Origin of the sequence: Arthrobacter sp. EpRS71 (genome assembly GCF_001512285.1) — a bacterium.
In the GTDB taxonomy this organism is placed as follows: Bacteria; Actinomycetota; Actinomycetes; order Actinomycetales; family Micrococcaceae; genus Arthrobacter.
Genome location: NZ_LNUV01000006.1, coordinates 393,829 through 451,499, shown reverse-complemented (window position 1 = coordinate 451,499; position 57,671 = coordinate 393,829). Strand labels below are relative to the sequence as shown.

The window sequence follows — 57,671 nt, the reverse complement described above, 5'->3', positions numbered from 1 at the left end:
CCCGATTGGCGCTCCAACCGTAGTTCACGCGTGATGGATTTTTGCCCGTTGTAGCCATCAGAAGCATCTGTGGGTACGTCGCGGGCAGCATACTTCCAGTTGTTCATCCAAGCGATGGCCAGGCGCTTGGTTTCGGGTGCTTCAACAGACGGCCACGTCACGGCGGCATACCAGTCCCATCCCCAGTCGAGCCACTGCGGCGTGAGGTCATCGGCAATGAAGGCTGTGCCGTTCCAAGTGCCCGTCCAATAGGCAAAGGTCATTGGCAGATCAATGCTGTAAGCGTCCATGCTCGCTCCGAACACCCAATGCCGGGTGCCGTCTCCGGCCGTCATTTCGAACAGATCCGGGCACTCGATTCCGCCCAAGGCATGGTTCGGGTAGTCGAAGTTCGATTTCCAACTCCAATCCCGCAGGTTCGTTGAGGTGTAAAACGCCGCATAGCGTGCCCGTCCGATCACGCACACCCACTCATTGCGTACAACGTCCCAGTGGATCTTCGGGTCGCGGAACCATTCTGCGTTGTCAACCTCAGATTGGGTGGTTGCAGTTCGTCCGTCGGTATTCACGATCACCGGGTCAGGAAGCGCGGAGAACGTGTAGCCGCCGTCGGTAGACCAATAGAGGTATTGCTCCTGGAACTTTCGCACGCCGCCAGTCGGCTGAGTTGCCAGCGCGACTACCGCCCCGGCACCGAAACCAGCCGTATTCGCCGAGTCCACCACGGCCGATCCCGACCACACCGGGAAGTCGGGCTGCAGGGGGATCGCCACACCGTTGTGGGTGAAGGAGACGCCGTCAGTTGTGGTTGCGTGATCCCAGCCGCCCGGACCATTGTTCTGACCGGAATGGAGATAGTAGAGCTGGTAGGCGCCATTGGTATGGACCGGACGCTGCGGATCACAGAGCCAGCCCGAGGGTGGAGTCATGTGGTAGATGGCCCGAAGCGATGCCTGGGCGTGCGCAGCTGCAGGTACGGCATTGCTCAGGAACAGCGCGATGGCGCCAACTCCGGCGCCTTGCAAGGCGGTGCGTCGAGAAATGTGATTCGTCATTGATTCGTTCCTCTCATCGTTTGGGGCAACAGCGCGCCAAACGTCATGCAGCGGGTGGGGGAAGCCGAAGCTACGCAGGACATTAGCGGCAGCGAGTCAGGCTGGTCAAGCGTTTTAGCAAGGGAAAAAGAATTTTGCTAAAACGCTTGAACACGCTGCATATCCACGCTAACTTACGAGTGATCAAACGCTTTAGCAGAATGGACATCAGCGCAGATGAAACGCTCAGTCTTCTTCCAACCAGCCGACGGCTGGGTTGGAGACCTCATCCCCTTCGAGAAGGACGGGGAGTTCTGGCTCTTCTACCTTCACGAAGACCGCTCAGACCCTAAACCGGGCACCTCATGGAATCTGGTCACCACCAAAGACCTCACCCAGTTTGAGGACCACGGCGTTTCGCTGCACCACGGCAGCGAAACGGAGCTGGACTTCAACGCCTACACAGGCAGCATCGTCACGGATGATTCCGGCGTCCATCACCTGTTCTACACCGGTCAGAACCCCCGCAACGTCGGTCCAGACGGGGCGCCGCTGCAATTGGTCATGCATGCCACCAGTACGGACGGCATGCGGACCTGGCGCAAGCACCCCGAACACACCTTCGGCGCGCCGGACGGCTATGAATCCGGTGATTGGCGCGATCCCTTCGTGTTCCGGGATGACAGCAAGAACCAGTGGAGGATGCTTCTCGCTGCAAGGCACTCCACCGGGCCCGAACGTCGCCGCGGCGTGATTGCACAATGCGTATCCCCGGACCTGACAACCTGGCAGCACACCGAACCGTTCTGGGATCCGCGCCGCTACATCACGCACGAATGCCCGGACGTTTTCCAATGGGGCGACTGGTGGTACATGGTGTACTCCGAGTTCTCGGAATCGTTCACCACCCGCTACCGCATGGCCAAGAGCCCCGACGGCCCGTGGAGTGTGCCTGCTTTGGACAGCATTGACGGCCGTGCCTTCTACGCGTCAAAGACGGCAGAACGCGACGGGCGGCGCTTCTTCTTCGGATGGATTGCCAGTAAGGAAGGCAATACCGATCACGGTCCCTGGCAGTGGGCTGGAACCATGTCCGTTCTGGAAGCCCGCCAAAATCCGGACGGAACGCTGGGATTCTCCTTCGCGGAGGAGCTGGTGGAGAGCTTCTGGGAAGACGTCCCGGTTTCGCTGAACGGTGCCTTGCCGGCCCGGCTCGAGGTGCCGGACGGGTACACGGCGTTGGTGTCGGACGAGGAGTTGCCGCGGCAGTTTTACGCCAAGGCAGTGCTGGACATCGCCCCGAACACCACCGAGTGCGGCTTGCTGCTCCGCTCAAACCACGACGGCGACCATTCTTACGTCCTGCGTCTGGAACCCAAACGTGGCCGGCTCGTCTTCGACCGCTGGCCGCGAGCGATCACCGGCGAGGCACAGTGGCACGTCTCCGGGGACGTGCCGTTCGACGTCGAACTTGAGCGCCCCTGCAACCTCACCCCTGGCGGGCACACCCTTGAGGTCATCGTCGACGGCGACACTTGCGTCGCCGTCGTCGACCATCAGGTGGCGCTCAGCGCCAGAATCTACGACTTCACAACCGGCCGGATCGGCGTCTTCGCCGGAGAAGGAACCGCGACGCTTACCGAACTTGAGATACGCCAGCGTACCGACAACTGAATACCCCACCCCAACCTCTGTTCCAATCAAGGGAGATTGCCTCGATGAAGAAACTACTCCGAGCTGCCGCCGTGGCAGCCGTCACTGCCTTGGCATTGGCCGCCTGTGGCGGTGGAGGAACCGCCTCCGACCCCTCCAATGTCAGCCCCACCGGGGAGATCAAACCCCGCGAAATATCATGGCTGCTCTCCAGGCCCGCCGACGGAGCTGTCATCAACATCATGAAAAAGCTCGCGGACGATTACGCCAAGGACCACCCGGGCTTCGCACTGAACCTCATCACCACCCCGGACCGCCCCTCCTACATTCAAAAACTCGAAACCCTGGCAGCAGCCAACAAGCTGCCGGAATTGTTCGACACGGATGCCACCCCCTTCGCTCAGGAACTTGCCAAGCAAGGAAAAATGGTGGACGCCGACAAGCTCCTGAAATCACTGGACGTCTACGACGACTACCGGCCCGGCGCACTGGACTACCAGCGCTTCGACGACGGCTCCCTGTACATGATTCCGTTCCAGTTCGAACTCGAATTCATCTGGTACAACAAGGCACTGTTCGAAAAGGCCGGGGTTTCCGTGCCGAAATCCCTCGATGACATACCCGCCATGTGCACTGCACTGCGAAACGCAGGCATCACTCCGATCGCCATCGACGGGCAGGACCAGTGGCCGCTGGAACGCTACGTCGCGTACCAGCCGTTCCGTGAAGCCGGACCGGACTTCGTCCAGAAGCTGAAGAAGGGCGAGGCATCATTTACGGACGAGGCCGGTCAGAAGACCGTGAACTGGATGGCCGACCTCGGCAAGGCCAAGTGCTTCCAAGAAGGCTTCTCCGCCCAGGGCTACTCGGATGCGCAGAACCAGTTCACCTCGGGCCAAGCCGCCATGTACAACATCGGCACCTGGGAACTTCCGAGCCTCGCCACGGACAAGCTCAACCCCGACGTCCGGGACGACATCGATTTCTTCACCTTGCCCACCACCGAAGGTTCGGCGACCTCTGCCAACGAGTTCGTCTCGCCGTCCGGCATCGGCATGGCCGTAAACTCCAAGACCTACGATCCGTTGGTCAGCGACTTCCTGAAGTTCGCCTTGGCGAAATACCCGGCTGAGTACGCCGCCACCGGAGCCCTCTCCCCCACCACCAACGTGCAAACAGCCATCCCGGACAACGCGACTCCGCTGTACAAGAAGGCCCTGGAAACGGCCGCCACGCTTGGGGACAAGCAAGCCATGCCGTGGGATACCCAGCTGGACCCCACCACCAACGGCCGGCTGCAACAAGAACTCGTCCTGCTGGTCCAAGGCAACATCTCGCCCGAACAGTTCACCAAAACCATGGACGACGCCATCAAGCAGAACGCTCCCAAGTTCTTCAAGTAAACCGAAGCGGCGGGGGCTCCCAAGGCCCCCGCCCGAAAGGCCCACCATGCTACCCAACAGGTCAAGGACCTCAGTCCTGGTCTTCCTGCTTCCACCACTGCTGCTCTACTGCGCAGCCGTACTCTTCCCGATTCTTCAGTCACTGTTCCTGAGCTTCTTCTCCTGGAACGGCATTAGCGAGATGGAGTTCGTTGGGCTCCAAAACTACGTCCGGATGCTCACCGCGGACGATATTTTCTGGCGGTCCTTCTTCAACGCGCTCCTCTACCTGGCCATCTGCCTGGTGCTGCAGCTTGGCGGAGCACTGGTTGTAGCCAGCCTGCTCACATCACTGCGTCGGGGACGGGAACTCATCAAGACCCTGTACTTGCTGCCGGCAGTGATCTCCACCGTCGCGATTGCTTTCCTCTTTGTCCGCATCTACTCCATTGACCCGGTTGGCCTGTTGAATCAGCTGCTGCACTGGGTTGGCTTGGGTTCCCTTGAACGTGCTTGGCTCTCCGATGTGAACACCGTGCTGGCCGCCGTGTCCGCCCCTGAAGGCTGGCGGTTCACGGGGCTTTACATGCTCATTATTTACGCGGCTTTGATCGCCGTGCCCAAGGAACTGGAAGAAGCGGCGGTGCTGGACGGCGCCTCGAAGTGGACACTCTTCACCAAGATCCGGTTCCCCTATATACGGCCCGTGTGGATCACCACCACCATCATGGCCACCACCTACGGCCTGCGCGGTTTCGATATCCCGTACCTCATGACCAACGGTGGCCCCGGGCAGTCCTCCGAGCTGCTCACCACCTACATGTACAAGACAGCCTTCACCAGTACGGACTTCGGCTACGCAAGTACCATCTCCGTCTTCATCGTGATCAAGTGCCTCGTCGCCGTCGGCCTCATCTTGTTCATGCTCAAGCGGAAGGCAGATTCATGATCACCCAGACAGCCCCGTCTACCCCGCGCGCGTCAGCTCCACCCTCGCCGGTTCCTCAACGACGCCGGCGAAAGCCGAGCCTGTACCGGACACTCTCGCGGGTCCTGATCATGCTCATCGTGATCGTTCAGGTCTACCCGCTCGCCTGGCTGTTCCTGACCAGCCTCCGGACAGAACAGGACTTCGCAACCGGTGATCCGTTCGCACTTCCCAGTTCGTTGACGTGGGAAAACTACGCGAGGGCCTTTGAAACAGGCGACTTGGGCCGGAACATCCTGAACAGTTTCATTGTCACTATGGGCGCCAACATCCTCATTGTGTTGTTCGGCATGATGGCCGCCTACGCCATTCAGGTTCTGGGATTCCGGCTGAGCCGCTTCGTCCGTGCCCTGTTCCTGATCGGGATCATTGTTCCGGTTCAGATCGCGTTGGTCCCGCTGTTCATCGACTACTCCGCCGTGAACCTGCTGGACACCTATCAGTCCATGATTATCCCCCTGGCTGGTTTCGCCCTGCCCATGTCCATCTACCTGTTCTCCTCCTTCTTCGAATACATTCCGCGTGAAACCTACGAAGCCGCATCCCTGGATGGCGCCGGACCCTACAGGATTTTTGGTCTGATCACCCTGCCGCTCTCACTCAACACCGTGGTCACTGTTGTGCTGGTGAACAGCATCTTCATTTGGAACGACTTCATCTTCGCCAACACCTTTGTCCTGTCCGAGGACCTGAAGACCATCCCACTGGGTCTGCAAAATTACATCGGCGCCATGGGAAAGGTGGATTGGACCGCCACGTTTGCTGCGGTGTGCGTGACCATCACTCCCTTACTCCTGGTCTTCCTCGTCCTGAACAAGGCCATGATCCAAGGTCTGGAAAGCGGGGCGAGCAAGGGATGACCACCACGGCAGACGGATATACTCCAGACGGAGGACAGATGATTTCGCAGGAGAAAAATTCAGGCAACCCGGGCATCCCGGCGGTTCATGCCAGAGCAGACAGCGCCCATCCGGTGACCCTCCGTGAAGTCGCTGAATTGGCTGGAGTTTCCACTGCCACAGTCTCGTTGGTCATCAACAAAAAGAAGAACGCGCGCATCGCGGACGAGACGCGTCAACGGGTCACGGAGGCCATAGCCAAGCTGGGCTACCGCCCGAATGCCATGGCCAAAACGTTGGTCAGCGGAACCTCAAAATTCATCGGTTTGGTAGCCGACGGCGTTGCCACTACGCCCTTCGCCGGCCAGATCATCCATGGGGCCCAGGACGAAGCGTGGAAGCATGGTTACGCCTTGCTGATTGCCAACACCGAAGGGAACAAAGACCTCGAAAAAGACGCGATCGCCATGATGCTGGAATACAAAGTTCGCGGCATCTTGTACTCAACATGGTTCCACCGCCCCACTGATGTCCCGGAGACCCTTCGCGAGGCGGATTTTGTCCTGGTCAACTGTTTCTCCGCCGAGGCCGGTGCCGCCCGTGCCGTAGTACCTGATGAGGCGCAGGGCGGACAGTCCGCCACGGAAATCCTGCTTCGCGAAGGCCACCGGCGAATCGCCTTCATCAACACCACCACCCCCGCACCTGCCAAGGACGGTCGCCTCCAGGGATACAAGTCCGCACTCGAGAGCGCTGGAATACCCTTCAACCCGGAGTTGGTGCTCGAAGCCTACCCGGATCAGGAAGGTGGCTACGGCGCCACCGATGACCTGCTCAAGCTCAAGGTCAGCGCCGTCTATTGCTACAACGACCGCATGGCGATGGGACTCTACGATGGCCTGAGGGAGAACGGCCTCTCCATTCCAGGTGACATTGCCGTGGTGGGATTCGACAACCAGGAAGTCATCGCGGCCCACCTGCGTCCTCCACTTTCAACGGTGTCACTACCCCACTACGAACTGGGCGCTGCGGGTGTTCGCATGCTGTTGGGCCTGGATGCAGCGCCCCTCGATTCTGCTGTGAAGATTGCCTGCCCTGCCGTTGAGCGCGCTTCAGTGGCAGTGCACCTACCAGCCTGAAAACCTGTTGACATTGCTTGTTGCCCGAGGGCCTGGATGGGCATAGCGTTGAGGTGGAAGCCCAGTGGTCCCCCATCACTGGGCTTCCCCTTGGAAACGTCAGCTCGCTGTGCTTCAGACCTTGACGGCACCATCCTTTACGAACGGAGATCCACCTGATCAGCTTGCTCAAGGCGACCGCTGCGGCCGATGAGTTAACCGGGATTGTGGGAATCGCTGCGCAGGTCATCGAGGCCCTGGGTGAATGGGGCGTGGGCCTGATGACGCTCTTGGAGACCGTTTTTCCGCCCACACCCAGTGAGGTGATCCTCCCACTGGCCGGATTCCTTACCCAACAGGGCGGCATAAACCTGATCCTGGTGTTTGTCACCAGCACACTGGGCGCCTATGCCGGAGCGATGCTCCTGTACTGGCTGGGCTACGAGGTGGGGCTGGAGAGGTCCATTAAGCTACTGTCGAAATTGCCCCTTGTTGATCGGGAAGATTTCGAGAAAGCCGCCGAATGGTTCGAACGCCACGGCAAGTCCGCGATCTTCTTCGGTCGGCTGCTTCCCGGCGTGCGCAGTCTCATTTCCCTCCCCGCAGGTGCCGAGCGCATGAACCTGGTGACGTTCAGCATCTTTACTGTCGCTGGAACGGGCGTATGGAACGCCCTGCTCATTGGTGCGGGAGCACTGCTCGGCAAGCAGTATCACCTGGTTGACCAATACTCGCGATTCCTCAATTACGCCGTCTACGCAGGGCTCGCCGCATTCGTGGTGTGGCTCATCATCCGGAGAATCAAGAAGCGCAAGGAAAGCGCTCGGTAGCTGAGCCCCTTCACCGGAGTCGGGCCCGAACCGTCGTTTTGTCCACCTTGAGTTCTTCCAAAAGAGCAGACACAGGATCGTGTTCTTCGCGATCCAGAAGCGCCACAAGAAGGTTAGATGTAGTGATCTGCCGGGACTTCTGATCCATTGCCTGTTTCACCATGTTTGCCATCACTTCCTTGGCGCCCGAGCTAAACGGCGGTTTCCTCCCCTTTGTTGGCATGGTGGCCCCCTTGAGGTTCATGGTTTCCAGCCCGATAGCCTTCAGCGCAGCGGCATCCAAGCGTGACGCCGCGTCGTGAGCATCGTCCAGAGTGATACCGAGGACCGCCGCAGGTTCGGGTTCATGAAGCGCCCCCAAAAGCAGGTGCTCCGTTCCCAGTCGCTTATCGCCCCTGCCTCGGGCTTCTTCCATGGCGTACCCCACAATCCTGCGGGTATCGCGGGCAAATTGTTCAAACATGGCTCAACTCATTCCCGGTATTTTGCGTGCACTGATTGTCGGGAGACACCCAAGGCGTCACCGATCTGCTCCCATGTCCACCCCTGCTCGCGGGCCGCCCTTACGTGGACCGCCTCAACCTGCTCGGCCAAGCGGTGAAGAGCTCCCACCGCTCGTAGGCCAACGGCGGGGCTTGTCGAATGGATCTGTTCGGATAGATCATCAGCTTCCATACCTGTCAGGCTAGACTGACAGGTATAGTTCCGTCAACCTAGCCTGACAAGACCAGTCCGCGGGTTCCAAAGATCTTCGCCGACTCGGGCAACTGGACACAGGCACAGCTGCCTGGTCGAACTTTGCCGAGCAGGGCAACAAAGGTGGTGTCCAGGGGGTTGTGGTCCTGCCTTCTTTCGTCCTTGTCACTGAGCCGAAGTGGACGCTGCCGCTTATTCGGCCAGCGTATTGACGGGCACACTGCCGTCATGGCAGTTCTGACAAGTTCGTGACGCGTTGCCAACAAAACTTTAGGTGCTCGTCGCTAGGATAAAGACGAAACTAAAGGTGCACCCCGCGCACCTGGCAGCGGGATTCCGCCTCCCGCACCCTGGCACTACCAACTCACCATCCCGCACAACGAGAAATGAATATGGAACTTCTTGACGCCCACACAGTTGTGATCTCTGCCGTCCTCTTGGTGCACATCACAGGTGTGATGATCGTGGCCGCCTCGATCGCTGGCTTGGTGATCTCACTCTTTACCGTCGTACTCGCCGTGCACTCCGTCCGTACCACGTGGGAACTGACGCAAAACTGGCGAAGCAGAGGCCGCTTCGAAGGCAGTTTCAACAAGGTTCTTGGCTCGTTGAAGGCAGGCGTTCTGGCAGCACGTCCGTTGATTGCTGCGGCGCGGCGGCGGATCAGCCGGCTGTCATCGTTCAAGCCAGAGTAAGGGCCGAACACGGCAAGGCTCAGCGGATAGCCAGACCCACCGCCGCCAAGCGAGCTCACCGGCGGCGACTTCTGATCAGCCGATCAACGCCGTGGCCGCAGAGTAGCGCGCCAGTGCGGTGTACGCAGTCTTTGTGCCTGTCACGCGTACTTTGATGGCGCTACCCTTGTCCGCCGCGACCAATTTGTATGTCTGAGCGGTGGCGCCCGAAATGGCGGTGCTTCCGCGGTACCACTGGTAGCTCAGCGTCACGGGCGCAGGACCCCACGTGCCGGGGGTCGCGGTGAGCGTGCTGCCCACCGTGTTGGTGCCCGACACCGCAGGAACCGGAGCCGTTAGGGTCCCGGCAGCGACCGTAGCCGTCGCAGCGGAAGTCTTCGCCGCCGTTGTAAACCCGGCTTTCGAACCCGTGACTTTGACCGTCATGGTCTTACCCAAATCAGCCGCAACCAACGAATACGCAGCTGACGTTGCACCCGTGATCGCAACACCACTCCGGAACCACTGATAAGCCAACGTCACAGGAGCAGGACCCCACGCCCCCGGAACAGCCGTCACCACCGAGCCAACCTTCACCGTCCCGGAAATCGTCGGCACCGGAGCCGTCAACGTCCCGGCAGCGACAGCAGCCGTCGCAGCGGAAGTCTTCGCCGCCGTCGTAAACCCGGCCTTCGAACCCGTGACCCTGACCGTCATGGTCTTACCCAAATCAGCCGCAACCAAAGAGTATGTAGCAGAAGTAGCACCCGTGATCGCAACACCACTCCGGAACCACTGATAAGCCAACGTCACAGGAGCAGGACCCCACGCCCCCGGAACAGCCGTCACCACCGAGCCAACCTTCACCGTCCCGGAAATCGTCGGCACCGGAGCCGTCAACGTCCCGGCAGCGACAGCAGCCGTCGCAGCGGAAGTCTTCGCCGCCGTCGTAAACCCGGCCTTCGAACCCGTGACCCTGACCGTCATGGTCTTACCCAAATCAGCCGCAACCAAAGAGTATGTAGCAGAAGTAGCACCCGTGATCGCAACACCACTCCGGAACCACTGATAAGCCAACGTCACAGGAGCAGGACCCCACGCCCCCGGAACAGCCGTCACCACCGAGCCAACCTTCACCGTCCCGGAAATCGTCGGCACCGGAGCCGTCAACGTCCCGGCAGCGACGGTGACGGTGGCCTGGCCGTAATAGGGCTGCAGGGGCCAGTCGTGGACACTCAGCCGGGCAGTGACTTTCTTGCCGGCGTCGGAGGTTTGGAGGAGGAACGTCGGCCCGTTTGACCTGTAGTCCTGCACGCCGTCGACGAACCAATCGTAGTAAGGGCCAAAATCTGGGGCGGGATTCAGGGTGCCGTGGTCAACGGTCAGGGTATTCCCGGCGCGGGGCGTTCCCAGAAGGGTGAAGGGCTTGGAGGCCGTGACGGCGTCGGCGCCGGATTTTCCGCCGTGTACCGAGGTGGAGTACGACGCATACCCGGTCTTGGTCCCGCTGACTTTCGCCCAGATGTCGTACCCGGCATCAGCTGCGGTGGGAACGTAGGCGGTGGTGGTGGCTCCGGCAATATCCTGGATGGCGGCGCCGTCCTTGGAACGCTGCCACTGGTAGGCGAGGGTCACCGGAGCAGGACCCCAGACGCCGGGATCAACGGTCAGTTTCTGTCCGGCCTGGGCAGAACCGTAAACGAACGGCCTGCCAGGTGCCAGCGACAGCCCTTCGACGTCCAGCTGCATGGTCAGCTTTACACGTTGGCCGGCGACGGTTGCTGTCAGAACAGTGGCCGTGTCCTTGGTGGGCGTGTTGTCGTAGCATTCGGCCTTGTAGCGTTTGTCGCGGGGCGCGCCCTCGTAAACCGTGTCCGAAACGCACAGCTTGTACTTCTTGCCAACCGTCATTCGCCAGTAAATCTTGCCCTGCGCATTCGAGGTCAGCGGGCCCATCTGAGGTCCGTCCCAGGCTGCCGTCGCGTCGTTGTAAACCCACGGGACATACCCGACGTCGGCAATGGGCGCACCCGCAGGATCTACCACAGTGGCCTCCATGAGGGTTTCATCCTTGAGGACGAAGTTCACGTTGGTCCACTTCACACCGGGCGGGACGGTAGCCGTGCTGTAGGTGTCCACAGTGCCAGTGCCGGTCCAATACTGTTCCAGGTAGAGACGCTGGCCCGACTCGTCCCGGACGCTGATGTATGCCTGGTTGGGCGGAATCTTGGTGAGGGTGAAGTAGCCGTTGGCGTCGGGCGTGGTGCTGCTCACCTGTCCGCCGTTGTTGGGTGACGCTGAGACGGACACCGCCGTCACCGGCTGGCCGGCCTTGTTGGTGACCCTGCCGCTCATGCTGCCGAACGCTTCCAGCTGGGGGTTATACGTGGTGGTGGGGGCAGCATCGGTGACGGCGACCGGCGTCGAACCGTACGAACTGGACTGGTTCACATTCCACTCACCGGCGTAGGTAGCGGAGCAGGGTCCGCTACTGCACGTGGTCCACAGCTTGTAGCTGCCAGCAGCCGGCACGTTAAAACTGTACGAACCATCGGCTGAGGACCACGCGCCGGCTACCAAGGAGGCGCGGTCGTCATTGGTGTACGCCCCCACCCACACGTCGCCAAGCGCAGTGGCCGTTGCAGTGGCCGTCAGTTTTCCTTTGACCACACCCTTGAAAGTGTAGGTTGCGGCCGAGGCGGGTGCCGCTCCGGCGAAAAGGCCCGCTGCCACCAGAACGGCGGTCACCAGGGCGGCCCACACCCCTTGCCGTGTCCTTCGAAGCGGATGGTGAGTGGCGGGGCGAGGCAACGGCATGGGTAAGGTCCTTTTCCCCAAGAAAGTGACTGAGCGGACCGAGCGGTCCCCTGTCATCCTAGGCGTCGGCCCCCGGTAGTGCCATGGGGAGATCTGCCCAGTGCGCTGAGGCGAGGAACTCACGACGGCGGCACTCGGCCCGGTGGGGCCGGTTCAGTACCTCGCTGGGACGGGACTGCTCGGCCTTGCTCCGCGTGATTGAATGACGACGACCCTGAGCTCTTCCACAGTTCCCTGCAAAGACCTCAGCCGCCCCCGCCAACACGATCCGGTAAACCCCATCCGACTCGCTAGGCTGGCCACATGCCTTCGCCGTGGACTTTCCTGATCGCCCTGCATGCCATCGCAGCGGGCTACGCCCTGATCTTCGGCGCAGTGAACCTGCTTCGCCGCAACAAAGGCAGCGCAGCGCACAAGACGCTGGGCCGCATCTGGGCGGTAGCCATGTACATCGTGGTCCTCACCTCCTTCGGGATCCGGACCATCGACGGAGGATTCAACTGGCTCCACGCGCTATCCGTCCTGACGTTCTGCACCCTGACCATGGGCCTGTGGTCCGTCCGCCGCGGCAACATCCGTGCCCATCAGCGGTTCATGACCGGCAGCTACTTCGGCCTCGTCGGAGCATTCATCGGCGTCGTAGCCGTGCCTGACAGGCGACTCCCCCAAATGGCCATCCACGACCTTGCCGGCCTCACACTCTGGGTAGGGGCCCTCGCGCTCACTGCCGGCCTGGCCGTCGCCGGGCTGATGCAGCTACGACAGAAGGCCAGCGTTGCCCGTGCAGACGGTTGAATGAAGTCCGTCCAGTCGTCCCGGTACGCTGGCGCTAATCTCGAGCGCTTGGCGAGACGGGGTACATGAGACGCCACCGGCGACACCACTCTGCTTGCCGGTTGCGTCGCGCTTCTTAAAGCCGAGGACGTGGACGAGCAACTAATCCTTTCCCTGGGCCGCCTGCAAGCTGGGCCTGAGCGGCGGCGGGACCGGGCAGGAGTCGCGGCTCCGGTCGTTGACTTGTGCCACTCCATACCAACTGGGTTACCGTTACCCATCGAATAAGTGACGCCACAACGAAAGGGTAGCTTTTGGGGGCAGCTTTCAGCACGGCCATGTTCAGCATCGCTTTCCTGGTCGTTGCCGGGCTCCTGAAGATGTTGGCTTCACAGATCGAGGCGGGGCAGTCCAAACCAAATCCCACTTTCGGCATACGGTCCAAGGCAACCATGGCCTCCGATGAGGCCTGGATAGCTGCGCATGAGGCTTCTTTGAGGATGTTGAGAGGGATAGTCGTCTTCTTGCTCGTGTGCACGGCAGCCCTGTGGGTTCTCTTCGCCGTCCTGCCCAAGGATGACGCCAGCGTGCCGTTGATCTTCTTCACTGGCCTTGGCGTCACTGCAGTCCTGGTCGTGCTTCTCATGCGGATGTACCTTCAGGCTGATGCTGTCGCAACCAAGATCGGTTCGGTTACAAACTAGAGCCGCCCGTTCGGCGTTTGCCACCGTACGTGGAGACGCTGCGGTGGCTCGGGGCATCGCAGACCGGGCAGGACGCCGGACAGGCACCGCTGAGACCGGAAAGGCTTGAAAGATCCAGAGCGGTTAGGGGAACCACCCACCTCGGTGGTGGACGAATCTGCTTGCCGATGGTTTGCCGGGCTATGGCGTCCGGACGACGGGCCTGGAACAAGCTCCCACAGTCACCGACTCCCACCTGGTCCGCGCCGAGCAGACGGCTGAAGCCGCAGCTTTGTTGGACGCCGCCGAACTACAGCTGGCCGTCCAGCACCGCTTCGTCCTAAGCCGGTTCAACAAAGCTGATGCCGAGATCATCGCCGAGCTGCAGGTCCGCCATTTTTCCGAGTTCCAGGAGGCAGAGGCCGTTGTTGCCTCGCGCTTGGCCTCACCGGCAGTATGGATGCGCGGAGCAACCAGGGCCTACAGCGAGGCAGTCCTTGAACCAGCCGAGATGGACGGAACTCTGGTAGAGAAACTGGTCGCTTCGCTTAAATCACTCATGATCGTCATGGCGGCCTTGGTTATTGTTGTGGGCCTTATGGTGACGATAGCCCCCGCTGTCCCTGCCTGCTCATCGTCCTTTGCATGTTTGTGACCATGCGCGGCATGCAGCGGAGACTGGCACGGACGTTCCGGCTGACAATGTGACAGGCACCGTGGCTCCTAGGGGTTGAAACCACACGCGTTACGTCACTTCGATGGCGCAAGAGCTGCGGACCAATGCGGCCCATCCGTAATTCCCGCTCGCCACTGGTGCTACTGTTTGGTCGTCCTCTCTGCGGAGGACGTCACGCGCCAGAAGGGGGATGGTTGGGACTATGAAGCCCAGAGCGAAGACCGAGGCTCTGACGGAGAGAGTCGTCCCGGAATGGTATTACTGGATCGGTGTGGTTGTCCCTGGAGCTTTGATGATCCTCCTCTGCGTCAATCGGACCCCTGTGTTTGGACTATCCGTGTGGGTAGCAAATTTGCTGGTCCTTGCCGTGTGTGCAGCTGGCGTCGGAAGTGTGACTTATTGGGGATCAAACTTTGCGGCCGCAGTTTCAATGGGTTGCACCATCATCGGAGGTTCCATGGCTCTGGCAGTGCTCTCCCACCTCGTTCCGGTCCTCGGCTTGACAGGAGGGGCGCTCTGGACGGGCTGCCCTATCGGGCTCTTGGTTGGCTTGGCTCTGACCGCCGGCGAGTATCGATAAGCTCCGCCGTCTATCTCCTGGACAGGCTGGGTATAGCGCCGCAGCTATCTGGCACCATCAGCGAAAGAGTCGTCTGAGAAGCTACTGGCGGGCCTGGAAACCTCCGGTGGATCCAAAGCCACCGGTACCACGGGCGGATTCAGCGAGCTTTTCGACTGGCACGAACTCTGCGACTTCGATGCGTTGGATTAGCAAACTGGGCGATCCTGTCACCTCGCTCGAATTCCACGGCGTTGTCCTTGTCCGTGTTCAGGAGGCAGACCTGGATTTCGCCGCGGTATCCGGCGTCAATGGTGCCTGGGGCGTTGACTACGGTGAGGCCGTGCTTGGCGGCCAGTCCGGACCGTGGGTGGATCAGCCCAACGGTTCCGAGGGGCAGGCCCACGGCTACGCCGGTCGGTACAAGCTTTCGTTCCCCTGGGGCCAAGCTGAAGTCAATTGTTGTGCGATGGTCGGCGCCGGCGTCGCCCGGTTGAGCGTAGGAGAGTACTACGAGGGTGTCGTCGAGCCTCTGGAGTTCGACGGTCAGGGCGGCCGTGCCTACGGCTGTGTCAAGGGTCATCGTTCTCTTTCAGTAGGCGTTGCGCTCGGTGCGCATCGCGATCTTCTTTTCTTTGGCTTCGCCCCTCCCTGGAAGCAAAACAGGAGTTATGCTAGTCGTTGGATTTATTGCTCGGTTTTGGGGAGACGGACGTGGGAATCGCTTTGGACGGCATGGCTGCTAGGCCTCTAAGGCTCGCTGCCGGACCCCTATTCTCCGCAGAGATCGCATGATGGACCAAATTTCAGCATCCACGGGACCGAACAGGCGACCAGTACGCACTGGCCGGATCATAGGCTTCGGGATCCTACTGGTGGTGATCGTGCTCCTGGCATCATGTGTGTACAGAGTTACCGCCCCACTCGCTACTCCGAATGTATTCGGTTTGGACCGCAAGCTCACCTCAATACCCTGCGTCACTTGGATAGACAGTGATCCCCGTGGCGGGAAGATCGCAGTGAGGGGACCTCTCGTGAAATACCGGATCGGCGTCTCACCGGCGTGCACCGCATCTGAGGTGGAAAACATCTTGTGGACCATGCGTGAGGGCGTGGGAGACACCGGAGCCTATCTGGAGGACTGGACCCTGTTTGTGGCTCAGACTGAGGAAGCGCGGTACAGTGCCTTCTCCGATGATCTGGAGATAGGCAGGCTAAGCGGAGAAGGCAGCCTCTCCTATGAGCAGATTCAACACCTTGCCTCAAGCTGGGTGACGCTCCATGAGTTAGATCCAGTGAGCCAGCTGGACTCCCGAAGGGAATACAACGAGGACACCCGGGAGTATGAGCTTCAGATGGCGGTATCCCTCAACATGACTCCAGAGAAACTGGAGAGGGTCACCACTGTCATTCCGACAGAGCTGAACTCAAAAACCACCCACTGGAGGATCACCACGCCAACTACCGGGGCCGTGTCCGAGAAGGCGAATGACTTCAGTCCTGGTCGACTACTCCTGGATACCTACGGCCAGCTGCCGGATCAGGGATTGATTGCGCTGGGAGTTGCGGCCAGTAAGACATGGCAGGGTGACACTCCGGACGGCACCTATGTCACCGTGACCTCGAAGCCATGGGACCCTCAAGGCAGAGTCAACCAGACCGTCAATGTCGAGGTGTACAACGTGAGCGACGTGCAGCTCAGCCCATGGGAGAAGGACATTCTGCAGAACACGTTGCCACCGATAGAACAGACCGGTGTTTGGCCCCATCTAGCCTCGATGATTGACAGGCTGGACGCCACTGGCCAGCCGTTCAGCCTGGGGGTAGAGCTGAGTTCCGAAGAGGCCGAACCGTACACCATTAGGCAAGGCGCAGGCTCGGACATTAGTGGCCACCTGACCTCAAAACAATGCAACGTCACTCCGAAGGCACATGAGGTGTGGAATATGATCGATCAGCCGCTCTACGGGTACTGGCTGAACCCTCAGCGCCCTCGCACTCCAGAATCGTCCGCATCAAAGTATTGCCCCGCCGGGGCTTCGGCAGGAGCCGAAGGAAGTTGATGAACCCGCACGAACAGGCGGCACAGAAGCCCTCGAGGAAACGCCGGTCCCAGGGAAGGAAGACTCTTGCGCGGCGGCTACCGATCGTGCTCTCGGCTGTGATTCTGCTGGGGTTCATCGCCTATGGAATCAACCTGCAGCTTGACCATTCGAGGCAAAAGGCCGAGATCGAAGCCAAGGTCGAATCCGAAGGTGGCCAGGTCCTCGATCTCAAGTGGGGCAACGGGTATCGCGCTGCTTCAGGATGGTCGAACGGCCACGTCGACGTTCTCTTCGAAGGTCAGCGAAGCCGTTGCTCGCTGGACGGCCTGCAGCGTAACCCTGCAGTGTTCGAATGCGACCCCGCCGTCAATCCGTAGGGGCCCCGGGTTAGACACCTGGAGGCTCTTGCCCAAGGAGCCGGATCATTCCGTGGCCACCCTCGTGGACGAACTCCGCATACAACACAAAGGTCTTGCCGTTGGCCCGCTCCTCAGCCCATGTCAGCACCTCAGGGACATCTGCGACCTCGGTCAGTTGCCACTCCGGGCGTTGCGGTTCAATTCCGAAGAGGAAGCTCACGCCCGGCACAACACTTTCCTCACCAACAGGAAAGCCAAGGAGTACTGCGTCGCACCGCTTCCGCTTTTGAAGTCATAGACCGCTGACAGCTTCAAGTCTGGTCTCTCGCGTCTGTCATCGCACCAGGACATCTGCGGGCGGCATGACTCAGATCCGGGTGACCTTCCAAGGCTTAATGTAGGCAAACATAACCACCGTCCCGGCCGTCACCAAGACAGGAAGCCACAGGAAGAACGCACCAGCCCCTGTACTGAGACCCACAATCGCGATCCACCAGCAGAGCACCGCGGTGAAGCTCAGCAAGATCAGTACGGAGTTGCTCGGCGCCCTCAGGGCGTTCATGCCATCAGGAGTGGGCGTGCCGAGGTGCCGGGCGTGCTCGCGTCGGCGTCGCTTCGCCGCGGCGACAACGATCCCGGCGGCTGCCAGCGCTGGGATGGTCAAGAAGATTGCACCTGCAGGGCTGTTCACGATTCCGAGGAGTGCGATGCACCAGCTCAGTGCTGCTGTGAACACTGCGAGTATCAGCAGATTGGAGCGCATCGAACCCCGCCTTGGTGTCAGTGCTTCATGTTGACTGCTCACAGCCGCTCCCCTACGCGAAATTCCTGTCCTCGGTCTCTCCATGAGAGCACTTTCCGCAGGCTTTGGGGAGAGCGGCCAAGCCATCCATCGCGAGACCTGCACGTGGCGCTGGTATTGGCGGTCTTATATTAGGAATGCTGTGCCAGCTGCGGGAACTTGTTCTCCCACAAATCCCGGACTCGAACGGGAAGCATCAACTCGCCCCATACCTTCACCAAAAGGCTGGCGTTGAGCAGTTGCTCCTGATCTACCCGTGTGCCTTCACGCAGGATCGCCTGATATGCCTTGTACACACCTTCGAGCTGTCCCAGATCACAATCAGCCTCCGGCCCCCAGTGAACGTGGTGCGGCAGCTTTAGAACGCCCTCCCCCGGCCCTTGCAGGGTTTCAAGGCTTTCGGCCACCTCGTACGGGATCACGTCCTGAATCAGGACGCGCGATTCCTTCGAGTGGTGGCTCTGGTTCCTGGGCTCGAGGGTAGGCATCTCTCGTGCCTGCTAAGTGGATTTCCTAGCAGTGCCTTTGATGGTTGCTAGATACGTTCCCACACCGAGAACAAATGAAGTGGCTGCGGCCGCAGGCAAAGGGATGTTTCCGTTCACCCATAGTGCGGCAAAAAGCGAAAACACTGCCACCAACACCCCTGCTAGAACAGCGAATAACTTGGTCGTGCCCTTGGTCCCCATGGGACGATCCTACGCGTACCCGCTAGCTCCCCCGCAAGATGGCCACTTGAACTCTCGCCCTGCTTGCCGCATAGCCAGGCTCTGTGCGAAGCCCGACGTGAGAACAAACGCCGCTGATATTCTCAATCACGCCCATTATGAGAAAATCACGAAGACTCTTCTCAAAGGACACCATTGGCCTCCCAGTCCCGACATCATCGAGGCCCTGGATGCCTTCGCCGACCGGGCAGGACGCCGGAACAGGCACCGCTAAGCCGGAAGAGCTCGACTCCAAGGTGGTCAGGGCCGTCACGGCACACTAGAGCATTCCGTACCCGCGGTGCGTGGCTGGCCTTGCGAACGCTCAGACTTTCGGGAGTCTGGTTCGCGACTCTCCTGGCCTGGGGTTTCGGGCCGATGAACTGCCCCAGAACAAGCCAAGCAATCGTCACCACCAACGCGACATTGCCACAGGCCAGGTTGCCGCCTGTGACACCGTTGATGTCCAGCCACAGAACAATATCGGCCACAAGGATAGCCAAGGTGATTGGCCACAGCGGGCGCCGCCACGCATACATTCTCTGTCCCAGCACTTCCGGATTCCCCCAAACAGTTGATACTCCCGGGACCCTGGCCCGCGCGGTGCCCAGTCTTCAGAGAAGGCGCCAACTCCGCAAGTCACACGGCTGGAGTCGCAGGACTGACCGCTCATGGCAGGCACTTGCTGAAAGCAAGCACTTGACTTGACTTCGACGACAAACGGGCCTTGGCTGAAAGGGTCCGAAAGCAAGATTCGTTCAAACGGATCACAGTTGGGGCCGAACATTGGATTCTGCCAGTGCGCAGATGCTCATACGGCCCACAGACAAATATTGGGGAAAAATGAAGATATTGGGGAAATCCTTCGAAGAAAAACGAAGGTCAAGAAATCACGGCGTGTCCGCGCTAAAGATGCACGGCAAGCCATCATGGCCAGCGGTGCTCTCGCCGCTGTAATAATGCTGGTGGCAGGCGGTGCCACTGCCGCTCAAGCCACCGAGAAGTTCGACCCTCTTGCAATAGTCGAAGCACAGGGCCTCCTGCAGGGTAAGCTTCAAGCTCAAGCGTCGACGCTTAAGAACAGCATGAAGCAAACCGACGCGTCCCCAGAGGCATCGGTAGGGGGAGCAACCACCGCACAGCCCGTGTCAATTGCCCCGGTCTCCGGATCGAAATCAAGCACGGTCGATCGACTTGGCGCCGAAGTAATACATGAAGACGGCTACGGATTCGTTACTGGCACAGGCACAAGCGGAACGAACGCCAGTTTCGTTGTAATCGAAAACGAAACCGCGCCGGACGCCTTTGCGTTCCAGATTGGCGATCCTTCGACCACTCTGACATTGGTAGACGACGGGAGTGCATTGGTTCTGAATGGATCCGGTGAAGTCGTTAACTACCTGGCCAAACCGTGGGCACGGGACGCGGCTGGGAAGGAACTGCCCACCCACTACACGGTGAATGGCAACACCATTACTCAGCACGTTGATACGACCGGCGCGCAGTTCCCTGTGGTTGCCGATCCTACGACGGGTTGCGGCTTTGGTTGGTGCTCGGTGTACTTCAACCGTGCAGAGACTAATGGAATTGCTGCCGGTGGCGCCGTTGCGGCCGGCGCAGCGTGCGCCCAACTGAACCCTGCGGCCGGCGCAGCATGCGCCGTAGTCAGCGGAGCAATCGTTGTGGTCGCACAGGGAGCCAACGCCAATGGAAACTGCGTCGGAATTGTTGGCTATGGCGTGCCCGGGGCCCTGGCAGGCTGGAACCCATTCGTCGAACCCCGAGGTACCAGCCACTGTCCATGACCCAACCCCATGAAAGGATAATAGGATGATCTCGATGCGCACCTATCGAATTGGGCTCCTCGTGCTCTGTGTACTATGCGCAGTGCTGACCCCCTTCGCTGTACTCGGACACGTGTCTCCAGAGTTCAGCAATCTCGCGCTAGCGGCCGTTGTCGGCTGGATCATTTACGGCGCACTGATGCGGCAGCGACGTAAGCAGCAACCGATCAGTCAACCCAAGTGACGCCGAGCCCGGGGCCACCAGTACTAGTGGCCCCGGGCTTCCGGTCTAACAAAGTGAAAGTCCATCTTTTCAGTTGCTGGCGGCGCGAGCTACCAAAAACAACCGAGAATTCTCCGTCGGACTATAAGTACCCCCGGACCATTGCGCGTCGCTCACGAGCGATATGAGCGCATGCCTGGACACTCTCGACTTCGGTCCTTGATGATCTGATTCAGCGTCTCGTCGTCAGGACAGGGCTGATCGTCGTACGGGCACCTGCCCTCTGCCAGCGCCGCCAGACCACCGATAGCTTCGATGCACATCGTGCAGATTACGTTGGCTTCCATCATGATCGAGGGGTCGGACTCCTCGTACCCGCATGCAGCCTTCCGCCATTCCAGGTCCCGGCAGCAGATCACGTGCGCCAGCTCGTCAGGGTTGTCCTTCAGCGCGAACTTCGCCTCCCAGGCCGGCACCCTAACAAGCTCCATCGCCCCGCCCTCAGCCAGCATCGAAGTATCGCCCGTAGTCTCAGTCATGCTCCCCCCCAATCAAGGGACATCGTACCCAGCGGCTCCTGCTGTGGCACGGAAGGCCGGGTACTGCCGGTGATGCGTCGAGCGGGCAAGTGCAAGCCTGGGTATTCAAGAGTCCAAGCTGATTACCGATCCTCGGCCCCTTTCATGGGGACGTTATAGAGCAACGGGCAACCCTCAGGACGGTGCGGTAGTGCTCGTCGGTAGGACGACGAGGTGCTCGTCGCTCGGCGGAATGATGGGGCCAGCGACCAAGATGCGCTGGGCATCCAGGACCAGCCAGCGACCGCATTGCCGTTGGACGCCAGCCAACACCGATTAGGACCCTGAGCGTCCCTATGTTGTCTCGGTCCATCGCCGCCCTCAGGGCCTTCTTCTCTGACTGCATGGTTCCCTCTATGCAGCTGGGGAGCCCGCTGGTGTCGTCGGCCTTCTTGAAAGCGTGTAGTAAACGTGTAGTGCCCTGCATTTCAAACACGAAAAACCCCTCCATCCCGGCAAAATCGCCGGTACGGAGGGGTTCGTGGAGCCCCCTGTCGGATTCGAACCGACGACCCCCGCTTTACAAGAGCGGTGCTCTGGCCAACTGAGCTAAGGAGGCACGCTTCGGTTACCCAAAGCAACGCGCGAAAGAGCGCTAGATAAGGTTAGCCCAGACCATCCCCGTCAACGAAATTCGCTGCCAAGCAGCAGCGGCCGGCCACCCGCAAAGGGTGACCGGCCGCCGTCGTGCATTCCGCGAGGGTTAGCCCTTGGCGGTGATTGCCGTCTGGATCTCGGCGTTCAAGTCAGACCTGCCGTCCCACTGCTTGCCGTCGATGAACACGGTGGGTGTTCCCGTGACGCCGATTGCCGCAGCTTCCTGGGTGGCAACCTTTACCCAAGGCCGGAACTGCTTGCTGTCGATGCAGGAGTCAATGTTGGCCGCACCAATTTCGGTAGCCATTTTCTTGAGGTCGTTGTCGGAGATGCCCGCTCCGCCTTCAGCCGGCTGACGCTCGAAGAGCAGGTTGAAGAATTCCGCGTACTTCTCCGGCGAGGAGTTCACTACACAGGCGGCAGCGTTGGCTGCGCGTGAGGAGTAGTTGGTGGTGGACTGGCGGTCCAGGAAGCCGAGGGCTCGGTACTCGACGGAGATCTTACCTTCGTTGCGGAGGTTGGTGAGGGACTCTCCGTAGGCGGTCTCGAACTGCTTGCACACGGGGCAAATGAAGTCGATGTAGGCAACAACCTTGACGGGCTTGCCTGCCTCAGCCTCGGCACCCGGCGCGGTGACCGTAGCGGGCTTGGTTTCAAGGGGAGCGGGGACGTCGGCCACGTTGACGGTGGCAGGTTCCGATTTCACCACCTCGGTGTTGGCCAGCAGCGTAATGCCGCCGTGCACGTTGCCGTTGGCCGGCGTCGGACCTTGATCGGCCACAGGTGCGTTGTTCTGCACATTGCCAATAACCACATACGCAACCACAGCGATGATGACCACCACGGCCACCACGATGCCCCAGCCGACAAGAAGCTTGTTCCGCTTCTCCTTCTTCAGCTGTTCTTCGCGGATTGCGCGCGCTTTCTCCCGCGCCTGGGCGGTTCTTTCGGCCTTGGACAGGCGTGATTCGTTTGCGGGGCTCATCAGTTCCTCGGGGTATTCGACGTCAAAGTGCATTAGCTAGGGCAACGGGGTCAGTTTACGGGAGCAAACTTGAAGGTCTGCCCATGCCTCGTGACCCGGTTGTTGAACGATCAAGTGCCTGGGATGATTCCGCTAGTAGGCTGGGAGTTGAGTCACAGCAACCCCAGGGAGCATTAATGCAGGATCCTGCAAGCGACAAACTCAGTACCGAACAGGGCACCAAGGCCTCTCCAACGAAGAAGCCCACGGCGAGCACGTTCGATTTCATGGTGGTCTCCAACAGGTTGCCGGTGGATCGCATCAGCGATGACAACAAAGAAAGTGGCTGGCGCCGCTCGCCCGGCGGCCTGGTCACAGCGCTCGCGCCGATGATGACAAAGTCCGACGGCGCGTGGGTGGGTTGGCATGGGGCCCCGGACGAGACTGTGCGCCCGTTCAGCCACGAAGGCATGGATCTCCTGCCAGTTCAGCTGAGCAGTGATGACGTTGAACTCTTCTACGAGGGCTTCTCCAACGCCACCATTTGGCCGCTCTACCACGACGTCATCGCTCCGCCGGAGTTCCACCGTACGTGGTGGGATTCCTACCGCAAGGTCAACCGGAAGTTCGCCGACGCCGTCGCCCGCCATGCAGCGGACGGCGCCACTGTGTGGGTCCAGGACTACCAGCTCCAGCTTGTTCCACGGCTTCTGCGCGAGTCCCGCCCGGACTTGAAGATTGGCTTCTTCAACCACATCCCGTTCCCGCCGCCGGAGATCTTTGCGCAGCTCCCTTGGCGTCGCGAAATCATTGACGGTTTGCTCGGCGCAGACCTGTTGGGCTTCCAGCGCCCCAGCGACGCCGGAAACTTCATGAGATCGGCCCGCCGCTTCCTGGGCGCAAGCGTCAAGCAGCAGCAAGTCCACGTCAAGGGTGCCAACGGCCAGGTCACCCACATCGCGCGGGCCCAGGCCTTCCCGATTTCCATCGATGTTGCCCAGATCCGTGAGCTCGCCGCGCGGCCGGACATCATCGAACGCGCCCGGCAGATCCGCAAGGACCTGGGCAATCCCAAGACCATCCTCCTGGGCGTGGACCGCCTGGACTACACCAAGGGCATCAGGCACCGGCTCAAGGCCTTCGAGGAACTGTTGGCGGACGGCCACATCAAGGTGGAGGACGCCACCCTGATCCAGGTGGCCAGCCCCAGCCGGGAGCGGGTTGAACAGTACAGGCTTCTCCGCGAGGAGATCGAAGGCACCGTGGGCCATATTAACGGCACCTACGACACCATCCAGAACACGGCTGTCCGCTACCTGCACCACAGCTACCCGGTGGAAGAAATGGTTGCCTTGTACCTCGCGGCGGACGTCATGCTGGTCACAGCATTGCGCGATGGCATGAACCTGGTTGCCAAGGAATATGTCACCGCGCGACAAAACGACGACGGCGCGTTGGTCCTCAGCGAGTTCGCCGGAGCTGCTGATCAGCTCAAGCAGGCGTTCCTGATCAATCCGCACGACATCGATGGCCTCAAATCGACAGTCCTCAAGGCCATCACCTTGGATCCCAAGGAAGCCCGGCGCCGTATGAAGCTGATGCGCAAGCAGATCCTTGACCACGACGTCGATCATTGGTCAGCGGAGTTCCTGGCTGCCCTCGAAGAAAAGGTAGTGCGCGATGACAGCTGAGAAATTATCCCTTTCGCCCGAGCTACTGGAAGCAGTCCGGCGCATTTCCAGCACGGAGCACCTCTTGGTGGCCCTGGACTTCGACGGCACCCTCTCCCCCCTGGTGGACCACGCGGACGACGCACGCCCCCTTCCACGTTCGGCCGCGGCCTTGGAGGCGCTCGCGGAACTCCCACGCACGACGACGGCACTCATCTCAGGCCGCGCACTGGACAGTCTGCGGCTGGTCGCCTCGCCACCGAAGAACACGCTGCTGATCGGTAGCCATGGAGCTGAGGCCTGGCTCGGTGAGGGATCGTTAGGGCTGGAACTGGACGAGGAGCAGCGCACGAAACTGGCAGCCGTCCGTGAGGTTCTTGCGGAAATCGTGAACATCGCTCCGGGAACGTTGCTCGAAGACAAGCCCGCCGGCGTCGTCCTCCACACCAGGCTGGCGGACGACGACGTTGCCGAGGACGCCGTCGAGGCCGCCACCCGAGTGTTGCGCGAGCACCCGGGCGTCTACCTGAAGACGGGCAAGCGCGTGCTGGAAACCTCAGTAGTCCATGCATCCAAGGGTGAGGCTGTGGAGTTTCTACGCCAGGCCACGGGTGCAACAGCCATTCTGTTTGCCGGTGACGACGTCACCGACGAGGATGCAATGGGCCGGCTGATGGGCGATGACGTTGGCATCAAGGTGGGTCTGGATTTCACCCAAGCGCAGTACCGCGTGGAGGCCCCGGTGCACGTGTCGGAGCTGCTCGAAGCCTTGCTGCGCGAGCGGCGACACGTCACCGAGGCAGCTCAATGAGTGACGAGCGCAACATGTGATGTTCGTAACATTTAGGTAGTTAGTCAAAAAGTCTGACATACTCTTGGTTGTGATGTGACGCACAGTACCGTGCGGCGTCACACGATCCTCCCCGGCCATTGGCCGGGGAGTTCAACTGAAGAAAATGAACCATTCACAACGGATCGTCCGGCACGTACCTGCCGGTGAAGGGATTGATAACTGTGGCTACAGTTACTTTTGATAACGCTACGCGTCTGTACCCGGGCACAGATAAGCCCGCCGTCGATAAACTCAACATCGACATCGCCGATGGCGAATTCCTGGTCCTCGTTGGACCCTCCGGTTGCGGCAAGTCCACCTCCTTGCGCATGCTCGCAGGCCTTGAGGACGTCAACGCCGGCCGTATCCTGATCGGCGATCGCGACGTCACGGACGTTCCCCCGAAGGACCGCGACATCGCCATGGTCTTCCAGAACTACGCCCTGTACCCGCACATGACCGTTGCGGACAACATGGGATTCGCACTGAAGATCGCCGGCGTCTCCAAGGAAGAGCGCGCCGAGCGTGTCCGCGAAGCCGCCAAGCTCCTTGACCTTGAGGCTTACCTTGACCGCAAGCCGAAGGCACTCTCCGGTGGTCAGCGCCAGCGTGTTGCCATGGGCCGTGCAATCGTCCGTAACCCGCAGGTCTTCCTCATGGATGAGCCGCTTTCCAACCTTGACGCCAAGCTCCGCGTCCAGACCCGTACGCAGATCGCATCCCTGACCCGCCGCCTGGGCGTCACCACGGTTTACGTGACGCACGACCAGGTTGAGGCAATGACCATGGGCGATCGCGTTGCTGTCCTGAAGGACGGCCTGCTGCAGCAGGTTGACACCCCGCGCAACCTTTACGACCGCCCGCAGAACGTCTTCGTTGCAGGCTTCATTGGCTCCCCTGCCATGAACCTGCTTGAACTGCCGGTGGTGGACGGCGGCGTCCAGTTCGGCGGAACGGTTTACCCCGTGCCGCGCGACGTCCTCGAAGAGGCTCACGGCCAGACCGTCACGGTTGGTTCGCGTCCGGAAGACCTTGAGACCGTGGGCAACGGCGAAGGCCTCCAGGTTGAGGTTGACGTGGTTGAAGAACTCGGTGCCGACGCTTACGTTTACGGCCACACCATCCTTGACGGCAAGAGCCACGACATCGTGGCCCGCGTCGACGGTCGCCGCCCTCCGATGAAGGGTGAGTCCATCTTCGTTCGTCCGCAGTCCGGCCACGTGCACCTGTTCGACACGAAGACCGGTCTCCGTTTGGGCGACTAACACCCACCGGCTAGTACATCCGCATTTTGATAGCGGCCCGACCCCTCCAGGTCGGGCCGCTCTCGCGTTAACCTTTCTCCTGGAAAGAATGGCATGAACACGACGGACACCCTGATTCCCCGCCCCTCCCACGTTGAACTCCCGGACGGCCCGGGATTCACACTCTCCCCTACCGCCCGGATCGCCGCCGGCGACTCAGCAGCCCACGTCGCGGAACAGCTCGCTTCGCTCCTGCGCCGCGGCACCGGTTTTGATCTGCCCCTCGTGGAAGACAGCCTTCCCGGCGACATCTCCCTCGAGCTGGTGGAAACGTTCGACGGCGGCCCGGAAGCGTACGCGCTCAGCGTCGCCGAGGATGGGGTCAAGATCACGGCGTCCACCACAGCGGGACTGTTCAACGGAGCGCAGACGCTGCGGCAGCTTTTCCCCGCGTCCATCGAGGGTCCCCGTCCCACCGACAGCAACGGCACAGCAAGCACCGGCACAGTGGGCACCTGGGTGATTCCCGCCGTCGACGTTGCGGACGCCCCGCGGTTCGCGTACCGCGGCCTCATGCTGGACGTGGCCCGCAACTTCTTCACCGTGGAGGAGGTTAAGGAGCAGATTGACGTCATGGCGCAGTTCAAGCTCAACGCCCTGCACCTGCACCTCACGGATGACCAATCGTGGCGCATCGAGATCCGCCAACCTGAGGACAACCCGTCCGGCCTGGACTACACCCAACTGACCGCGCTGGGCGCTACCGGCGCCGTGGAAGTGCCCACCGCGGTCCCCGCCCGCGGACGGAATGGCTTTTACACGCAACAGGATTTCAGGGACATCCAAGCCTACGCCGCCAGCAAGAACGTGCTGATGGTGCCCGAGATCGACCTCCCGGGCCACGTCAATGCGGCCCTCGCGGCGATCCCCCAGCTCAATCCAGATGGCCAGGCGAAGCCCATGAGCACCACCCCCGAGGTTGGCTGGTCCACCCTGACTGCTGATCTGCCGGTCACCTACGAGTTCGTCCGCGAAGTCCTTGGCCAGCTTGCGGCCATCACCGTGGGACCGTACCTGCACATCGGCGGCGACGAAGCCCACGTCACCGGACATGACGACTACGTGACCATGGTCCAACAGTTCGTTCGGATCGGCGCAGAAACCGGCAAGACCGTGGTGGGTTGGAACGAATTCGCCGCCGTCGAGCTTCCCGAGGGTGCGGTGATCCAGTACTGGCACGGCGATTTCGAGGCCGTAGCACGGCAGGCGGAACTTCATGAGGCCAAAGTGCTCATGTCCCCCGCAGACAAGACCTACCTGGACCAGAAATATGCGCCCGACAGCCCCATCGGACTCGAATGGGTGGAAGGCGGGCCGTTCGACTGGGCCGACTACTACAACTGGGATCCGGCCCAAGGCGGTCTGAAGGACCACCACATTCTGGGTGTCGAGGGCGCGCTGTGGTCCGAGACAGTCCGGGACAACCAGCAGGCCCAATGGCTCCTCTACCCGAGGGCTGTTTCCTTGGCGGAAGTCGCGTGGTCCGGCCAGGAGGTCCGCAACACCGGAGACTTCCGACGTCGACTGGGCGTCTTGGGTGAGCGGCTCACCAAGCAGGGCGTCGTCTTCCAGGAAGCACCCGACGTCGAGTGGTCAGCAAAGCCGGAGTACCCCTTTGCTGCAGCGATAGCTGCACCTGACTCCAAGTACGGAACAATTGAGGCATGAGCGAGCAAAACGAAGCCCAGTGGCACGACGAACCCACCGACTACGGGCAGATCGGCAAGCTCCCCCGCACTGAAGCCGCGAGTGCGCAGGACACCGCACCGCCGGCCAGTGTCATCGGTTCGCTGAACATCACCGCCGCTGCAGCCGATCCTGAGCTGTTGGACCTGCCGTGGCACATCGCACTGGAGGACTGGCCAGCTGAGAACCTTGCTGCGCTGCCCCGCGGTATCTCCCGGCACATCGTCCGTTTCGCACATCTGGGTGGCTCAGTCATAGCCATCAAGGAAACCTCTGAGCACGTCGCCCGCCACGAATACCACATGCTGCGGAAGCTCGCACGGCTGGATGTTCCCTGCGTGGAGCCTGTGGCCGTCATCACCGGCCGTACCACCGCGGACGGGCGTCCGTTGAATCCGGTGCTGGTCACGCGACACCTGAAGTTCTCCATGCCCTACCGTGCGTTGTTCTCGCAGATGCTCCGCAAGGACACCCTGACCCGCCTCATTGACGCACAGGCCCTATTGCTGGTGCGCCTGCACCTCGTGGGCTTCTACTGGGGCGACGTTTCACTGTCCAACACATTGTTCCGCCGTGATGCGGGCGCTTTCGCCGCCTACCTGGTGGACGCGGAAACGGGCGAGCTCTACCCGGACCTCTCCATGGGCCAGCGCGAATACGACCTCGAAATCGCCCGTGTGAACATCGCCGGTGAACTGATGGACCTGCTGGACGGCGGCCTCATCGAGGAGAAGGTGGATCCCGTAGCCACCAGTGAGCTGATCATGGACAGTTACCGCCGGCTCTGGACCGAGCTGACGGAGAAGGAATCCTTCGAACTCGGTGAAAGGTGGCGCGTGGCTGCCCGGATCCGGCGCCTCAACGAGCTCGGCTTCGACGTCGAAGAGTATGCCATCAAGACCACGGCGGACGGCTCCACCATCCAGCTCCAGCCGAAAGTGGTGGACGCCGGTCACCACCAGCGTAGATTGCTGCGCCTCACCGGCTTGGATGCCCAGGAGAACCAGGCCCGCAGGCTCCTCAACGACATGGACCAGTTCCGCGCGGACAACAACCCGGACCTGGACGAGGAAATCAGCGCCCACATCTGGGTCAGCCAGATCTTCGAACCCATTGTGCGTTCCATTCCGCGGCACCTCGCCGGGAAACTGGAGCCGGCGGAAGTGGTACACGAAGTCCTGGAACACCGCTGGTACATGAGCCAGAAGCAGGACAGGTACGTCCCCTTGGCGGAGACCGTGCAGTCCTACCTGGATACGGTGCTGCAGCACCGCCGCGACGAGGCCGCCATCATGCTCAACCCGGATACGGAGCTGCTCAAGATCCTTGAGGTTGAGGTCGAAGAATCCGGCCGGTACGACGACGAGGACGAGTACCCGGACGCGGACGACTAACGCACGTTGAAACGAACTCGACGTCGGCACTCAGGCGAGTGCCGACGTCGAGCTTTTTAGTGTCGAGCCGTTTATTCAGGGTTCCAGCGTCTCGGCCAGCCCGGCCAGAACAGGTTCGCGGCCCAGCTCGATGTGCGAGTACGCCAAGGAGTAGGCCAGATCCGGTTTGCCCTTCAGGATGGCATTGCACAGCTCGGTGTGTTCATCGCGTTGGAGCTCATTGCTGCGGTTGTGTGCCAGCCCGAAGATCCAGCGCATCCGCCCGAACAGGGGTTTCACGGATTCAATCAACAGCCTGTTCCCGGACAGGCGCACGATTTCGGCGTGGAGCTCGGCGCTGATCAAGGCGACGTCCTCGGTCCGATCGTCGTCGATGGCTGCCTTGGAGGCCTCCATGAGCTCTTCCAGCCGTCCGCCGTCGCTGCCTTCGGCTACACGTGTGGCGGCCATGCGCGCGGCAAACGTCTCCAAGCAGAGGCGAACATCAAAAAGCTCGTTGACATCCGTGAGGGTCAGCTGGCGCACCACCGCACCGCGGCGGGGGAACGTTGCCACGAAACCGTCCTGTTCCAGGCGCTGGATGGCCTCGCGCACAGGAATGCGGGAGACGTTGTAGAGCTCTGAAAGTTCGCGTTCCCGCAACCGCATACCCTGCGCGTACGTGCCCGTGACAATGCCTTCCAACACCAGTTGGTAGACATTCTCCGCACGGGCCTCCTCGTCGCGGCCATTCCCGGTTTCCGGCATCGCCTCAGCCACTGTCAAACTTCCCTTCATGCCAGTGTCCGCTCCCTGCGGCGGACGGCGCCGGTCAGCGTTCCACCCGAGCATACACGGGAGGAAACAGCTCATCCGCCGCACGGTTCCGGCTGTCCCGGACGCTGTAGGCGCGGCGCATCTTGTCAAAGAGTTCCTGTCCCTTGACACGCCAGTAGTCCAGGTCCACTCCATCGATGCGCCCTTCGGCCATGATGGTCCGCCCGGCTACCACTGAAAGCACGGCTTGGCGGGCGGTTCCATTGAGCAAGAGGGTTCGGAGCGGGTCGTCGTGGACTCCGTCCCGGAAGTCCCCCAGGGAGAAGGCCACCATGTCTGCCTGCGCGCCCGGCTGGAGCCGGCCAAGGTCCGGGCGCCTCAAAGCATGCGCACCACCCAGGGTGGCGGCGTCGACATATCCGGCGACGTCGCCGGCGTCGTTGCTCCCGGCGAGGATCTTGGCAAGCTGCACACCGGCGTCCATGCCGCGGATCAGGTCCGGGGGGAAGGAGTCTGTACCCAGCGAAATGTTGACCCCTGCCGCCTTGTAGGCAGTGAAGGAATCCAGCGTGCTTCCGTACCGCATGGACGTCAACGGGCAATGGATGATGCTGGCTCCGCTTGCTGCCAACCGGGCGAGGTCGCCGCGGTCCTCCCCAAACACAGCAGGATTCCTGTCCGTGTAGGTGGCGTGTGGGATGAGCAGGCGCTCGTTCAGCATTCCCACCTGGTCCAGGAGTTCCAAGGGCGTGAGTCCGTGCCAGTCGAGGATGAGCTCGCGCTCCACGAGGCCCTGCAGCGAGTGCAGGCGCACCAGCACGTCCCGCTCGCTGGAAGCCGCCGCTGTCGCCTTGAGCAACTCGATGTCCAAGGTTTCGATCCGGCACGGGAGCAGAACACCGTTGACCAGCGGATCGTTCAGCTCCGTTGCGTGGTCAAGGAAGCGCAAGGCGTCAGCGAGCCCCTCACGTCCCCTGCCGTCGTCGAACATTACGGACCGTTCGCCGTTCGCCAACACGACGTTCACACCGGATCTATAGGCAGGGCCCAAGTAGCCGCGCAGACCCAAGCGTCGGCTGGTATCGGCCATTCCCACCAGTTCCTCAAAAGGCTCGGCCCACTCCGAGTGAACTTCCGAGGCGATGGGCATGTAGGTGGTGATGCCGTGAAGTATCAGCTGGATGAGGGCGTACTCGCGGATCTCCTGGCGTTCTTCGGCTGTGAAGACGTCAGCGCGGCGGTGCTGGAAGTAGTCCTCGGACCACTGATGGCCCTTGGCCTGCTCCGGGCCTGCCCAGCTGTCCAGGATGAGGTGGTCTATGTCCGTCAACGCGTCGAGGTCGATCAGGCCGGGCATCAGCAGGGCCTCGCCTGCGTGGACTTCCTCGTCCACCGGCCCGGTGTACTCGTGCCCTACGTAGTCGATGGTGTGGCCGCTGTAGACCACGCACGCATTTTCGAGCAGAACGTGGCGGCCGTTCTGATGCCCCAGCACGTAGCGGGCGGTGACCTTGGTAGGCACGGCGACTCCTGTTTCTTGTCCGTCAAAGACAGCTCGATTACTCTCTGGTATTCCAAACAGTACATTATTTGTGATTTACATCGCATCAATCCTGCTCTAGTCTATTTTGGTATACAAGAACTCCGGAGCCAGCTCCTGATCATGAAACGAGCAGAACCGTTGACCCAGATACAGTCCGTCGAACCAAGCACCGGCAGCCCGCCGCTCCCTCCGGCAACGTCGCCGGAGGCCACAGCACCTGCCGAAGCACGTTCCCTCCTTGCCACGGCCTGGATGAGGATCCGGCGCAGCAAGATCGCGCTCCTCAGCCTGTGCGTAGTGGTTGCCATCCTGCTGTTCGCCATCCTGGCCCCCGTCCTCAGCGCCATGTCAGGCAACGACCCCTACACCTCCAACACCAGTCCCGAGGTTCTGGATGACTTCCAAACCCCCGGCCTGCCGCTCCCTGGCTACATGTATCCCTCGGCCCAGCACTGGTTGGGCGTCGAGCCAGGGTTGGGACGCGACCTGTTCGCCAGGCTCGCCTACGGCGGACAAGTGTCACTGACCATCGCACTGCTCTCCACGGTGGTTTCAGTGGTCCTCGGAACTGTCCTTGGCGCGGCAGCCGGCTACTTTGGCGGTAAGACGGACGCCATCATCAGCCGCATCATGGACTTGTTCCTGGCCTTCCCGCACCTTCTCCTGGTGCTCTCCCTGACACCCATCCTGCAGTCACGGCTAAGGGACACGCCGCTGGGCGAAGGCAGCTTCCTGCCCATGGCCTCCCTGGTGATCATCCTGGGCTTCTTCGGTTGGGCGTACCTCGCCAGAATCGTCCGGGGCCAGGTGCTGAGCCTCCGCGAGCGCGAGTTCGTCGAAGCAGCCCGTTCCTTCGGCGCCTCACACCTGAGCATTCTCTTCCGGCAGATCATCCCCAACGTCATGGGAGTGGTCCTGGTGTACGCCACCATGCTGATCCCCACCAACATCTCGGCCGAGGCAGCCCTCTCCTTCCTGGGCGTCGGCGTCAAGGACCCCACACCGTCGTGGGGCCAGATGCTCAACGCCGCCCAGTCCGGCAACTGGTACCTGAGCGATCCGTGGTTCCTCGCGGTCCCCGGCATCATGCTCGTCATCACCGTCCTGGCCTTCAACCTTCTGGGCGACGCCGTCCGGGATGCCCTGGACCCCAAGTCCTCCCGCTAGCAAATTTCGCACTAACCCTCATCCCCCGCATCGCCTGTCACCCCTCACAAGGAGCATCATGAAAACCCCTGCAAGAGCTCTGGCACTTTCGGTGTTGATCGCCATGGCCGCTACCGGCTGCGGCGCCGGCCAAAGCCAGCCCAGCAGTTCCAAGCCCGCCGGTTCGGTCACGGAGTTGGCCCCCAACGTGGTCAAGTCCGGCTTCACCGGCAAGGGCGGCAACATCAACGTGTTGATGTCGTCCGATTTCCAGACGCTGGATCCCGGAAACAGCAATTACGTTCAGACCGCGAACGTGGGCCAGCTCTACTACCGCACCCTGACCATGGCCAAGGAAACGGCGGGCCAGCCGCCAACAGTGGTCCCGGACCTCGCAACGGACACCGGCAAGGTCTCCGACGACGGTCTCAGCTGGACTTTCACGCTCAAGGACGGCGTGAAGTTCGAGGACGGAACGCCCATCACTTCGGCCGACATCAAGTACGGCGTGGAGCGAACCTTCGCGCAGGATGTGTTCACCCAGGCGCCGCAGGAGTTGAATGCAGCGCTCGACGCCGGCGGGTACAAGGGGCCGTACAAGGATCCTTCCGCTGTGCTCAAGGCGGTTGAAACACCCGATGAGCGCACTGTGGTCTTCCATCTGAAGAAGCCCTTTGCGGAGTTCCCGGCCCTGGCGTCCCGTTCCAATACGGCGCCGGTCCCGAAGGCCAAGGACACCAAGCTGGACTACACCAACCACCCGGTGTCCTCCGGCCCGTACATGGTGGAGTCCTACAACCGCGGCAAGTCCCTGAAGCTGGTCCGCAACCCGCACTGGGATCCCGCCACGGACCCCAACCGCTCGGCCCTTCCGGACACCTTCAGTTTCTCGCTGTCCACCTCCCAGGCCACTATCAGCCAGCAGTTGCTCGCCGACTCGGACCCCAACGCCATCACGCTCGATTCCAACGGCGCACTCCAGACCTCGGACTCGGCCAAGCTGGCGGACGCCCAGGTGAAGGATCGGGTGGCTTCGGGTCTGCTGGGATGCAACGACGTCCTGAGCCTGAACACCCAGAAGATCACGGACCCGGATGTCCGCAAGGCCATCGCCTTGGCCCTGGACCGCCAGTCCATCCTGGTCCAGTACGGTGGACGACGCTTCGGCGAAATCACCCAGAGCCCGCTCAATGCCAAAATGCGCGGCTATGTGGAAACCGAGCTGGAACTGGATCCCACCGGTAAACCGAAGCTGGAGGAAGCCAAAAAGCTCCTTGAAGGCAAGGACTTCCCCAAGACCCTCACCTATGGGTACGCCAACAACCGCGACGCCTTCAAGAACACCGGCACCGTAGTCCAGCAGAACCTGAAGGCCCTGGGCATCGAGGTTGAGCTGGTTCCGATCCCGGCACCCAACTACTACTCCGTACTGGCCAGTGAGCAGCTGCCGGACATGGGCCGTTCCGGCTGGTGCGGCGGTGCCGACCCGGCGTCGATCCGCACCTCCGCGGATCCCCTGCTGGGACCGAACAACGAGGGCACCAGCTACGGCTTCTCCAACACGTCCCGCTACTTCGATCCCGTGGTTTCCAAGGCCATGTTCGATCTCCGCAATACGGACGGCACCTCCGAGGAACTGGGCAAGAAGTGGTCCGAGGCGTTCGGCTCTGCCTTGAAGACCTACCCGATCGTCCCGCTCATCCGCAGCCACACCAACAGCGTGGTGGGTTCCAATGTCCGCAACGCCCAGGTGGGCTACTTCTTCGGCGGCATCGATCTTTCGATCGTCGGCGTCGAGCAATAACCGGGCTTCGAAAACTATTCGGGCATAGTCCAGAAGGAGAAGCGGGCCGCCTGCATCAGCGGGCGGCCCGCAACCACCAATCATGATGACTTTCATTCTTCGCCGGACCGGTTCGTTGGTCCTGCTTCTCGCCGCGGTCAGCTTTATCACCTTCACGCTGTTCCAACTCGGCCCCTCTGATCCTGCAGCCGCTGCTTGCGGTCAGGAGTGCACACCCGAGCGCGTGGCCGAGGCCCGTGTTGCTTTGGGCATGGACCAGCCCTTCTTCGTCCAGTACGCCGATTACATCCGCGGGCTCTTTTCGTCGCGAATGATCGGCGCCCCGGGTGCACAGACTCTTTGCGAATGGCCGTGCCTCGGAAAGTCCTTCCAAACCAATGAGAACGTAGCCGACATCATCGGCCGCTCACTCCCCTACACCTTCTCCATGGCCATCGGCGCGCTGGTGCTGTGGACCATCACCGGCGTCGGGCTTGGTCTTCTGGCCGCCCTCCGCAAGGGCTCGCCCGTGGATAAGTTCATTGTGGGTGCCGCCTCCGTTGGCGTTTCACTGCCCATCCCCGTCACGGGCCTGTTCCTGCTGCTCCTGTTCGTCAACCAACTGCACTTGCTGCCCTTCACCACCAACGAGATCAGCAGCCCCTTCGGCCCGCAAGGACCCGGGGCATGGGTGGCCAACTACCTGCTGCCTTGGATTGCGCTGGCTGTGCTCTTCAGTGCTTCCTACATCCGCGTTACCCGGACCAACATGATCGAGACGTTCGGCGAGGACTTCATCAGGACAGCCCGCGCGAAGGGTCTGGCCCCGCGGACAGTCACCTTCAAGCACGGCGTACGGGCCGGCATCACACCGGTGGTGACCATGCTCGGCATGGACATTGGCCTGTTGCTTGGCGGTGCGGTTCTCACCGAGCAGATCTTCTCCGTACCCGGCCTGGGCTTCACGGCAGTCCATGCCGCCATATCCGGTGATCTGCCCGTCACCATGGCCATCACCATGCTGGCCGCGTTCTTCGTGATCGTGGCGAACGTTGTGGTGGACCTCGCCTACGCCGCCATCGATCCCCGAGTGAGGCTCCAATGACCCAGTTGAATATCACCGCCAAGACGGCGAGCGCCCCGGCCGGCGGTACGGCAGGTGGCCCAGCAACAGCACCGTTCCTTGAGGTCCGGGACCTCACCGTGAAGTTCCCTACGGATGACGGCGTTGTCTCCGCAGTGAACGGCATGGATTTCTCCCTGGAACGGGGGCAGACCCTTGGCATTGTGGGCGAGTCCGGTTCGGGAAAATCCGTGACCAGCCAGGCGCTGATGGGCCTGCTCAAAGGCACGTCCGCCCAGGTCACAGGCCAGGCGATGTTCCAGGGCAAGGACCTGGTCACCCTGCCCGAGTCCGCCATGCGCCCGCTCCGGGGCCGCAACATCGGCATGATCTTCCAGGATCCCCTTTCTGCACTGCACCCCTTCTATACGGTGGGTCACCAGATTGCCGAGGCATACCTGGTCCACAACAAGGCGAGCAAAAAGCAAGCCCGGGCTGCCGCCGTCGACATGCTGGGAAGGGTGGGCATCCCCAGCCCCGAGCAGCGCTACGACGAGTACCCGCACCACTTCTCCGGCGGCATGCGGCAGCGTGCCATGATCGCGATGGCACTGATCTGCGAGCCTGAACTGCTGATTGCCGATGAACCCACAACAGCACTGGATGTGACGGTCCAGGCCCAGATCCTGGACCTGATGTCCGAGCTTCAGGAAGAAACCAACTCGGCGTTGATCCTGATCACGCACGACCTCGGCGTGGTTGCCGAGGTCTGCGACAACGTGCTGGTCATGTACGGCGGCCAGTGCGTTGAGTCCGGGCCGGTGGACCAAATCTTCTACGATACCCGGCACCCTTACACCCTGGGACTGCTCAATTCGATGCCTACGCTCAACAGCGCGTCGACCCGGCTGAACCCCATACCCGGCCAGCCACCGTCGCTCCTTGACCTGCCCAAAGGCTGCATCTTCAGCGCACGGTGCCAGTACACCGAACTCGCCGGAGACGGCATCTGCGCCAGCCAGCGGCCGGAACTGCGGGTAGAGGACGGGCACGGCAAACGCTGCCACTTGAGCGGCCCGCAGATCATCACCATCCGGAATTCGCGTTAGGACCCGCCATGGAACATCAGCCAATTCTCCAGGTGGAGAACCTGCAAAAGCACTTCCCGCTGAAGGGCGGCATGCTTCCGGGTGCCCCTAAGCGCTCGGTCAAAGCGGTCGACGGCGTGTCGTTCAGTCTCGCACGGGGCCAGACTTTGGGGCTCGTGGGTGAGTCCGGGTGCGGCAAGTCCACCACCGGCCGGATGGTGGCCCGCCTCATGGACCCGACGGGCGGAAGGATTCTGGTGGACGGCGAGGACATCAGCGGGCTCCGCGGCAAGGATCTGTACAACTTCCGCCGTAAAGTCCAGATGATTTTCCAGGATCCCTTCGCTTCGCTGAATCCGCGTCAGACGGTGGGTACGGCCATCGCCGCTCCCATGGTGGCGCAGAAGATCAATCCGCCGGGTGGGCTCAAGAATCGGGTCAAGGAACTCCTGGACCAGGTGGGGCTCAAGCCGGAACACTACAACCGGTTCCCGCACGAGTTCTCCGGGGGTCAGCGTCAGCGCGTGGGTATAGCCCGGGCGATTTCCCTGAACCCGTCGGTGATTGTGTGCGACGAACCAGTGTCCGCCCTGGATGTCTCCGTGCAGGCGCAGGTAGTGAACCTGTTGCAGCAGATCCAGCGCGACACCGGCGTTTCCTACATCTTCATTGCCCACGACCTCTCGGTGGTCCGGCACATTTCCCATGAAGTGGCAGTGATGTACCTGGGCAAGATCGTTGAGCAGGGGCCTCGGGATGCTTTGTTCAGCGACCCCTTGCACCCTTACACCAAGGCATTGCTTTCGGCAGTGCCCCTTCCAGATCCCCGGGCCGCCCGTGAACAGGTGAAAATCCGGCTGCGCGGAGACCTTCCCTCACCGGCCAATCCGCCCAGCGGCTGCGTCTTCCGGACCCGGTGCCCGCTGATCGGCACGCTCCCGGAGGAACAGCGTCAACGTTGTATCAACCAGATCCCCGCGCCCGCCCGGCCCGCTGAGCCTGCCTGCCACCACACGGGTATGGCCGCAACGGTCCTGGCCGGTGTGGAATAGATTCACAACCAAAGGAGTACACATTGAATACCCTGATCCGTGCCGTCCGCCCTTGGGGGCAAGCGCTCAGCGACGTCACCCTCGTCGCTGGAGAAGCAGGCGGCAAGATCACCGCCGTCGAACCGCACAACCCTGCGCGCGTCGTCCCGGATGGCGTCACTGTTGTCGAAGGACGTGGGCGCCTTCTGCTCCCCTCCTTCTCGGATGTCCACGTGCACTTGGACTCCACCCGGATCGGCCTCCCGTTCCGGGAACACACCGGCGGTCCCGGCGTGTGGACCATGATGATGAACGACCGTCAAAACTGGCGGAACGCCGAAGTTCCCCTGCAGGAACGCGTGAACGACACCCTGGGCCGCATGATCGCCCGGGGCACCACCCGCGTTCGCTCCTACGCCCAGGTGGATGTGGACTGCAAGCTGGAACGTTTCGACGCCGTTGCTGCCGCCAAGGAGAAGTTCGCCGGCCAAGCTTCCGTGGACATCATCGCGTTCCCCCAAGCGGGTCTGTTGCTGGAGGAAGGGACAGTGGAACTCATGGAGGAGGCGTTGAAAGCCGGTGCCAACGTGATGGGCGGGATCGATCCTTGCACCTTGGACCGCGACCCGGCCAAGCACCTGGACATCGTGTTCGGGCTGGCTGAGAAATATCAGGTTCCCATCGACATCCACCTGCACGAGCCCGGTGAGCTGGGCGTCTTCAGCACCGATTTGGTGCTGGAACGCACCCGCGCGCTGGGCATGCAGGGCAAAGTCACCATGTCCCATGCGTACCAGCTGGGCAGCGTCAACGAGGCCACCACCCGCAGGCTCATCGATTCCTTCGCGGAGCTCGATGTCTCCCTGGCGTCGGTGGCTCCTTCCGCTGCAGGCCAGCTGCCCATCCCGCTGCTCACCGAAGCCGGTGTTCGTTTGGGCCTGGGCGAGGACGGCCAGCGCGACTACTGGTCCCCCTACGGCAACACGGACATGCTGGACCGCACCTGGCAGCTCGCCTTTACCCACGGCTTCCGCAAAGACGAGCTCATTGAGCACAGCCTGGCCATCGCCACGATCGGTGGCGCGAGCATTCTTGACCCCGGCGCAACCAGGCTCAAGGACACCGCCCACCGTCCCGGCGTCGAGGTCGGTGACCCCGCTGAGCTGCTCCTGGTGGACGGCGAAACGGTAGCCTCCACGGTGATGGACCGTGGCAAGGACCGCACTGTGATCCACGCCGGCAGGGTGGTGGCCGAGCAGCTGGAACTCGTCTAGCGTCAGCAGGAAACCCGCCCTTGTTCGAACTCCGCGCCGTACAGCGTGAGGACGTCGAACCAGGGCGGGTTTTCGCGTTAAGTGCTACTCGCCTCGTGCCGTGGGCGCATCATCCAACGGCGACCACCAGGTCACAGCTGGCGTGACCGTGAAGCGGCGCCCGGTCACTTGGCTCGGAGTGATGCGGACGAACTGGTCCTTCTGCCCCGCCTCCCAGGGGAACAGCAGGAGGCCAACTGTATCCAGCACGTCCTGGGTCAGCTTCACAGCGGACGCCTGGCCCTTCACCACCACGCTCCACGCCACCCCGGTATCGGCATTGACGCCGTCCGCTTCGATGGCCACCGAAGCATCGCCCAGAGCTGCATGAAGCTTGGTGCCTTCACCGGTCCGGAACACCATGGTTCCGTGGTCCACTTTGTAATTCACGGGGAAGATGTCCGGGTGATCGTCCACCACCACGGCGAGCCTGCCCACCGAGACCCCACGCAGGAGCTCCCAACACTCGTTGGTGTCCAGGATTTCAGTAGCTGGCGTTTCCGGTTGATTGGTACCTGTTGCTGCTGAGTTGGTCATATGGCCGAGGATACGCCGCCGGGTTGCTGCCCGAACAGGCCCTCCCCCGTTTTCCGGGCAAGCCGGAAGCGGTGGCGCTCACCTCCCCTGGGCTCGAATGACCGGATTATCGAACGGACGTGGCCTTGGAACCGTTCGTGGTTGCTTGCTCAGGCGGGGCCGTCACCTCTGTGGCTTCTGGTGCCTCTTTTGCCTCCACTGCCTCCACTGCCTCCACTGCCTCCACGCTGACGAGGGGTCCACGGATGGCAAAGAAGCCTGCACCTGCCAGCACTACGGCTTCTGCGGCGAGCATCCAGAACGTCACTTCCCAGCCACCGGTCATGGCGTGCAGCAAACCGGCGCCCAGCGGGCCCAGGGACGCCAACGCGAAACCGAATCCTTGGCTCATGGCCGAGAGCCGCCCTGCGGACTGGGGCCCGACTGATCGGATCACCACCAGCGCCATCGCCAGCCCGAATCCGGCACTCTGGACCACGCCCAAAATCCCGACCATGAGGAACTGCAGCTCAACCGGCGCCATCAGAACCCCCAGCAGCGCAGCTGCCACGGACAAGCCAAGTCCGGGCGCCATGATCTTTAAGATGCCTGGCCGGCCAGCCAGCACAGGTGCCAGCAAGCTGGCTGGCAAGCCCGCCAAGCTAAACCAAGCAAGCAAGGCCGCAGCATCAGCGGGCGCGAGTCCACGGGATACCAAGTAGACAGCCAGCCAGGACGTGATCGCGAAATAGAGCATGGCTTGGAGCCCAAAGAACGCCGTCACTGCCCACGCGGTGCGTTGCCTCCGGAGCGGAGTGACCGCATCAGGGGCCCCGGTGATGGTGGGAGTAGCGCTGGCGGCCGGGCTGGTAGCCGCACTGGACGCCGTGGCGGGTTCCGCCGTCGGGCGTTCGCCGGATCGGTGGATCAGGAACGCTCCCAGCAACGCCGGTACGGCCCAGACGGCCAAGGCTGAGGGAAGGTTGCCGCCGAATGCTTGCTCGAGTGGTTGGACCAACCCGGCCCCAAGCGCGGCTCCGAGCCCGAATCCCATGGTGCACAACCCTGTCCACCAGCCTGTGCCGCGGTTTGCCTTGACGATCTGAGGCACCAGGACGCTCGCGGTCATGATCGCCATGCCCGCCAAGAACGTGCCTGGAAGCAAAAGTGCCGGAACTGTCGCCCGAACAATCAGGGCAGCAGCGAGAACCAACAGCGCCACGGCCACGGCGCGGCCGGTCCCAAGACGCCGGGCCAGCCAGGGCCCAATCGGCCCCGAAACACCAAAAGCCAGCACCGGTAAGGTTCCCAGCAACGGAAGCAGCGACGGATCCAACCCGAAGACGCCCGGCACCTGGTTCATCACCCCGGCAACGGTTGTTATGGCAGGCCGAAGATTGATGGAAACCGTGACGAGCGCCAGCAACACGAACCCCGCCATCAGCCTCGGACTCGGTCCCACTCCAGCCTGCCGCTTCTCGCGCACGTCATTCCCCTCATAGCAACTTTGGTATACCAAGCAAGCCTAGGGTGAGAATGACGGAATGTAAATGCCGATAAACAAGCAGCCCAAATGCGACAAGCTTTCGGCGTGCAAGTTTTTGGAATACCAAGAAGTGCTGAGGTGATTTGCACGAGGAGCGCAGGTGATAGAGCGTCACACCCAAGCCCGAGGGACGTGATAGAGCGTGGCGCCCAAACCCGAGGGACGTGATAGAGCGTCACAGCTGCACACCGGCCCGCGGGGTCGGAACGCGGCAGCGCGCGTCTAAGGTGGCCCCACGGCGGCAGGGGTCCCCGACCGAGCTTGCGAGGTTGGGGTGCCGCTGGGGCGGGACGACCGAGCGCGCCGAGCGTTGCGGCCTTCGGGCCGCCCACCCACGAAGAGCCAGCCTTAGATGGCCTTCCCCGGGTTCAGAATCCCCTGGGGATCGAACAGGTCCTTGATCCGCCGCTGCAGCTCACGCACCGGCCCGGGCTGCTCGAGGCCGAGCCAGCGCAGCTTGTATTGCCCCACGCCGTGCTCACCGGTGATGGTTCCGCCCATTTCCAGTCCTACCCGGATGGATTCGTCCAGGGCAGCGTTGAGTCGCTGCAGGGCGTCGGCGTCGGTGGTGGGGTCCACACGGTCCATCCAGAAGGTGGGGTGCAGGTTTCCGTCGCCGGCGTGGGCCACCACTTTGAGCCGCACCTGGAAGCGGGCGGCCATTGCTTCGAGTTCCGCCACGAAGTCCACCAGCCGCGAGCGCGGGACGGCAATGTCTTCACCCACCCTGAATTCGTCGTCCACCTCTACACCGCGGCTGTTCCGGCGGAGTTCCACCAGCATTTCGGCTTCTGCGCTGGCTTCGGTGGTCACTGTGGCGCCGCCCTCGGCAAGTACCTCCCGGACGACGTCGGCTTCTGCGGCGGCACCGAACCCATCTGTCTGGATGAGCAAGAGTGACTTGCCGCGCTTTTGCAGGTCACCGCCGTGCAGTTCGTCCAGCTGCACCAGTGTGCCGTTGTCCAGCAGTTCCATGATGGCAGGCTGTACACGTGCCCTGCCGACGGCCAGGACGCCTGCGGCTGCACTGCGGAAGTCCTGATAGAAGGCGGCAATGGTGTGGATATCGCGCGGCAGGTACTTCAGGCGAACCGTCACTCCCACCACGATCCCCAGCGTTCCTTCCGAGCCCACCAGCAGTGCTGTGAGGTCATAGCCTGCCACGCCTTTGAAGGTCTGGTGGCCGGTGTGCATGAGCGTTCCGTCGGCCATGACGACGTCCAGCGCCAGCACGGAATCGCGTGTCACACCGTATTTGGCGCAGCGCAGTCCGCCGGCGTTGGTGGCCACGTTGCCGCCGATGGTGGACATTTTGTAGCTGGCCGGGTCCGGTGCGTACATGAGGCCGTGTTCGGCGGCAGTTGCGTTGAGGTCGGCGTTGATGACGCCGGGCTCGACGACGGCGGTCTCGTCGTCGGGGTTGAGGTCAAGGATGCGGTTCATCCGTTCCAAGCTCAGGACGATGCAGCCTTGGGTGGCGTGCGCACCTCCGGAGACACCCGTGCCGGCACCCCGGGTGACGATCGGCACCTGATGGGCCGCGCAGCTGCGAACGATGTGCTGGACATCCTCAACGGACCCGGCCCAGACCACGGCGAGCGGCAGGTGCCTGTCCAGAATGGGGCCTTGGTCGGCCGAGTAGATGGTAAGGCTCTCTTCATCGTCCGCAATTTTTCCGGCGCCAAGTCCGGCTTCAAGTTCTTGCAGGAAGGTCCTCTGCGCGGCTGAGGGCTGGGCGTCTTTGCCGCGGCCTGCAGTGCGTTCCTTAATGTTTTCCTCTGATGTTCCGGCAAGGGCCGTTTCGTCCGACAAGGCTTTCCCTCCACATGAGCTCCGCGGACACGCCAAACCGGCAGTCTTCGCAGTCTTTTCAGTGCCAGTCTAGCCAGCGCCGCACTTCTTAGGTGGCACCGGATGTCCTCCAGTACGGGTGCACCATGGTCCCGAAATCGGGCATATGCCGGTGGGACGACGGAAGGGCCGCAAGCGTTTCCATGGCCTGTGGCATTGTTTGCCAATCTCAGAAACGCACCCCTCGCAAGTGCTGTAATCACAGTACCCTTAGGACTGGAAGCGTTTACACTTCGGGGCAATCTCTTCTACCATGTGTTTCATGTCCGTTGATTCCATGCTCTCGGTTGCGACCCACGAGCCCGCAGCAGCTTTCACGCATCTGACCCCGGTCCATGATGCCTCCACGGCGCACGGTTGGTGGCGATCGGCCGTGATTTACCAGATCTACCCGCGATCCTTCCGCGACCTCAACGGTGACGGCGTAGGAGACTTGGCGGGCATCACGGCCGAACTCGCGCATTTGGCAGGGCTGGGCGTGGACGCTGTGTGGCTGTCACCCTTCTACCGCTCTCCCCAGCGGGACGCCGGCTACGACGTCAGCGACTACTGCGACGTCGATCCGCTCTTCGGCACCTTGACCGACTTTGACTCCCTCATTGCGGAGGCCAACAGGCTCAACCTGCGCGTCATCGCGGACCTCGTCCCCAACCACTGCTCGGATCAGCACGTCGCCTTCCAAGCAGCCCTCGCTGCCGGGCCGGGCAGCCAGGAGCGGGACATGTTCATCTTCAGGGACGGTCAAGGAGACAACGGCAACGAGCCGCCCAACAACTGGCAATCGCACTTCGGTGGCCCGGCATGGACACGCATCACGGAGCCGAACGGCCAGCCCGGCCAGTGGTACCTGCACCTCTTCGACTCCTCCCAGCCGGACTTCAACTGGGACAACCCAGCCGTCCACGCCGAGTTTGAGCGCGTCCTCCGTTTCTGGCTGGAACGCGGTATCTCCGGATTCAGGGTGGACGTCGCCCACGCGCTGGTCAAGGCCACAGGCCTCCCCGACTGGGGTGGCCGCGCAGACGGCAACAGCTCCGACGGTTTCCCGGGCCACGACGCACCCATGTTTGGCCAGCCCGCCCTGCACGATATTTACCGCCGCTGGCGTTCCATCCTTGAAGAGTACGGACCGGACCGCATCATGTGCGCCGAAGCCAATGTGGACCCACTCCCCCGCCTTGCACAGTGGGTCCGTCCGGACGAGATGCACCAGGCCTTCAACTTCCCCTACCTGCACGCCGGCTTGGACGTGAACCGTCTCCGCCACATCATCACTGACTCGTTGGTGTCCCTGGATGCCGTAGGCGCCCCGAGCACTTGGGTGTTGTCCAACCACGATGTTGTCCGGCACGTTTCCCGCTTCGGCTACGACGGACCCGGCCCCCGTGACGGGGACGGAATCGGTCCTGACGATGAGAAACCCAACGAAGAACTCGGACGACGCCGCGCCGCCGCGGCCACCTTGTTCATGCTGGGCCTCCCCGGCGCCGCCTACCTCTACCAAGGCGAAGAACTGGGCCTTCCCGACTCCTCCAGCATCCCCGGCACCCTCCGACAGGACCCCACGTTCGCCCGAACCGGTGGTGCCCGCATCGGCCGCGATGGCTGCCGTGTACCCCTTCCCTGGCGCTCCGCAGAGCCCCACGCCGGCTTCGGTAGCGGCCTGGATCCCTGGCTGCCGCAACCCGAGTCCTGGCCCGCACTGGCGAGGGACAAACAAGAGTCGGACCCGGCGTCGCACCTTAACCTTTACCGCCGCATGCTCGCACGGCGAGCCGAGCTGCGCCTCGGCCAAGGCTCCTTGGCTTGGGTGGAGGACCACTGCAGCGATACCTCGCTGGCCTACCTCAACGGCAACATCGTGGTGATCATGAATGTCGGGGCCGAGGCCATGCCACTCCCGTCAGGTGCAGTCATCCTGCGAAGCTCAGGGGCGGAAGGCGCAGATCCACTAGGCTCGGGAGAGACGATCTGGCTCTCAGCCAGCTAATTTTCCACCGAGGAGCAGCATGACCGGCATCAAGGACGTAGCCGAGCGAGCAGGGCTGTCCGTTGCCACGGTGTCGCGGGCGCTGAGCGGAAAGGGCAACGTCTCTCCCACCAGCCGGGAGCGCGCCCGTACCGCTGCGGCCGAGCTGGGGTTCGTGCTGTCCTATCATGCATCGAGCTTGGCCTCCGGGCGCACGCACAACGTCGGATTGGTGGTTCCCTCGGTCCACCGCTGGTTCTTTTCAGCGGTGATCGAGGGTGCCTCAGCGGCGCTGCTTGAGGCCGGTTACGACCTCACCCTCTACAACATCGCGGAGCACCCGGCGCACCGGCAGAGCGTCTTCAACGACTTCCTGCTCCGCAAACGGGTGGATGCGGTGATTGCGGTCTCCCTGGAACTCAGCGAAGACGAAATCCAGAAACTTCACGCAGTGCACCGGCCCATTGTGGGCATCGGTGGTCCTTTGCCGGGAGCCTCCACCATCAGGATCGACGACTCGGGAATCGCCCTGAAAGCCACCAACCACCTGTTGGGTCTGGGGCATACCAAGATCGCGCACATCACCGGTCTGGAAGCCTACGACCAGGACTTCCATCTGCCGGGAACCCGCCGCAGCGGTTTTGAGAAAGCAATGAACGACGCCGGCTGCCCCGTCAGGCCCGAATGGATGGTTTCCGCGGACTTCACTATTGAAGGCGCATACGCGGCCGCGCGGCAACTGCTGGCCAGCGCACCTGAGAGGCCTACCGCAGTGTTCGCGGCGTCAGATGAAATGGCAATCGGCACCATACTCGCTGCCCGGGACTTCGGCCTGCGCATCCCGGACGACCTTTCGGTCATGGGCATCGACGGGCATGACCTCGGCAAGGTCTTGGGCCTGACAACAATCGACCAAGACGCCAAAGGCCAGGGCGCAGCGGCCGTCAGGACTCTGCTGGGCGCCATCAACAACGGCTTGGTCCTGGAGCCGGCCGATACCGAGCACCCCACCAAGCTGGTGGTCCGGACAAGTACAGCCGTACCGAAGCCCGGCACCTCTTAGGCTTCTTACGGAAGCCGACGTTCCATCACGAGCTCCAGCTTTGACGTGTCCTGCGGGTAAGGCCTGCTGGCACCCGTGGTCTCGAATCCGTGGCGACGGTAGAACGCCAGCGCCCTCACGTTCTCCTCATGGACGCCGAGTTCAATGCTTTCGGCCTTCAATTCCCCCGCTGCAGCGTTACAGGACATCTTCAGGAGTTCGTCGGCCAATCCCAGCCCTCGATGCTCGGGAGCCACGTAGACGCTGATCAGCATGGCCTGCAGCGGCCGCTCCGGATTCTGGGGATGTTTGAGCACCACCCGCATCAGGCCGCAGAGTTTGCTGCCGTCTTCGCCTGTGTCGGCAACCACGGTGATGCTGGCGTCGCCGGACATCGCGGCAGCACGCTCCTGCCATTGGGTTTCGGTTTGCCGGCGGGCGGCATCCAGGCTCTCAACGTAGGCCATGGGCGTATCTGTGAGCATCTCCAGACGGATCGCCTTCAACAACTCCCAATCCTTCGCTTGGAGCCTGCGAATCCTAGGCAACGGCTCCGCCCATAAACCTCACGTAGCGCTCCAAGACGCGGGGCCAGCCTTCGGCGTAGGAAGCGCGGGATGCTGCAGGGTCCTCCGCGCCTTCCCAACCATCGTGGATCAGACGCACTTCAGTGCCCTCTTCCACCGCCCGGAACACCACACGGATCTCCGTGGACCACAGGGGCGTACTGGCCGGATACCAGCTGGCGTGGAAGGACAGCGGGGGCTGCCAATCGTCGATGGTCCCCCAAACGGATGTGCGGCCATCCTCGGCCGTCTCCAGGATCAGGTTCTCTTCGAACTCAACATGTGAACCTTCGCCGTACACACTCTCCTGTTCCAGCGGCCACCAAAGGTGTGGATGATCAGTGAACCCCTGGAAGGCATGCGACACGTTGGTGGGAACCACAACAGTGATGATGAAGGGCTCCAGGCCGTTAAAATCCTGCCTGGACGACTCGGGCTCCGGCTCTGGGTGGCTAAAGAGATTTTCCATGACCACCAACTCTACCGGGGGTCAAAGGCGCACGGGTGGGTTAAAGACGAAGAGCCCCAGCGTTGGCTGGGGCCCTTCTCAATTTATGTCCGGCGGTGTCCTACTCTCCCACACCCTCCCGGGTGCAGTACCATCGGCGCTGTGGGTCTTAGCTTCCGGGTTCGGAATGGGACCGGGCGTTTCCCCCACGCTATGACCGCCGTAACTCTGTTAAAACCAGCTGAAAACCAGACCACCACACACGGGGGTGCGCAATGATCCAGCCATAATTTCAACCAATCAAAAAAACAATCGGCATCAACAAACTTGGCACACTATTGAGTTCTCAAACAACAGGTCACTATTCCAAAGCAGTACCACCAGCCTTAGCTGGATCGCTCCGGAGCAACTTTTCAAACTTACCGGCTGGATTCCTTCCGGTCAAATCGGCAAGACTGACGTGATTTTTCCTTGCGGTTTCTTGTCAGTTTGCGGTCTCAACCAGTGGAGCAGCGCGGGTACTAACTATACCCCTACTTCCCCGGGATGGCAAAACCCGTCAACGACACACCCTCTAAGTCGAGCAAAAACCCCGGAAACAAAGGGAAGAGGGCCCGGAGCCACGGCTCCGGACCCTCCTCACACCAGGCGCAACCGCCCTAGTCGCTGCTACGAACGCTCAGGCTACTCAGCCGGCGTGAACCAGGAGGCGCCCAGCGGAGGCAGCGTGACGGTCAGCGCCGCAGGCTGTCCGTCAGTTCCCGGCGTCGAAGCCTTCAGCAATCCTGCGTTGACAACCCCCGAGCCGCCATACGTCTCAGCGTCGGTGTTGAGGACTTCCACCCAGTCCCCCGCTGCCGGAACACCCAGGATGTAGTCCTTGTGCGGACCGCCGGAGAAGTTCACTGCGCACACCAACGGCTTGCCTTCGTGATCCCAGCGGATAAAGGTGAGGACGTTGTGATCGGCATCCCCGCCATTGATCCACTGGAAACCGCCAGCCTCGTTGTCCCGCTGGTAAAGGGCCGGCGTTGAGGTGTAGAGCTCGTTGAGATCCTTGATGAGGAGCTGCAGTCCGCGGTGCGCGGGGATGTCGGCAAGGAACCAGTCCAGTCCGTACTGTTCGGACCATTCCGCTTCCTGGCCGAACTCAGTACCCATAAAGATCAGTTGCTTGCCAGGGTGCGCCCACTGGTAAGCGAAGAAGGCACGCAGGTTGGCCAGTTGCTGCCACCGGTCACCGGGCATCTTCCGCAGCATGGAGCCTTTGCCGTGAACGACTTCGTCGTGGCTGATGGGCAGCAGGAAGTTCTCAGTGAAGGCGTAGACCAGTGAGAACGTGATGGTGCCGTGGTGCCACTTGCGGTTGATGGGGTCTTCGGAAATGTAGCTGAGCGAGTCATGCATCCAGCCCATGTTCCATTTGAGCCCGAAACCCAGTCCGCCATGATTCGTGGGCGCCGTGACACCAGGGAATGCGGTGGATTCCTCGGCAATGATGATGGCGCCGGGGTGGGACTTGTAGACGGTGGCGTTGACTTCCTGCATGAAGGAAATAGCTTCGAGGTTCTCACGGCCGCCGAACTTGTTGGGCCTCCACTGCCCTTCTTCACGGGAGTAGTCCAGGTAGATCATGGAGGCCACGGCGTCCACCCGCAGGCCATCGATGTGGAATTCCTCCAGCCAGTACAGGGCGTTCGCCACCAGGAAGTTGCGGACCTCGCTGCGCCCGAAATCGAAGATCAGGGTTCCCCAGTCCGGGTGTTCGCCCAAGGCGGGGTCCGAGTGCTCGTACAGCGGCTGACCGTCGAACTGTGCCAGCGCCCAGGAGTCCTTGGGGAAGTGAGCAGGCACCCAGTCAAGCAGGACACCGATGCCGGCCTGGTGGAGTGAATCCACCAGGAACCGGAACTCGTCAGGGTGTCCGAACCGTGAGGTGGGAGCGAAGTAGGACGTCACCTGGTAACCCCACGAACCACCAAAGGGGTGCTCCGCCACCGGCATGAACTCAACGTGGGAGAACCCAAGCCACTTCACGTAGTCCACGAGTTCCTTGGCAAGTTCCTTATAGCCAAGGCCCAGTCGCCAGGAGCCCAAGTGGACTTCGTAAACGCTCATGGGCGAATTGTGCGGGTCCTTCGCGGCACGGGCGCTCATCCATTCCGCGTCCTTGAACCGGTAGCTGGCGTCCACTACACGTGAAGCAGTGAGCGGCGGGACCTCGGTGCCGAAAGCCAGCGGATCGGCTTTTTCAATCCAGTGACCCGCCTTGGTGAGGATCTCGTATTTGTAGCACGCCCCTGCTACAACGCCCGGAATGAACAATTCCCACACCCCGGAGGAACCCAAAGAACGCATTCCGTGGGAGCGGCCATCCCAGCCGTTGAAGTCACCCTTCACCCGGACGGCCTGGGCGTTCGGGGCCCAGACGGCGAAGGAGACTCCGTCCACCTCGCCCAACGCGGAGCGGTAGTGCTGAACGTGCGCACCGAGGACATCCCAAAGACGTTCGTGGCGGCCTTCTCCGATCAGGTGCAGGTCCACCTCACCCACGGTAGGCAGGTAGTGGTACGGGTCATCAATGGTGACGGGTTCGACGTCGTACACCACTTCCAAACGGTAGTCCGGCACGTGGCCGGCCTGCAGCGGTTCCAGGACCGCGGTCCAGACGCCGTGCGCCTCATGGGTCATGTCGTTGCGGCCGGCTTCGGTCACAACAACCACGGACTTCGCGAGGTGCTTCACGGTACGGATGGTGACGTGGCCGTGATCATCCAGGTGGGCGCCAAGCACGGAGTGCGGCGCATGGTAGGCGCCGGCCGCCACGCGTTCCAAGGTCTCGGAGTCCACATGCAGGGGAATTCGGGGCCGTTCGGTGCGTGCAGAGCCAGTCATGTCATTACCTTCCGCTGTAGCTGCCGCATGCTTGCCGCGGCTTGTATTGTCGAGGATTCGTCGGGATGCATTCACGGGGATCGACAACCAGTCGGGCCGGTTCCGCAACTCGTAAACAACCTCGTATAAGGCCTTGTCCAGCCACAATGCCACAAAGAGCGGCGAGCGGCGGTCAATGGTTCCCGGGGTGACCTCGCTGTACCCCTGAAGGAACGCGGCAGCGCAGTCATCCACCCAGGTTTCGGGCACCCTGGCATCGGAGTTTTCGCGCGTGGCGGCACCGGCCGCGTAGTCGAACGAGCGCAGCATCCCGGTGACATCCCGCAAGGGAAGGTCGGGAGAATTGCGCTCATCAATGGTCCGTAGGGGCTCGCCCTCGAAGTCGAGGATGGCCCACCGTCCCGGCTGACCCTCAGCGCCGGGCACCAGAAGAATCTGGCCCAGGTGGAGGTCGCCGTGGACGCGCTGCAACTGGCCCACGTCCCGGGGATCCAGCGCTGCCAACAACTCATCGAGTTGGTGGTCATGGGGCCCGACGGCGGACGCGGCCTCAGCCCACGAGCCACGAACACGCCGGGCTACTGTGGCGATGATATCCGGTCCCTGATCCTGACCGTCCTGGGTCCCGAACGTTTCCGCGAGCCTGGCGTGAACCGTGGCGGTAGCAGCGCCGAGCCCGTGGGCTTCCGCCGTGAAATCCTTGCCGGCGGCGGCGGCCTCGACTGCCAGGCGCCAGGCATCCAAGCCGCCCAGAAGGAACTCGTGAGCCACAGCCAGCTCGCCGGTGGCCTCTGCGGAACCGCTCGACGCCGGCCCAACCCACGAGCCGCTGATCCATCCAAGCGTCGCGGGAACCTCCGTGGTCCCGGCCGCCGTCAGGGCGGCGCCAAGTTCCACCTCAGGATTTTTACCCGCGGCGAGCACTCGGAAGATTTTGACGATCGCTGCCGAACCGCCGTCGTCGATGATGACCGAGGTGTTGGACTGCTCGCCGGAGAGGACCTTCACGGACGTGGGATGCCCGGGGAGCGCGACGCGGCCACGGATCAGGTGCCCCTGGGCACCGCCAGCGTTTCCTTCACCGCGCATCAGTTCCAACCAGGCAGTGATGAAATCGGCATCGAAGACGGCGTCGTACACGAACCGCAGGCCCTTTTCAGGATCCGTGATTTCCCCGAGCAAAGCTGATGTGGCCTCCGGCAGCGGCTGGTTCCTGAAGCTCAACGGAACCTGGACAACGTCAGTCCGCGCACCGCCGTCGGCCGTTCGGTGGGTTACCGCCAACAGCACCACTCCGAACTGTGCGTCGCCGCCGGAATGGGGTCCGCCGGCAGGGGGAAGGTTGAAACCGCCCACCTGCTCCAGCGCAAAGTCGGGGCTCTTGACCGGGAACCAGCGCTTGCCTGGCAGCCAGGTCCTGAGAAGTCCTTCAATGGAGGGGTTCAAGTTTTCCTTGTTCATCTCATCCTTTGGAGGTCACCACGGGGATCGCCTGGGTATAAGGCGACGTGGGATTGGAAAATGCTGAGCGGACCCGCAGCCAGTAGAAGCTGTGGCTACCCAGCATCACGGTCAAATGACCGTTGTCGCCGACCGCCGGGAAAGGCTGGCCACCGAAAATATCGCGCAAGCCCCGGCCGGCATACTCGGGAATGTCCAGCGTTGCCGCCACGGGGTGCTGGGACAGATTGAAGACGCACAGTACGGTTTCGGCGTCCTCCCCCTCGGGGTTTCCCGCCGGCAATTCCCGAACGTACGCGAGAACCACCTCATGGTCCGCTTCGACGTGCCGGAAGCCGCCCAGTCCAAACACCGGATGGTTCTTCCGGACGCTGAGGATCTGGCGGGTCCAGCGCAGCAAAGAGCCCGAATGCGCCGCCTCGGCTTCAACGTTGGTCATGCTGTAGTTGTAAACCAGCGACTGGATGACCGGCAGGTAAAGCTGGCCCGGGTCAGCCCCGGAAAAACCAGCGTTGCGGTCGGGGTTCCACTGCATGGGAGTCCGGACGGCATCACGGTCATCGAGCCAAATGTTGTCTCCCATACCGATCTCATCGCCGTAGTACAGGAACGGGCTGCCCGGCAGGGACAGCAGCAACGCGTTGATCAGCTCGATCTCGGAACGGGAGTTATCCAGCAGCGGCGCCAACCGGCGTCGAATACCAATGTTGGCCCGCATCCGCGGGTCCGGGGCGTACCAGCCCAGCATGGCGGCGCGTTCCTCGGCGGGCACCATCTCCAAGGTCAGTTCGTCGTGGTTCCTCAGGAAAGTGCCCCACTGCGCCCCTTTGGGAATCTCCGGGGTGTTCCGCAGGGCGTCAATGATGGGAGCCGCCTTCTGGTCCCGCAAGGCGTAGTAAAGCCTCGGCATGATGGGGAAATGGAAGGCCATGTGGCATTCGGGGGCTTCCTCGGTGCCGAAGTACTCCACCACCTCATGCGGCGGCTGGTTCGCCTCGGCAATGATCACCCGCCCGGGGTAGTTCGAGTCCACCATCCGGCGAAGATCCTGCAGGAAGGTGTGGGTGGCCGGCAGGTTCTCGCAGTTGGTGCCGTCCTCTTCGAACAGGTAGGGAATGGCGTCGGCCCGGAAGCCATCGATGCCCTGGTCCAGCCAAAATCTGACGACGTCGTAGAGCGCCTCGATGACTGCGGGGTTCTCGAAGTTCAGGTCCGGCTGGTGGCTGAAGAAGCGGTGCCAGAAAAATTGCCGGCGAATGGGATCGAACGTCCAGTTGGACTCTTCGGTGTCAACAAAGATGATCCGTGCGTCCTGGTACTTCTCGTCAGTATCGCTCCACACATAGAAATCTCCGTAAGGACCGGTGGGGTCCTTCCGCGATTCCTGGAACCACGGATGCTGGTCCGAGGTGTGGTTCAAGGGCAGGTCGATAATCACCCGGACGCCACGTGCGTGGGCCTCTGCAACCAATCTCTTGAAGTCGCTGATGGTGCCGAACTCGTCCAACACGGATGTGTAGTCCGCGATATCGTAACCCCCGTCGCGCAACGGGGAATGGAAGAACGGCGGCAACCACAGGCAGTCGACGCCCAACCACTGGAGATAATCCAGTTTTTCGATCAGGCCGTGGAAGTCGCCGGAACCATCCCCGTTGGCATCCGCAAAGGCCCGCACCAGTACCTCATAGAAGACTGCCTTGCGGTACCAGTGCGGATCATGCTGGAGACCTGGGGCATTCAACTCGAAGGTGTTCTTCGGAGTGAAGTACTGGCTGGGGTTCTGCGGAGAAAAACTCACTAAAGCTGCCTCCGGATGCTCAGAATGTGCGCCGGTTCCACGTGGGCGTCAAGCCGCACGTAGTTGTGCTCGCCCCATTCCCAGCTCTGGCCGCTGATGAGGTCGTCCACCCGGAACCGGCCGTCCTCGTTGAAGTCCGAAGGATCCAGTCCCAGGGCCGCGAGGTCCAGGGACACTGTGCTTTCGCGGGTGCTGTGCGGATCCACGTTGACCACAATGATCAGCGTGTCCTTGGTGCCGTCCGGCAGCGTCTTGTGTTTGGAGTACACAATCGTGGCGTCGTCGGTGCTGCTGTGCAGCGTCAGGTTCTGCAGATCACCCAAGGCCACATGGTCCTTGCGGATGGTGTTGAGCCTGGTGATGTATGGCGCCAAGGTCCGCCCGGACTCGGCCGCGCCTTCCCAATCCCGCGCCTTGTACTCGTACTTTTCGTTATCGATGTACTCCTCCGCGCCCGGACGGGCCACGTGCTCATACAGCTCGTAACCTGCGTAGACGCCCCAGAGCGGGCTCGCCGTCGCGGCAAGGACTGCACGGATCTTGAACGCCGCCGGACCACCGTACTGGAGGTACTCGGTGAGGATGTCCGGGGTGTTGACGAAGAAGTTGGGACGGAAGTACGCCGGGCTGACGTGGCTGATCTCGTGGAAGTACTCTTCCAACTCGGTCTTGGTGTTCCGCCAGGTGAAGTAGGAGTACGACTGCTGGAATCCGGCGCGGCCCAAAGCATGCATCATGGGCGGACGCGTGAAGGCCTCCGCCAGGAAGACAACCTCGGGGTTCTTCTTGTTGATCTTCCCGATCAACCACTCCCAGAACCAGACGGGCTTGGTGTGGGGGTTGTCCACACGGAAGACCTTGACGCCGTGGCTGATCCACAATTGCACGATCCGCAGGATTTCCTTGGACAAGCCTGCGGGGTCGTTATCGAAGTTCAGTGGGTAGATGTCCTGGTACTTCTTTGGCGGGTTCTCGGCGTAGGCAATGGACCCGTCCACGCGCGTGGTGAACCATTCCGGGTTGGTCTGCACCCAAGGATGATCCGGAGCTGCCTGCAAGGCCAGGTCCAAAGCAACTTCGAGCCCCAGCTCGTTGGCACGGGCCACAAACGCGTCAAAGTCCTCAAAGGTCCCCAACTCCGGGTGGATGGCATCATGGCCACCGTCCTTGGAACCGATGGCCCACGGCGAACCCGGATCCTGCGGGCCCGGGGTCAACGTGTTGTTGCGGCCCTTGCGGTGCTGGAACCCGATGGGGTGGATGGGCGGCAGGTAGATGATGTCGAAGCCCATGTCCGCCACGGCGTCGAGCCTGTTGGCTGCCGTGCGGAAGTTGCCGGACGTCCAAACGCCGGTGGAGTGATCCAGCACGGCGCCCTCTGAACGGGGGAAGAACTCGTACCAGGAACCACGTCCCGCGAGGTCGCGTTCCACCTGCAGCGGGAAACGTTCGGAAACGGTCACCAGTTCACGGATGGGAACGCGTCCGACGGCGGCCAGCACCTCCGGGCTGAAGCCGGCAGCCAGGCGCTCCTCGGCAGTCTTGGTGGTATCGGACAGCACCACTGAAGCCGCGCGCAAGGCGCGCTTCTCCACAGCGCTGCGCCCGGCGTCGTCGGTAGCTTCAGCCAGGAGGGCGGCGCCCTCGGCGAGCATCAACTCGACGTCAATGCCGGCCCCTACCTTGACCTCGGCGTTGTGGTGCCAGGTGCCGTAGCGGTCGTGCCAAGCCTCGATGACGAAGGACCAGGCGCCGGTACCGGCGGGCGTGATCAGGCCCTCCCAGCGGTCCAGGCCCTTCCATTGCTCCCCTTGAGCCGGGGTCAGGCGGACACGCTGACGCTCCTTGCCCTTGGGATCGAGCAGCACAGCGGACACGCCGAGCTGGTCATGGCCTTCACGGAAGACCGTGGCGCCTACAACGAGGTCCTCGCCCGGCAAGGCCTTCGCCGGGAAACGGCCACCCTCAACCACCGGCTGCACGGCCGTGATGGGGAACCGGCCGAAGCGAAGTCCCTCGGTGATGTCCGTAGTCGTCTTGGATTTCAGGGCTGTGATGGTTCGCGCGGTTTTCGTCACAACCACGACGTTAGCGACAAAAATCACAGAATGCTAAGCACACGACCTTTCTCCTCGACGCAAGATGACTTTTACCTAAAAGAAACCCAATGCAGTTCCGGCTGCCATGTGAGTCCGTTAGTGTGGCGCTCGTGAAGGCAATTCGAAGGTTTACAGTCCGTACCGTCCTCCCCGAGCCCATCAGGCCCCTGGCCCGTCTGGCGACTAATTTGCGCTGGTCGTGGCACAGGCCCACACGGGAGCTTTTTGCGAGCCTTAACCCGGCTCTCTGGGAGGCCTCGCAGCACGACCCCATAGCTCTTCTGGGGTCCATCAGCCGCGAGCAACTGCAGGACCTGGCCAATGACGGAGAGGTTGTGGAACGTGTGCAGCACGCCGCGGCCGATCTTGACCGATACCTCAGCGAACCGCGCTGGTACCAGGGCCTCAATGACGACGCTCCTGCCTGCATCGCCTACTTCTCCCCCGAATTCGGCATCACCGAGGTGCTCCCGCAGTACTCCGGCGGCCTCGGAATCCTCGCCGGCGACCACCTCAAGGCAGCCTCGGACCTGGGTGTGCCGCTGATCGGCGTGGGCCTTCTGTACCAGGCCGGCTACTTCAAACAGTCCCTCTCCCGGGACGCCTGGCAGCAGGAAACCTACCCCGTGCTGGACCCGGACGGCCTCCCCTTGACGTTGCTCCGCCGCCCGGCCAAGGACGGCGCCCCCGGCAAACCCGTTCAGATCTCCCTGCCTCTGCCCAACGGACGCGAACTCCACGCCCATGTGTGGCGCGCCGACGTCGGGCGTGTTCCGCTGCTGCTGCTGGACTCCAACGTCCCCTCCAACGACGAAGCCGCACGTGGCATCACCGATCGCCTGTACGGCGGCGGCGGCGACCACCGACTCCAGCAGGAACTCCTCCTGGGCATGGGCGGCGTCAAAGCCCTGCGCGTCTACCAGGAACTCACCGGGACACCGGCGCCCGAAGTGTTCCACACCAACGAAGGCCACGCCGGTTTCCTGGGGATCGAACGCATCCAGGAAGCCATGTCCAATCCCGAGCACCCCCTCAGCTGGGACGAAGCCCTCGCCGCCGGCCGTGCCTCCACCGTCTTCACGACGCACACGCCCGTACCCGCAGGCATCGACCGCTTCGAAACCGTGCAAATCAAGCACTTTTTCGACGCCGGGCTGGCACCCTCCGTGCCCACCGAACGCATCCTGGAACTCGGCCGCGAAAACTACGACGGCGGCAACCCCTCGGTCTTCAACATGGCGGTGATGGGCCTGCGCCTCGCGCAGCGCGCCAACGGCGTGGCAAAGCTGCACGGCGTGGTGTCCCGCGAAATGTTCGCCGGACTCTGGCCAGGATTCGACCACTCAGAAATCCCCATCGCCTCCGTCACCAACGGAGTCCACGTACCCACCTGGGTTGATCCCCGCATCTCGTCCCTGGCACGGAACCAGTTCGGCGCGGAAGCCGAAGCAATGGGACGCTGGGATCTGGCTTACAACGTCAGCGACGAAGACGTCTGGGCACTCCGCAGGGAACTTCGCGCACAACTCATCGACGACGTTCGACGCCGGCTCCGGGCCTCCTGGAAGAAGCGCGGCGCCGCCGACGCCGAACTCGCCTGGACCGACTCCGTACTGGACCCCGACGTCCTCACCATCGGATTCGCACGCCGCGTGCCCACCTACAAGCGGCTCACGCTCATGCTGCGCGACCCGGCACGGCTGAAGGCCCTCCTGCTGGACCCCCAACACCCCATCCAGCTGGTCATCGCCGGCAAATCGCACCCCGCAGACGACGCCGGCAAGAAAATGATCCAAGACCTGGTCAAGTTCACCGACGACCCCCAGGTCCGGCACCGGATCGTCTTCCTGCCCAACTACGACATCGCCATGGCCCGGACCCTGTTCCCCGGCTGCGACGTCTGGCTCAACAACCCGCTCCGCCCGCTCGAAGCCTGCGGTACGTCCGGCATGAAGGCCGCCATCAACGGCTCGCTCAACCTCTCCGTCCTGGACGGCTGGTGGGACGAAATGTACGACGGCGAAAACGGCTGGGCGATCCCCACGGCCAACAACAACGCATCCTCCGAAGAACGCGACGACATTGAGGC

The 57,671-nt window shown here is 62.0% G+C and carries 45 protein-coding genes, 1 tRNA gene, 1 rRNA gene and 1 pseudogene (2 of these 48 only partly in view); 27 read left to right on the top strand and 21 right to left on the bottom strand.

Features of this window, described 5'->3' with window-relative positions; all coding sequences use genetic code 11:
- Nucleotides 1-1,055 carry the 5' portion of a glycoside hydrolase family 32 protein gene (locus tag AR689_RS12305; protein WP_062070532.1) on the bottom strand. 505 nt of this gene lie to the left of the window's left edge, so the window shows 1,055 of its 1,560 coding nt (coding positions 1-1,055); its start codon is at nt 1,053-1,055; its stop codon lies beyond the left edge, outside the window.
- A gap of 216 nt (nt 1,056-1,271) precedes the next feature.
- On the opposite strand from AR689_RS12305, the gene AR689_RS12300 reads away from it, so the two are divergent.
- The 6 genes from AR689_RS12300 to AR689_RS12275 all read left to right on the top strand — a co-directional run bounded on the left by AR689_RS12300 (nt 1,272) and on the right by AR689_RS12275 (nt 7,844).
- Entirely contained in the window at nt 1,272-2,708 is a 1,437-nt protein-coding gene (locus AR689_RS12300) for a glycoside hydrolase family protein (protein ID WP_062070530.1), read from the top strand.
- Nucleotides 2,709-2,752: 44 nt separating this feature from the next.
- Nucleotides 2,753-4,090: an ABC transporter substrate-binding protein gene (locus AR689_RS12295; protein ID WP_062070528.1), complete on the top strand. Its 1,338-nt coding sequence runs from the start codon at nt 2,753-2,755 to the stop codon at nt 4,088-4,090.
- Between the two features lie 46 nt (nt 4,091-4,136).
- A complete protein-coding gene (locus AR689_RS12290; RefSeq protein WP_062070526.1) occupies nt 4,137-5,018 on the top strand; it encodes a carbohydrate ABC transporter permease in 882 nt (293 codons plus the stop codon).
- Nucleotides 5,015-5,917, top strand: a complete 903-nt coding sequence (locus tag AR689_RS12285; protein ID WP_062070524.1) for a carbohydrate ABC transporter permease — start codon at nt 5,015-5,017, stop codon at nt 5,915-5,917. Before AR689_RS12290 ends, AR689_RS12285 begins: the two co-directional genes overlap by 4 nt.
- 38 nt (nt 5,918-5,955) lie before the next feature.
- On the top strand, nt 5,956-7,035 hold the full coding sequence (locus AR689_RS12280; RefSeq protein ID WP_197412869.1) for a LacI family DNA-binding transcriptional regulator: 1,080 nt from the start codon (nt 5,956-5,958) through the stop codon (nt 7,033-7,035).
- A 164-nt stretch (nt 7,036-7,199) separates the two neighbouring features.
- Nucleotides 7,200-7,844, top strand: a complete 645-nt coding sequence (locus AR689_RS12275; protein ID WP_502686018.1) for a DedA family protein — start codon at nt 7,200-7,202, stop codon at nt 7,842-7,844.
- A gap of 10 nt (nt 7,845-7,854) precedes the next feature.
- On the opposite strand, the gene AR689_RS12270 is transcribed toward AR689_RS12275, so the two are convergent.
- The gene (locus tag AR689_RS12270; protein ID WP_062070520.1) at nt 7,855-8,307 is read right to left on the bottom strand and encodes a Clp protease N-terminal domain-containing protein; all 453 of its coding nucleotides are present in this window, start codon (nt 8,305-8,307) and stop codon (nt 7,855-7,857) included.
- A 625-nt stretch (nt 8,308-8,932) separates the two neighbouring features.
- Between AR689_RS12270 and AR689_RS12260 the strand changes: the two genes are divergently transcribed.
- Nucleotides 8,933-9,235, top strand: a complete 303-nt coding sequence (locus tag AR689_RS12260) for a hypothetical protein (protein WP_062070518.1) — start codon at nt 8,933-8,935, stop codon at nt 9,233-9,235.
- A gap of 75 nt (nt 9,236-9,310) precedes the next feature.
- Here the strand turns inward: AR689_RS12260 and AR689_RS12255 are convergent, their stop codons facing one another.
- Nucleotides 9,311-12,031, bottom strand: a complete 2,721-nt coding sequence (locus AR689_RS12255; protein WP_197412868.1) for a carboxypeptidase regulatory-like domain-containing protein — start codon at nt 12,029-12,031, stop codon at nt 9,311-9,313.
- Between the two features lie 303 nt (nt 12,032-12,334).
- Between AR689_RS12255 and AR689_RS12250 the strand changes: the two genes are divergently transcribed.
- The 3 genes from AR689_RS12250 (at nt 12,335) to AR689_RS12240 (ending at nt 14,143) form a co-directional block, all read left to right on the top strand.
- Entirely contained in the window at nt 12,335-12,826 is a 492-nt protein-coding gene (locus AR689_RS12250) for a DUF2306 domain-containing protein (RefSeq protein ID WP_062070516.1), read from the top strand.
- Between the two features lie 293 nt (nt 12,827-13,119).
- Nucleotides 13,120-13,509 carry an SdpI family protein gene (locus AR689_RS12245; RefSeq protein WP_062070515.1) on the top strand — a complete coding sequence of 130 codons (390 nt, stop codon included), beginning with the start codon at nt 13,120-13,122 and terminating at the stop codon, nt 13,507-13,509.
- Between the two features lie 172 nt (nt 13,510-13,681).
- Nucleotides 13,682-14,143 carry a hypothetical protein gene (locus AR689_RS12240; protein WP_062070514.1) on the top strand — a complete coding sequence of 154 codons (462 nt, stop codon included), beginning with the start codon at nt 13,682-13,684 and terminating at the stop codon, nt 14,141-14,143.
- A gap of 682 nt (nt 14,144-14,825) precedes the next feature.
- On the opposite strand, the pseudogene dut reads toward AR689_RS12240, so the two are convergent.
- Nucleotides 14,826-15,306: pseudogene (gene dut, locus AR689_RS12230) on the bottom strand (dUTP diphosphatase).
- 364 nt (nt 15,307-15,670) lie between these two features.
- Here dut and AR689_RS12225 point away from each other — a divergent pair.
- Nucleotides 15,671-16,786: a hypothetical protein gene (locus AR689_RS12225; RefSeq protein ID WP_156424592.1), complete on the top strand. Its 1,116-nt coding sequence runs from the start codon at nt 15,671-15,673 to the stop codon at nt 16,784-16,786.
- Nucleotides 16,786-17,145 carry a hypothetical protein gene (locus tag AR689_RS12220; protein ID WP_062070508.1) on the top strand — a complete coding sequence of 120 codons (360 nt, stop codon included), beginning with the start codon at nt 16,786-16,788 and terminating at the stop codon, nt 17,143-17,145. Before AR689_RS12225 ends, AR689_RS12220 begins: the two co-directional genes overlap by 1 nt.
- A gap of 10 nt (nt 17,146-17,155) precedes the next feature.
- On the opposite strand, the gene AR689_RS12215 is transcribed toward AR689_RS12220, so the two are convergent.
- The 3 genes from AR689_RS12215 to AR689_RS12205 all read right to left on the bottom strand — a co-directional run bounded on the left by AR689_RS12215 (nt 17,156) and on the right by AR689_RS12205 (nt 18,417).
- Entirely contained in the window at nt 17,156-17,356 is a 201-nt protein-coding gene (locus tag AR689_RS12215) for a hypothetical protein (RefSeq protein ID WP_062070506.1), read from the bottom strand.
- A gap of 138 nt (nt 17,357-17,494) precedes the next feature.
- Nucleotides 17,495-17,890 (bottom strand): hypothetical protein, encoded by a 396-nt coding sequence (locus tag AR689_RS12210; protein WP_231745507.1) that lies wholly within the window; start codon nt 17,888-17,890, stop codon nt 17,495-17,497.
- Nucleotides 17,891-18,060: 170 nt separating this feature from the next.
- Entirely contained in the window at nt 18,061-18,417 is a 357-nt protein-coding gene (locus tag AR689_RS12205) for a hypothetical protein (RefSeq protein WP_062070502.1), read from the bottom strand.
- A 1,148-nt stretch (nt 18,418-19,565) separates the two neighbouring features.
- Here AR689_RS12205 and AR689_RS12195 point away from each other — a divergent pair.
- Complete coding sequence (locus AR689_RS12195; RefSeq protein WP_062070500.1) at nt 19,566-20,441, top strand: hypothetical protein; 876 nt, start codon at nt 19,566-19,568, stop codon at nt 20,439-20,441.
- Nucleotides 20,442-20,816: 375 nt separating this feature from the next.
- On the opposite strand, the gene AR689_RS12185 is transcribed toward AR689_RS12195, so the two are convergent.
- From AR689_RS12185 to AR689_RS12175, 3 genes are all read right to left on the bottom strand, one after another.
- Nucleotides 20,817-21,182, bottom strand: a complete 366-nt coding sequence (locus AR689_RS12185) for a hypothetical protein (RefSeq protein WP_156424591.1) — start codon at nt 21,180-21,182, stop codon at nt 20,817-20,819.
- A gap of 521 nt (nt 21,183-21,703) precedes the next feature.
- Nucleotides 21,704-21,780, bottom strand: a tRNA-Thr gene (locus AR689_RS12180).
- A gap of 144 nt (nt 21,781-21,924) precedes the next feature.
- Complete coding sequence (locus tag AR689_RS12175; RefSeq protein ID WP_062073767.1) at nt 21,925-22,803, bottom strand: DsbA family protein; 879 nt, start codon at nt 22,801-22,803, stop codon at nt 21,925-21,927.
- A 176-nt stretch (nt 22,804-22,979) separates the two neighbouring features.
- Here AR689_RS12175 and AR689_RS12170 point away from each other — a divergent pair, with 176 nt between their 5' ends.
- The 5 genes from AR689_RS12170 to AR689_RS12150 all read left to right on the top strand — a co-directional run bounded on the left by AR689_RS12170 (nt 22,980) and on the right by AR689_RS12150 (nt 29,668).
- The gene (locus AR689_RS12170) at nt 22,980-24,473 is read left to right on the top strand and encodes an alpha,alpha-trehalose-phosphate synthase (UDP-forming) (protein ID WP_062070496.1); all 1,494 of its coding nucleotides are present in this window, start codon (nt 22,980-22,982) and stop codon (nt 24,471-24,473) included.
- Complete coding sequence (gene otsB, locus AR689_RS12165; protein WP_062070494.1) at nt 24,463-25,263, top strand: trehalose-phosphatase; 801 nt, start codon at nt 24,463-24,465, stop codon at nt 25,261-25,263. Before AR689_RS12170 ends, otsB begins: the two co-directional genes overlap by 11 nt.
- A 203-nt stretch (nt 25,264-25,466) precedes the next feature.
- A complete protein-coding gene (locus AR689_RS12160) occupies nt 25,467-26,549 on the top strand; it encodes an ABC transporter ATP-binding protein (protein ID WP_062070492.1) in 1,083 nt (360 codons plus the stop codon).
- Between the two features lie 93 nt (nt 26,550-26,642).
- Nucleotides 26,643-28,256, top strand: coding sequence for a beta-N-acetylhexosaminidase (locus tag AR689_RS12155; RefSeq protein ID WP_062070490.1), 1,614 nt, complete (start codon nt 26,643-26,645; stop codon nt 28,254-28,256).
- The gene (locus AR689_RS12150) at nt 28,253-29,668 is read left to right on the top strand and encodes a DUF4032 domain-containing protein (RefSeq protein WP_011773665.1); all 1,416 of its coding nucleotides are present in this window, start codon (nt 28,253-28,255) and stop codon (nt 29,666-29,668) included. The genes AR689_RS12155 and AR689_RS12150 overlap by 4 nt, the downstream gene beginning before the upstream one ends.
- Before the next feature lie 75 nt (nt 29,669-29,743).
- On the opposite strand, the gene AR689_RS12145 is transcribed toward AR689_RS12150, so the two are convergent.
- Together AR689_RS12145 and AR689_RS12140 are read right to left on the bottom strand one after the other, a co-directional pair.
- The gene (locus tag AR689_RS12145; RefSeq protein WP_231745506.1) at nt 29,744-30,445 is read right to left on the bottom strand and encodes a GntR family transcriptional regulator; all 702 of its coding nucleotides are present in this window, start codon (nt 30,443-30,445) and stop codon (nt 29,744-29,746) included.
- Nucleotides 30,446-30,479: 34 nt separating this feature from the next.
- Nucleotides 30,480-31,946: a chlorohydrolase family protein gene (locus AR689_RS12140; protein ID WP_062070486.1), complete on the bottom strand. Its 1,467-nt coding sequence runs from the start codon at nt 31,944-31,946 to the stop codon at nt 30,480-30,482.
- Nucleotides 31,947-32,105: 159 nt separating this feature from the next.
- Here AR689_RS12140 and AR689_RS12135 point away from each other — a divergent pair, with 159 nt between their 5' ends.
- The 6 genes from AR689_RS12135 (at nt 32,106) to AR689_RS12110 (ending at nt 39,352) form a co-directional block, all read left to right on the top strand.
- Nucleotides 32,106-33,134, top strand: a complete 1,029-nt coding sequence (locus AR689_RS12135) for an ABC transporter permease (protein ID WP_231745505.1) — start codon at nt 32,106-32,108, stop codon at nt 33,132-33,134.
- Nucleotides 33,135-33,192: 58 nt separating this feature from the next.
- Complete coding sequence (locus AR689_RS12130; protein ID WP_062070484.1) at nt 33,193-34,917, top strand: ABC transporter substrate-binding protein; 1,725 nt, start codon at nt 33,193-33,195, stop codon at nt 34,915-34,917.
- An 82-nt stretch (nt 34,918-34,999) separates the two neighbouring features.
- A complete protein-coding gene (locus tag AR689_RS12125) occupies nt 35,000-36,001 on the top strand; it encodes an ABC transporter permease (protein WP_062070482.1) in 1,002 nt (333 codons plus the stop codon).
- Entirely contained in the window at nt 35,998-37,068 is a 1,071-nt protein-coding gene (locus AR689_RS12120) for an ABC transporter ATP-binding protein (protein WP_062070480.1), read from the top strand. Before AR689_RS12125 ends, AR689_RS12120 begins: the two co-directional genes overlap by 4 nt.
- 8 nt (nt 37,069-37,076) lie before the next feature.
- Complete coding sequence (locus AR689_RS12115; protein ID WP_062070478.1) at nt 37,077-38,099, top strand: ABC transporter ATP-binding protein; 1,023 nt, start codon at nt 37,077-37,079, stop codon at nt 38,097-38,099.
- Nucleotides 38,100-38,122: 23 nt separating this feature from the next.
- Entirely contained in the window at nt 38,123-39,352 is a 1,230-nt protein-coding gene (locus tag AR689_RS12110; RefSeq protein ID WP_062070476.1) for an amidohydrolase family protein, read from the top strand.
- A gap of 84 nt (nt 39,353-39,436) precedes the next feature.
- On the opposite strand, the gene AR689_RS12105 is transcribed toward AR689_RS12110, so the two are convergent.
- From AR689_RS12105 to AR689_RS12095, 3 genes are all read right to left on the bottom strand, one after another.
- Nucleotides 39,437-39,928 (bottom strand): pyridoxamine 5'-phosphate oxidase family protein, encoded by a 492-nt coding sequence (locus tag AR689_RS12105; RefSeq protein ID WP_062070474.1) that lies wholly within the window; start codon nt 39,926-39,928, stop codon nt 39,437-39,439.
- A gap of 106 nt (nt 39,929-40,034) precedes the next feature.
- Nucleotides 40,035-41,393: an MFS transporter gene (locus AR689_RS12100; RefSeq protein ID WP_231745504.1), complete on the bottom strand. Its 1,359-nt coding sequence runs from the start codon at nt 41,391-41,393 to the stop codon at nt 40,035-40,037.
- Nucleotides 41,394-41,801: 408 nt separating this feature from the next.
- Nucleotides 41,802-43,265 (bottom strand): FAD-binding oxidoreductase, encoded by a 1,464-nt coding sequence (locus AR689_RS12095; protein ID WP_082697936.1) that lies wholly within the window; start codon nt 43,263-43,265, stop codon nt 41,802-41,804.
- 301 nt (nt 43,266-43,566) lie between these two features.
- Here AR689_RS12095 and AR689_RS12090 point away from each other — a divergent pair, with 301 nt between their 5' ends.
- A complete protein-coding gene (locus tag AR689_RS12090; RefSeq protein WP_062073764.1) occupies nt 43,567-45,294 on the top strand; it encodes a glycoside hydrolase family 13 protein in 1,728 nt (575 codons plus the stop codon).
- Nucleotides 45,295-45,313: 19 nt separating this feature from the next.
- Complete coding sequence (locus AR689_RS12085; protein WP_062070472.1) at nt 45,314-46,336, top strand: LacI family DNA-binding transcriptional regulator; 1,023 nt, start codon at nt 45,314-45,316, stop codon at nt 46,334-46,336.
- 5 nt (nt 46,337-46,341) lie between these two features.
- On the opposite strand, the gene AR689_RS12080 is transcribed toward AR689_RS12085, so the two are convergent.
- The 6 genes from AR689_RS12080 to AR689_RS12055 form a co-directional block, all read right to left on the bottom strand.
- Nucleotides 46,342-46,863 carry a GNAT family N-acetyltransferase gene (locus AR689_RS12080; protein WP_286158881.1) on the bottom strand — a complete coding sequence of 174 codons (522 nt, stop codon included), beginning with the start codon at nt 46,861-46,863 and terminating at the stop codon, nt 46,342-46,344.
- Nucleotides 46,856-47,350, bottom strand: a complete 495-nt coding sequence (locus AR689_RS12075; RefSeq protein WP_062070466.1) for an SRPBCC domain-containing protein — start codon at nt 47,348-47,350, stop codon at nt 46,856-46,858. The genes AR689_RS12080 and AR689_RS12075 overlap by 8 nt, the downstream gene beginning before the upstream one ends.
- An 87-nt stretch (nt 47,351-47,437) precedes the next feature.
- Nucleotides 47,438-47,554 (bottom strand): 5S ribosomal RNA (gene rrf, locus AR689_RS12070).
- Nucleotides 47,555-48,013: 459 nt separating this feature from the next.
- Complete coding sequence (locus tag AR689_RS12065) at nt 48,014-51,685, bottom strand: 1,4-alpha-glucan branching enzyme (RefSeq protein ID WP_062070464.1); 3,672 nt, start codon at nt 51,683-51,685, stop codon at nt 48,014-48,016.
- A 1-nt stretch (nt 51,686) separates the two neighbouring features.
- A complete protein-coding gene (gene treS, locus AR689_RS12060; RefSeq protein WP_062070462.1) occupies nt 51,687-53,483 on the bottom strand; it encodes a maltose alpha-D-glucosyltransferase in 1,797 nt (598 codons plus the stop codon).
- Nucleotides 53,483-55,567 (bottom strand): alpha-1,4-glucan--maltose-1-phosphate maltosyltransferase, encoded by a 2,085-nt coding sequence (locus tag AR689_RS12055; RefSeq protein WP_197412951.1) that lies wholly within the window; start codon nt 55,565-55,567, stop codon nt 53,483-53,485. Before AR689_RS12055 ends, treS begins: the two co-directional genes overlap by 1 nt.
- 125 nt (nt 55,568-55,692) lie before the next feature.
- Here AR689_RS12055 and glgP point away from each other — a divergent pair, with 125 nt between their 5' ends.
- Nucleotides 55,693-57,671: the 5' portion of an alpha-glucan family phosphorylase gene (glgP, locus tag AR689_RS12050; RefSeq protein WP_197412867.1), read on the top strand. The gene runs 646 nt beyond the window's last position; only the first 1,979 of its 2,625 coding nucleotides appear in the window; it begins with the start codon at nt 55,693-55,695; its stop codon lies off the right edge, out of view.

Excerpts from the sequence above, each read along its gene's own strand:
- AR689_RS12300 (WP_062070530.1), top strand. The coding sequence starts at position 1,272 with ATGAAACGCTCAGTCTTCTTCCAACCAGCCGACGGCTGGGTTGGAGAC.
- AR689_RS12295 (WP_062070528.1), top strand. The coding sequence starts at position 2,753 with ATGAAGAAACTACTCCGAGCTGCCGCCGTGGCAGCCGTCACTGCCTTG.
- AR689_RS12290 (WP_062070526.1), top strand. The coding sequence starts at position 4,137 with ATGCTACCCAACAGGTCAAGGACCTCAGTCCTGGTCTTCCTGCTTCCA.
- AR689_RS12285 (WP_062070524.1), top strand. The coding sequence starts at position 5,015 with ATGATCACCCAGACAGCCCCGTCTACCCCGCGCGCGTCAGCTCCACCC.
- AR689_RS12280 (WP_197412869.1), top strand. The coding sequence starts at position 5,956 with ATGATTTCGCAGGAGAAAAATTCAGGCAACCCGGGCATCCCGGCGGTT.
- AR689_RS12270 (WP_062070520.1), bottom strand. The coding sequence starts at position 8,307 with ATGTTTGAACAATTTGCCCGCGATACCCGCAGGATTGTGGGGTACGCC.
- AR689_RS12260 (WP_062070518.1), top strand. The coding sequence starts at position 8,933 with ATGGAACTTCTTGACGCCCACACAGTTGTGATCTCTGCCGTCCTCTTG.
- AR689_RS12255 (WP_197412868.1), bottom strand. The coding sequence starts at position 12,031 with ATGCCGTTGCCTCGCCCCGCCACTCACCATCCGCTTCGAAGGACACGG.
- AR689_RS12250 (WP_062070516.1), top strand. The coding sequence starts at position 12,335 with ATGCCTTCGCCGTGGACTTTCCTGATCGCCCTGCATGCCATCGCAGCG.
- AR689_RS12220 (WP_062070508.1), top strand. The coding sequence starts at position 16,786 with ATGAACCCGCACGAACAGGCGGCACAGAAGCCCTCGAGGAAACGCCGG.
- AR689_RS12210 (WP_231745507.1), bottom strand. The coding sequence starts at position 17,890 with ATGCGCTCCAATCTGCTGATACTCGCAGTGTTCACAGCAGCACTGAGC.
- AR689_RS12205 (WP_062070502.1), bottom strand. The coding sequence starts at position 18,417 with ATGCCTACCCTCGAGCCCAGGAACCAGAGCCACCACTCGAAGGAATCG.
- AR689_RS12195 (WP_062070500.1), top strand. The coding sequence starts at position 19,566 with ATGGCCAGCGGTGCTCTCGCCGCTGTAATAATGCTGGTGGCAGGCGGT.
- AR689_RS12185 (WP_156424591.1), bottom strand. The coding sequence starts at position 21,182 with ATGACTGAGACTACGGGCGATACTTCGATGCTGGCTGAGGGCGGGGCG.
- AR689_RS12175 (WP_062073767.1), bottom strand. The coding sequence starts at position 22,803 with ATGAGCCCCGCAAACGAATCACGCCTGTCCAAGGCCGAAAGAACCGCC.
- AR689_RS12170 (WP_062070496.1), top strand. The coding sequence starts at position 22,980 with ATGCAGGATCCTGCAAGCGACAAACTCAGTACCGAACAGGGCACCAAG.
- otsB (WP_062070494.1), top strand. The coding sequence starts at position 24,463 with ATGACAGCTGAGAAATTATCCCTTTCGCCCGAGCTACTGGAAGCAGTC.
- AR689_RS12155 (WP_062070490.1), top strand. The coding sequence starts at position 26,643 with ATGAACACGACGGACACCCTGATTCCCCGCCCCTCCCACGTTGAACTC.
- AR689_RS12150 (WP_011773665.1), top strand. The coding sequence starts at position 28,253 with ATGAGCGAGCAAAACGAAGCCCAGTGGCACGACGAACCCACCGACTAC.
- AR689_RS12145 (WP_231745506.1), bottom strand. The coding sequence starts at position 30,445 with ATGAAGGGAAGTTTGACAGTGGCTGAGGCGATGCCGGAAACCGGGAAT.
- AR689_RS12130 (WP_062070484.1), top strand. The coding sequence starts at position 33,193 with ATGAAAACCCCTGCAAGAGCTCTGGCACTTTCGGTGTTGATCGCCATG.
- AR689_RS12125 (WP_062070482.1), top strand. The coding sequence starts at position 35,000 with ATGATGACTTTCATTCTTCGCCGGACCGGTTCGTTGGTCCTGCTTCTC.
- AR689_RS12120 (WP_062070480.1), top strand. The coding sequence starts at position 35,998 with ATGACCCAGTTGAATATCACCGCCAAGACGGCGAGCGCCCCGGCCGGC.
- AR689_RS12115 (WP_062070478.1), top strand. The coding sequence starts at position 37,077 with ATGGAACATCAGCCAATTCTCCAGGTGGAGAACCTGCAAAAGCACTTC.
- AR689_RS12105 (WP_062070474.1), bottom strand. The coding sequence starts at position 39,928 with ATGACCAACTCAGCAGCAACAGGTACCAATCAACCGGAAACGCCAGCT.
- AR689_RS12090 (WP_062073764.1), top strand. The coding sequence starts at position 43,567 with ATGTCCGTTGATTCCATGCTCTCGGTTGCGACCCACGAGCCCGCAGCA.
- AR689_RS12085 (WP_062070472.1), top strand. The coding sequence starts at position 45,314 with ATGACCGGCATCAAGGACGTAGCCGAGCGAGCAGGGCTGTCCGTTGCC.
- AR689_RS12075 (WP_062070466.1), bottom strand. The coding sequence starts at position 47,350 with ATGGAAAATCTCTTTAGCCACCCAGAGCCGGAGCCCGAGTCGTCCAGG.
- AR689_RS12065 (WP_062070464.1), bottom strand. The coding sequence starts at position 51,685 with ATGAACAAGGAAAACTTGAACCCCTCCATTGAAGGACTTCTCAGGACC.